The organism is Moorena sp. SIO3A2 (assembly GCF_010672265.1).
In the GTDB taxonomy this organism is placed as follows: domain Bacteria; phylum Cyanobacteriota; class Cyanobacteriia; order Cyanobacteriales; family Coleofasciculaceae; genus Moorena; species Moorena producens.
In genome coordinates this window covers 57,672-115,342 of the sequence record NZ_JAAHHC010000004.1, presented here as the reverse complement: position 1 = coordinate 115,342, position 57,671 = coordinate 57,672, and the positions used below count along the sequence as shown (strand labels likewise).

At 42.7% G+C, this 57,671-nt stretch carries 49 protein-coding genes, 1 tRNA gene and 3 pseudogenes (1 of these 53 only partly in view); 17 read left to right on the top strand and 36 right to left on the bottom strand.

Features of this window, described 5'->3' with window-relative positions; translation table 11 throughout:
* Positions 1-86: 86 nt before the first annotated feature.
* Positions 87-345: pseudogene (locus F6K64_RS05775) on the top strand (ISKra4 family transposase); the annotation flags it as partial.
* A gap of 70 nt (positions 346-415) precedes the next feature.
* On the top strand, positions 416-589 hold the full coding sequence (locus F6K64_RS05770; protein ID WP_008191074.1) for a hypothetical protein: 174 nt from the start codon (positions 416-418) through the stop codon (positions 587-589).
* Positions 590-723: 134 nt separating this feature from the next.
* Here F6K64_RS05770 and F6K64_RS05765 read toward each other — a convergent pair whose 3' ends face one another.
* From F6K64_RS05765 to F6K64_RS05700, 14 genes and pseudogenes are all read right to left on the bottom strand, one after another.
* A complete protein-coding gene (locus tag F6K64_RS05765; RefSeq protein ID WP_008191076.1) occupies positions 724-858 on the bottom strand; it encodes a hypothetical protein in 135 nt (44 codons plus the stop codon).
* Between the two features lie 123 nt (positions 859-981).
* A complete protein-coding gene (locus F6K64_RS05760) occupies positions 982-1,740 on the bottom strand; it encodes a foldase protein PrsA (RefSeq protein ID WP_008191078.1) in 759 nt (252 codons plus the stop codon).
* A 246-nt stretch (positions 1,741-1,986) separates the two neighbouring features.
* The gene (locus tag F6K64_RS05755) at positions 1,987-2,283 is read right to left on the bottom strand and encodes a hypothetical protein (RefSeq protein ID WP_008191080.1); all 297 of its coding nucleotides are present in this window, start codon (positions 2,281-2,283) and stop codon (positions 1,987-1,989) included.
* A gap of 284 nt (positions 2,284-2,567) precedes the next feature.
* Complete coding sequence (locus tag F6K64_RS05750; RefSeq protein WP_008191083.1) at positions 2,568-2,855, bottom strand: hypothetical protein; 288 nt, start codon at positions 2,853-2,855, stop codon at positions 2,568-2,570.
* 305 nt (positions 2,856-3,160) lie between these two features.
* Positions 3,161-3,448, bottom strand: coding sequence for a hypothetical protein (locus F6K64_RS05745; RefSeq protein ID WP_008191084.1), 288 nt, complete (start codon positions 3,446-3,448; stop codon positions 3,161-3,163).
* A 288-nt stretch (positions 3,449-3,736) separates the two neighbouring features.
* Complete coding sequence (locus F6K64_RS05740) at positions 3,737-4,069, bottom strand: hypothetical protein (protein ID WP_008191086.1); 333 nt, start codon at positions 4,067-4,069, stop codon at positions 3,737-3,739.
* Between the two features lie 204 nt (positions 4,070-4,273).
* On the bottom strand, positions 4,274-4,609 hold the full coding sequence (locus tag F6K64_RS05735) for a hypothetical protein (RefSeq protein ID WP_008191088.1): 336 nt from the start codon (positions 4,607-4,609) through the stop codon (positions 4,274-4,276).
* A 78-nt stretch (positions 4,610-4,687) separates the two neighbouring features.
* Positions 4,688-5,020, bottom strand: a complete 333-nt coding sequence (locus tag F6K64_RS05730) for a hypothetical protein (protein WP_008191090.1) — start codon at positions 5,018-5,020, stop codon at positions 4,688-4,690.
* A gap of 1,120 nt (positions 5,021-6,140) precedes the next feature.
* Positions 6,141-6,575: a HetP family heterocyst commitment protein gene (locus F6K64_RS05725; RefSeq protein WP_008191092.1), complete on the bottom strand. Its 435-nt coding sequence runs from the start codon at positions 6,573-6,575 to the stop codon at positions 6,141-6,143.
* A 172-nt stretch (positions 6,576-6,747) separates the two neighbouring features.
* Positions 6,748-8,349: a beta-barrel domain-containing protein gene (locus tag F6K64_RS05720; protein WP_008191094.1), complete on the bottom strand. Its 1,602-nt coding sequence runs from the start codon at positions 8,347-8,349 to the stop codon at positions 6,748-6,750.
* 804 nt (positions 8,350-9,153) lie between these two features.
* Entirely contained in the window at positions 9,154-12,381 is a 3,228-nt protein-coding gene (locus F6K64_RS05715; RefSeq protein WP_008191099.1) for a peptide cleavage/export ABC transporter, read from the bottom strand.
* Positions 12,382-12,562: 181 nt separating this feature from the next.
* Positions 12,563-12,739: a hypothetical protein gene (locus tag F6K64_RS05710; protein ID WP_008191101.1), complete on the bottom strand. Its 177-nt coding sequence runs from the start codon at positions 12,737-12,739 to the stop codon at positions 12,563-12,565.
* Between the two features lie 139 nt (positions 12,740-12,878).
* Positions 12,879-13,031, bottom strand: a pseudogene (locus tag F6K64_RS38735) (HetP family heterocyst commitment protein); the annotation flags it as partial.
* Between the two features lie 367 nt (positions 13,032-13,398).
* The gene (locus F6K64_RS05700; RefSeq protein ID WP_008191104.1) at positions 13,399-13,851 is read right to left on the bottom strand and encodes a hypothetical protein; all 453 of its coding nucleotides are present in this window, start codon (positions 13,849-13,851) and stop codon (positions 13,399-13,401) included.
* Positions 13,852-15,261: 1,410 nt separating this feature from the next.
* On the opposite strand from F6K64_RS05700, the gene F6K64_RS05695 reads away from it, so the two are divergent.
* The gene (locus F6K64_RS05695) at positions 15,262-15,729 is read left to right on the top strand and encodes a phosphate-starvation-inducible PsiE family protein (protein WP_008191106.1); all 468 of its coding nucleotides are present in this window, start codon (positions 15,262-15,264) and stop codon (positions 15,727-15,729) included.
* A 20-nt stretch (positions 15,730-15,749) separates the two neighbouring features.
* Positions 15,750-16,214: a nitrate reductase associated protein gene (locus tag F6K64_RS05690; RefSeq protein ID WP_287248990.1), complete on the top strand. Its 465-nt coding sequence runs from the start codon at positions 15,750-15,752 to the stop codon at positions 16,212-16,214.
* 702 nt (positions 16,215-16,916) lie between these two features.
* Here the strand turns inward: F6K64_RS05690 and F6K64_RS05685 are convergent.
* Positions 16,917-17,942 (bottom strand): annotated as a pseudogene (locus tag F6K64_RS05685) (CBS domain-containing protein); the annotation flags it as partial.
* Positions 17,943-18,368: 426 nt separating this feature from the next.
* Positions 18,369-18,734 (bottom strand): recombinase family protein, encoded by a 366-nt coding sequence (locus tag F6K64_RS05680; RefSeq protein WP_287265053.1) that lies wholly within the window; start codon positions 18,732-18,734, stop codon positions 18,369-18,371.
* A 198-nt stretch (positions 18,735-18,932) separates the two neighbouring features.
* Here F6K64_RS05680 and trxA point away from each other — a divergent pair, with 198 nt between their 5' ends.
* Together trxA and F6K64_RS38080 are read left to right on the top strand one after the other, a co-directional pair.
* A complete protein-coding gene (trxA, locus tag F6K64_RS05675; RefSeq protein ID WP_008191112.1) occupies positions 18,933-19,259 on the top strand; it encodes a thioredoxin in 327 nt (108 codons plus the stop codon).
* Positions 19,260-19,354: 95 nt separating this feature from the next.
* Positions 19,355-19,681 (top strand): hypothetical protein, encoded by a 327-nt coding sequence (locus F6K64_RS38080; RefSeq protein ID WP_063747961.1) that lies wholly within the window; start codon positions 19,355-19,357, stop codon positions 19,679-19,681.
* Between the two features lie 105 nt (positions 19,682-19,786).
* Here the strand turns inward: F6K64_RS38080 and F6K64_RS05665 are convergent, their stop codons facing one another.
* On the bottom strand, positions 19,787-21,670 hold the full coding sequence (locus tag F6K64_RS05665; RefSeq protein WP_008191116.1) for a protein kinase domain-containing protein: 1,884 nt from the start codon (positions 21,668-21,670) through the stop codon (positions 19,787-19,789).
* A gap of 495 nt (positions 21,671-22,165) precedes the next feature.
* Here F6K64_RS05665 and F6K64_RS05660 point away from each other — a divergent pair, with 495 nt between their 5' ends.
* Complete coding sequence (locus tag F6K64_RS05660) at positions 22,166-23,083, top strand: TIGR04168 family protein (RefSeq protein ID WP_008191118.1); 918 nt, start codon at positions 22,166-22,168, stop codon at positions 23,081-23,083.
* Between the two features lie 56 nt (positions 23,084-23,139).
* Positions 23,140-23,224, top strand: a tRNA-Ser gene (locus F6K64_RS05655).
* Between the two features lie 241 nt (positions 23,225-23,465).
* Here the strand turns inward: F6K64_RS05655 and F6K64_RS05650 are convergent.
* Both F6K64_RS05650 and dpsA read right to left on the bottom strand, forming a co-directional pair.
* Entirely contained in the window at positions 23,466-23,648 is a 183-nt protein-coding gene (locus F6K64_RS05650; RefSeq protein WP_287248980.1) for a hypothetical protein, read from the bottom strand.
* A 32-nt stretch (positions 23,649-23,680) separates the two neighbouring features.
* Entirely contained in the window at positions 23,681-24,235 is a 555-nt protein-coding gene (dpsA, locus tag F6K64_RS05645; protein ID WP_008191119.1) for a DNA starvation/stress protection protein DpsA, read from the bottom strand.
* Between the two features lie 314 nt (positions 24,236-24,549).
* Here dpsA and F6K64_RS05640 point away from each other — a divergent pair, with 314 nt between their 5' ends.
* Entirely contained in the window at positions 24,550-25,107 is a 558-nt protein-coding gene (locus F6K64_RS05640; protein WP_008191121.1) for a (2Fe-2S) ferredoxin domain-containing protein, read from the top strand.
* Between the two features lie 2 nt (positions 25,108-25,109).
* On the opposite strand, the gene F6K64_RS05635 is transcribed toward F6K64_RS05640, so the two are convergent.
* Entirely contained in the window at positions 25,110-25,499 is a 390-nt protein-coding gene (locus F6K64_RS05635; protein ID WP_008191122.1) for a nuclear transport factor 2 family protein, read from the bottom strand.
* 493 nt (positions 25,500-25,992) lie between these two features.
* Between F6K64_RS05635 and F6K64_RS05630 the strand changes: the two genes are divergently transcribed.
* The 3 genes from F6K64_RS05630 (at position 25,993) to F6K64_RS05620 (ending at position 31,054) form a co-directional block, all read left to right on the top strand.
* Positions 25,993-26,856: a Tab2/Atab2 family RNA-binding protein gene (locus tag F6K64_RS05630; protein ID WP_008191124.1), complete on the top strand. Its 864-nt coding sequence runs from the start codon at positions 25,993-25,995 to the stop codon at positions 26,854-26,856.
* A 123-nt stretch (positions 26,857-26,979) separates the two neighbouring features.
* Complete coding sequence (locus F6K64_RS05625) at positions 26,980-28,314, top strand: TldD/PmbA family protein (protein WP_287265092.1); 1,335 nt, start codon at positions 26,980-26,982, stop codon at positions 28,312-28,314.
* Positions 28,315-28,426: 112 nt separating this feature from the next.
* Complete coding sequence (locus tag F6K64_RS05620; protein ID WP_287265051.1) at positions 28,427-31,054, top strand: chloride channel protein; 2,628 nt, start codon at positions 28,427-28,429, stop codon at positions 31,052-31,054.
* Between the two features lie 413 nt (positions 31,055-31,467).
* Here the strand turns inward: F6K64_RS05620 and F6K64_RS05615 are convergent, their stop codons facing one another.
* The 3 genes from F6K64_RS05615 to F6K64_RS05605 are packed head-to-tail and all read right to left on the bottom strand — an operon-like array spanning position 31,468 to position 34,156.
* The gene (locus F6K64_RS05615) at positions 31,468-32,829 is read right to left on the bottom strand and encodes an aspartate aminotransferase family protein (protein ID WP_287265050.1); all 1,362 of its coding nucleotides are present in this window, start codon (positions 32,827-32,829) and stop codon (positions 31,468-31,470) included.
* Positions 32,830-32,848: 19 nt separating this feature from the next.
* A complete protein-coding gene (locus F6K64_RS05610; protein WP_287265049.1) occupies positions 32,849-33,559 on the bottom strand; it encodes a class I SAM-dependent DNA methyltransferase in 711 nt (236 codons plus the stop codon).
* Between the two features lie 60 nt (positions 33,560-33,619).
* Positions 33,620-34,156, bottom strand: a complete 537-nt coding sequence (locus F6K64_RS05605; RefSeq protein ID WP_287265048.1) for a hypothetical protein — start codon at positions 34,154-34,156, stop codon at positions 33,620-33,622.
* A 669-nt stretch (positions 34,157-34,825) separates the two neighbouring features.
* Here F6K64_RS05605 and F6K64_RS05600 point away from each other — a divergent pair.
* Complete coding sequence (locus F6K64_RS05600; RefSeq protein ID WP_287265047.1) at positions 34,826-35,242, top strand: hypothetical protein; 417 nt, start codon at positions 34,826-34,828, stop codon at positions 35,240-35,242.
* A gap of 179 nt (positions 35,243-35,421) precedes the next feature.
* On the opposite strand, the gene F6K64_RS05595 is transcribed toward F6K64_RS05600, so the two are convergent.
* From F6K64_RS05595 to F6K64_RS05575, 5 genes are all read right to left on the bottom strand, one after another.
* Entirely contained in the window at positions 35,422-36,216 is a 795-nt protein-coding gene (locus tag F6K64_RS05595; RefSeq protein WP_287265046.1) for a HEAT repeat domain-containing protein, read from the bottom strand.
* A gap of 79 nt (positions 36,217-36,295) precedes the next feature.
* Positions 36,296-41,455 carry a HEAT repeat domain-containing protein gene (locus tag F6K64_RS05590; RefSeq protein WP_287265044.1) on the bottom strand — a complete coding sequence of 1,720 codons (5,160 nt, stop codon included), beginning with the start codon at positions 41,453-41,455 and terminating at the stop codon, positions 36,296-36,298.
* Positions 41,456-41,841: 386 nt separating this feature from the next.
* Positions 41,842-45,408, bottom strand: a complete 3,567-nt coding sequence (locus tag F6K64_RS05585) for a HEAT repeat domain-containing protein (RefSeq protein WP_287265042.1) — start codon at positions 45,406-45,408, stop codon at positions 41,842-41,844.
* A gap of 79 nt (positions 45,409-45,487) precedes the next feature.
* Entirely contained in the window at positions 45,488-45,628 is a 141-nt protein-coding gene (locus F6K64_RS05580; protein WP_008191138.1) for a hypothetical protein, read from the bottom strand.
* Between the two features lie 3 nt (positions 45,629-45,631).
* A complete protein-coding gene (locus tag F6K64_RS05575) occupies positions 45,632-45,823 on the bottom strand; it encodes a hypothetical protein (protein ID WP_008191140.1) in 192 nt (63 codons plus the stop codon).
* Between the two features lie 68 nt (positions 45,824-45,891).
* Here F6K64_RS05575 and F6K64_RS05570 point away from each other — a divergent pair, with 68 nt between their 5' ends.
* Both F6K64_RS05570 and F6K64_RS05565 read left to right on the top strand, forming a co-directional pair.
* A complete protein-coding gene (locus F6K64_RS05570; protein ID WP_154659986.1) occupies positions 45,892-46,068 on the top strand; it encodes a hypothetical protein in 177 nt (58 codons plus the stop codon).
* A gap of 86 nt (positions 46,069-46,154) precedes the next feature.
* Complete coding sequence (locus F6K64_RS05565) at positions 46,155-47,033, top strand: Uma2 family endonuclease (protein ID WP_008191141.1); 879 nt, start codon at positions 46,155-46,157, stop codon at positions 47,031-47,033.
* A gap of 89 nt (positions 47,034-47,122) precedes the next feature.
* On the opposite strand, the gene F6K64_RS05560 is transcribed toward F6K64_RS05565, so the two are convergent.
* Positions 47,123-47,914: an LmeA family phospholipid-binding protein gene (locus tag F6K64_RS05560; protein WP_008191143.1), complete on the bottom strand. Its 792-nt coding sequence runs from the start codon at positions 47,912-47,914 to the stop codon at positions 47,123-47,125.
* Positions 47,915-48,781: 867 nt separating this feature from the next.
* Here F6K64_RS05560 and F6K64_RS05555 point away from each other — a divergent pair.
* Positions 48,782-49,207 (top strand): hypothetical protein, encoded by a 426-nt coding sequence (locus F6K64_RS05555; RefSeq protein ID WP_008191146.1) that lies wholly within the window; start codon positions 48,782-48,784, stop codon positions 49,205-49,207.
* 152 nt (positions 49,208-49,359) lie between these two features.
* On the opposite strand, the gene F6K64_RS05550 is transcribed toward F6K64_RS05555, so the two are convergent.
* Positions 49,360-50,712, bottom strand: a complete 1,353-nt coding sequence (locus F6K64_RS05550) for an AAA-like domain-containing protein (protein ID WP_008191148.1) — start codon at positions 50,710-50,712, stop codon at positions 49,360-49,362.
* 657 nt (positions 50,713-51,369) lie between these two features.
* On the opposite strand from F6K64_RS05550, the gene F6K64_RS05545 reads away from it, so the two are divergent.
* Positions 51,370-53,286 (top strand): adenylate/guanylate cyclase domain-containing protein, encoded by a 1,917-nt coding sequence (locus F6K64_RS05545; protein WP_287265041.1) that lies wholly within the window; start codon positions 51,370-51,372, stop codon positions 53,284-53,286.
* Between the two features lie 188 nt (positions 53,287-53,474).
* Here the strand turns inward: F6K64_RS05545 and prfA are convergent, their stop codons facing one another.
* From prfA to rplQ, 6 genes are all read right to left on the bottom strand, one after another.
* Positions 53,475-54,587, bottom strand: coding sequence for a peptide chain release factor 1 (prfA, locus tag F6K64_RS05540; RefSeq protein ID WP_287250425.1), 1,113 nt, complete (start codon positions 54,585-54,587; stop codon positions 53,475-53,477).
* Positions 54,588-54,807: 220 nt separating this feature from the next.
* A complete protein-coding gene (rpmE, locus tag F6K64_RS05535; RefSeq protein ID WP_008191155.1) occupies positions 54,808-55,056 on the bottom strand; it encodes a 50S ribosomal protein L31 in 249 nt (82 codons plus the stop codon).
* A 336-nt stretch (positions 55,057-55,392) separates the two neighbouring features.
* Positions 55,393-55,806, bottom strand: coding sequence for a 30S ribosomal protein S9 (rpsI, locus tag F6K64_RS05530; RefSeq protein ID WP_008191157.1), 414 nt, complete (start codon positions 55,804-55,806; stop codon positions 55,393-55,395).
* A 5-nt stretch (positions 55,807-55,811) separates the two neighbouring features.
* Entirely contained in the window at positions 55,812-56,261 is a 450-nt protein-coding gene (rplM, locus tag F6K64_RS05525; protein ID WP_008191159.1) for a 50S ribosomal protein L13, read from the bottom strand.
* A 214-nt stretch (positions 56,262-56,475) separates the two neighbouring features.
* Positions 56,476-57,309: a tRNA pseudouridine(38-40) synthase TruA gene (gene truA, locus F6K64_RS05520; RefSeq protein WP_008191161.1), complete on the bottom strand. Its 834-nt coding sequence runs from the start codon at positions 57,307-57,309 to the stop codon at positions 56,476-56,478.
* A gap of 61 nt (positions 57,310-57,370) precedes the next feature.
* Positions 57,371-57,671 carry the 3' portion of a 50S ribosomal protein L17 gene (gene rplQ / locus F6K64_RS05515; RefSeq protein ID WP_008191162.1) on the bottom strand. Its footprint extends 50 nt past the window's final position, so only the last 301 of its 351 coding nucleotides appear in the window; its start codon lies off the right edge, out of view — the gene reads right to left on this strand; it ends in the stop codon at positions 57,371-57,373.

The window sequence follows — 57,671 nt, the reverse complement described above, 5'->3', positions numbered from 1 at the left end:
GGTTAAATAGCCTCATAACCCTTACACAGTAAGCTTTTCGGGGGGGGGGTAAACTATAAATTTAGCATAGTAGGTACTGAAGAACCGAAACTATTGAGTTAATATCTCTTTTAAAGAAAAAACAAGCAACTAATTTTTGTAACTATCTAGAAAGTCATCGAACTCGAATTATTAATTATAGTTACTATAAACTTCAGGAAATTTGCTCCATTGCCTGGGATCGTGTATGAATCTACAGTAAAGCAAATTGATCGAAGACTAAAAATTTCTGGGCGAGAGTGGAACTCGGAAAATGTTCCTCAAGTTCTTAAACATAGATGTGCTGATCTAAACAACTGTCTTTAGTGGCAGTCAAAAAGTGGCAGTCAAAAAGTAATTAAAATTCCTACCGCCTGTTTATTTTGAGGCTGGCTATTTGGGTCGCTCTCCCCTGTTTTTTGGGTTGCTCCCCCATGTTTATTTTGAGACTGGAGTTGTACTATTATATGCATTAGATTTTGGTAAGCATTCAGCAGTCAGCCGTCAGCCGTTGGCCACAGACCCAAAGCTGATAGCACCTCAAGTAGCGTGGTCACAGGCCCAAACCTGATAGCTAAATGCTTACTCAAGACAAGGTCAAAAACGGTAATTATTTTGTATAATTGATTTAGAAATGCTATAGGTAAACTACTTACTATAAGAAGCATAGCAAGAGGATGAACTTCTGCTATAAATTCTGCCACTCTAGTCTCTTTTGACAGTAACCTCTTGAATAATGGTTGCTTCATCCCCAGAGGCAGTTGCTGTACTTTCGGCTTGGACTACAACCGTACCATCTGCTGAAACTATCCATTTTCTGATTGTCTGGGAACGTCTCATGGTTACATCACTCTAGTTAGTAATTTTCGTTAGTTATTTTAGTTATGAGGTAAATTAAATTTACTTACCCCTGCTCTCTGCTCCGAAGCTCCCTGCTCTCTAAAACCATTAATAGCATTGGGATTATTCCCCAGTATTGATGGTACTAATTTCACTATGGATCATATAGTTAACTTCACTATTGAGCCACTCTTGAAACATACTCTGTAAAATTTCTTTAGACTTTTCTTCGGTTAATTCAGCTGGAATAAATTCTTCAACTAAGAAAAGATGATATCCTTGTTCGGTTTGCAGGGGATGAGTCACTTCTCCTGGCTGAACACTAAAGATAAGGGCAGCTATCTCAGGCTTAAAACTCCAACGAGGCAACTTTCCTTCATAGCCACACCGTCGCTGCCTTTCTGGGTCTATATCATAGAAATGAGCAGCTTCATAAAAACTGATTTCTCCTTCCTCAATCTGATAGAAAAGCTCCTGAGCAATTTCCTCAGAATCCACCAGAATTTGATAAACCAAAACTTGCTCAAAGTCCAGTCGATTTTGAGCAAAGCTTTTTTCCACATCTTTATAAAATAAGGACTCAGCAAGCTTTTGGGCAAGCAAGCGATCGCTAATTCCCGCTTCCCAATCCTCTGCTGTCACCATCTGATCTGCCAGCCAGGCCAATGTTTCTGCTGCCTTTTCCAAACGATTGGCATAACGGATCTCATCCGCCTGAGCTTGCACGTCTTCTGGTGTGACTGTTATCCCTCTTTCTTGAGCCGCTTTATTGATAACTCGTTGATACAAAACTTTTTGACAGATGCCCTTCAGATGCATCTCCTTTTTCAAGGAGTACATAATTTCCTCTGGAGTCACCGATGCTTTGGAAAGGTCAACCATTACACCCGATTATGAACTATAACTGGAACTACTTACAGTCTTGGTCAGAGTCAGCTGAGTTAACTGTCTGACTCTTATCATCATACAAAAAGCAATTCCTAAATTTTGCCAATTTGCCAAATTGAGGGCGGAGTATTTGCCAGCAAAAATCAAAGTTGAGACTTATCCCTCAATCAAAACACCTCGCCCCTCAATCCCCGTTTTGAAGCCAGCACACAGAAACTAGATTTTATTAAGCTGATAGCTTTAGAAGTATCTGCTAAAAAAGTTAGTCCTCGTGAAAAAAGCTTCCTGAATATCAGGTACTGAGAAGTTATCAGTACCAGCCCTAGCTTCAACAATACCCGCAGTGTTTGTGGCTTTATTAGCAGATGCTTGCACTGCACTCGTAGCCATGTTTCCCTTAGGATCCATGCTCATGGCATTACTCATAGTACTTGCTGCCTCAGAATTTACTTCCGATACAGATATAATTGCAGAATGACTACCGTTCATGGTTGTAAATGAGCCAGGTAACTCCCATAACCGAAAGTGATCAAACATAATCGTTAAACTCCTTTGTTACTAATGGAACGAGTTAAAAACATTTTAATTATTGAAAAATTCACTAATTTTTTTGCATAAATCGGGAACTTCGGATCAGGAATATTCGGATCGGGTAACTTGGAATCAGTGGACGATAATTGACAAAAACATTATCAGAAAAGCGATGGAGCCCTTAAAACCCTTGTTACTATTGCTAGCTTACCTATTGCTAGCTTGCCTATTGCCTTAAAAGGATAAGCAAAGTACCTCACCGAATTGATAACTGCTATATATTTGTTGAGTTATCCAATCAAACGATAAATCCCAAAGGGATCATGGACAGAATAACCCCAGTAATGACGATCCCTAGCCCTAGCCTCAGCTTTTGCCCTAGCTTCAGAAAAGAACTCGTCTACATGGATAAAGCTTTCTACGGAAGTATCGGTATGCTGAGCTAACGCATCGGCCTGAGCATTAGTGGCACCAATGCCAGGACCAGCGAAGGCTTCAGCAGTAGTAAAAACAAAACCACCTAAAATAGGGTGGTCTGTTGCCTGTAGCTCAAAATATTCTAATTGAGCAATTTTCATGAATGATTCTCCTGGTCAAATTAGGTAATAGTTAATTGTGATCGGGAGCATCTAAAAGCAACTAAATATAAAAGCAACTAAAAATGATAAATTGGGAGCACCGTTTTCTGTAAGTACCGAGCAAGATGCTCCCACTACCAATTACGTCCTTATTTTACTAACCACAAGCAAAATGCTTCCACTACCAATTCACAAAAATGGGATGCTCCCATTGTGATTAATGCTGCGGAAAGATGTTACTGATTTTTGCTTCATCTTTCCGCAGCATTGATAGCCTTAAGTCTCAAGGATTACTCTAAGCCGTTTTAGTAATAATGCTTCTTATTCTTAGAAGAACTAACAGATATTGTACTTAGGGTAGATTGAGAACCATGCTCAGTAGTGGTAGTACTGCCAGTGACGTTAGTGAAGGTCTTCTCACCAAAGGCTTGTGCGCGGCCATCAATCGTAGCTACGTTCTCTTCAATGTCAATACCGACGTTGATAAATTTGTTAAATCCGAAAGGGAAGTAAGGTTGGTAGTAGCCATATCCACCCACAACTTTGGGGTCTTCAGCAATAGTTTCTAAATGATTTAGATCAGAAATAATCATTATTTATTTCTCTCCTTTTTGTTTTTTAATAAAACTGCTTGTTTGACACTTCAATTAAACTATCAAAGTTCAAAATGTTTGTCTCGCTAATTTGGCAATTAACCTATTGAGTTCCGGTTTGATATAACTACTGATACTTTAGTATTTTGAAGTCATCAAAATGAATGAATTACACCTAAAAATGAGTGCAATAATCTTGATATAGAATTGAATTTAATGCATTATATTAGGATATGAATACACCCAGGTTTACAAATTACTTAATCACAAAAAGTTCCTGATTAAGTACTAACGGCTGATAGCAGAGAAGCCAATACCTACAGACTTGGAACCAGTTACTCCACCTTGCTCAATAGTGATGAAGACGCTTTCTTGCTTAGTAGCAACGTTATTACCTTTATCGCTAGAAGCTTCAGATGTAACACCACCTGAAGCGGTAATACCATTAATGTCTACACGAGAGATAATGCTGGTATTGAAAACTTCAGTTTCGGTGATGGTGCTGGTGGTGTTGAAAACGCTGGTGACATTGTTGTTGAATGTGATTCCAGCAATAGTAGTACCACCTTGAACTTGGCTAGCGTCAACGGATTCTAGATGGTTTAGATCAGAAATAAGCATTGATTTTCTCCTTTTTTATTGTTAATAATGGGCAAACCCATCTAAATTATAGAAACGTTACTCAGAAAAGATTTCAAACTTAATAAGTTAAAATACTTATCATATGAATCTCATATCCAGTAGGCATTTCAAAATAAGATGCGTTTACCCTGAATAATGAATCGAGGTTTACAAATTACTTAATTAGTAACTTGTCCTGATTAATTAATGACGGCTGATTCCAGAGAAGCCAATACCTACGGACTTGGAACCAGTTACTCCACCTTGCTCAATAGTGATGAAGACGCTTTCTTGCTTAGTAGCAACGTTATTACCTGCATCGCTAGAACCTTCAGATGTAGTACCACCTGAAGCGGTAATACCATTAATGTCTACGCTAGAGGTAATGCTGGTATCGAAAACTTCAGTTTCGGTGATGGTGCTGGTGGTGTTGAAAACGCTGGTGACATTGTTGTTGAATGTGATTCCAGCAATAGTAGTACCACCTTGAACTTGGCTAGCCTCAACGGATTCTAGATGATTTAAGTCAGAAATAAGCATTGATTTTCTCCTTGTTGGTTGTTGATGATGAATCGAGGTTTAGAAACTAATTAATCAGAAACTTTTCGTGATTAATTACTAACGGCTGATTCCAGAGAAGCCAAGACCTACAGACTTGGAACCAGTTACGCCACCTTGCTCAATAGTGATGAAGACGCTTTCTTGCTTAGTAGCAACGTTATTACCTTGATCGCTAGAACCTTCAGATGTAGTACCACCTGAAGCGGTAATACCATTAATGTCTACGCTAGAAGTAATGCTGGTATTGAAAACTTCAGTTTCGGTGATGGTGCTGGTGGTGTTGAAAACGCTGGTGACATTGTTGTCGAATTGGATTCCAGCAATAGTAGTACCACCTTGAACTTGGCTAGCCTCAACGGATTCTAGATGGTTTAAGTCAGAAATAAGCATTGATTTTCTCCTTCTTTGTTGTTGATTTTATTTCTGTGGAGCAGCTTTGTTTTAGCTGTTGATATAACTATATCCATATTCCCCTAGGCATGTCTCGCCAATTTGGCTTCAAGCTTTTATTTTTTGAAAATCACTGGATTTACTAAAAGGATGTAGTCAGCAGTAACCAATTCTGGATTAGTTCAAATAGATTGGTAATATTTCTGGGGTTTTAGTCAAGTAAATTCTTAGGAATAAACTGGTCATTATATCTAATATAAAAAAAAATGAACGCCACTTTGGCTTGAGATTGATGCTTGACTCCTCCCACAACTAAAGAGTGACTAGTAACCGATTCTGAATTAGTTCAAAGAGATGGGTAAGGTTGATGGGGTTTTAGTGAAGTAAATTATTAGTAATGAACCGGTTATTATATCAAATCTAATTAAAAATATGAACGCCACTTTGGCTTGAGATTGATGGTTGAATCCTCCCACAACTAAAGTAAGTGCTAAAGTCCGTGCTATGTCCAGTCATTAGTTAATAGCAAAGGGAACAGCGGATCACCGGAACAGGGAGCAGGGAGCAGGGAGTGTGGGAAGTGTGAGGAGAGGGGGCGTGTGGGGAGATCGGGAGATGGGGAGATGGGGAGATGGGGAGATGAAATTAATAATGTGTAGCCGTGTGAGCGCTAAGAATTGGTATAACCTGAGTTCGATATAAGCGATCGCTTGAGGAAAGACTAAGGAATACAAGGGTTGGGCAACTAGGCTAGATTAAGGCTTTCAGGGTTACGTCGAACTTAGGTTAACTAGGGATTAGCCACGCTTAAACCCTTAGATTAGGCCCGCTTAACCATTAACCGTGCCACCTAGCCCTCACCCTCAAAACTAAATTGACAGAGTACTAGGGCTGTTTTTACTAGGGCTGTTTCATTCCGGTCTGTGATCAGATAAAAAAACGCCTCGTCCATCAACAGGTGCGACCCGTGGCGAATTTAATTCGCCAACGAAAAGCGCACCTAATGGACAAGGCGGTTATTAATGAATTACTTTGACCACAGGCTTAGTCTGATCTGGTGTGGTGGTAAGCAGTGGCTGGTAATGACAAGGAGGATGGGTAGGAAAATGATTATACCTGCTCACCACAGGGAAACCAAACAGTCTTGCCGTAAATAATCGGTTAACTTCTTGAGGATGGATTCCTCTTCTTCCAGTTCAGTGATTAAGCACTGTTCTTGATCGCCACCGTGGACCTGTGAAGTTTTCTTGCCAAGGGTCTCTACATAAGCCAGATCTTTGATCTGGCTCAAACGCTGCCGTGCATTCAAGACTTTATTGCTATTGGTCATCATACTAGCTTGCTTCTGTAAGATCATGTCCCGGTTTTGTTTGAGCAAGCGGCTGTAGGTTCTAGAAGGCATGTAGTCTAGGGGGTTATGGCCTGCCAAGCGTAGCATTAACACACAAGCCCAAGAATATTTGCCATCAAGGATGGCTTCCTCGATCTCGCTAAACTTATCAATATCCATCATTTTGTCGAGCTTGGTATTGGCAGAAGGAATACGATAGGTCATGGTTATTTCTTATCCTGTAAGTCTAAAGGTCAATAGTTTATAAGCTGGGGTGCAGTTAACTTGCAGATTTCAAGGAATTACTAGCAAGTTGACTACTAAAAATTAACGGTCAACTGTTAACCGTCAACGGAAAACGATCAGTCAGTGATGAAAGTGATTTGAGAACAGAGCACTATAGATCGATGCCGCTTTTTTGCAGTTGTCGCATCGGATCCAATAAGAAATCGATAATCCGACGGCGGCGGATGATGATGTCAGCATTGGCGGTTTGACCAGCCTTAAACCGGATGATTTCATCCTCTTCAATCACATAGTCACGGTCGAGGGACACTTTCACCTTATAGACTGAACCCATTACTTGATCGGCTTTAGCATCGGAAGAGATGGAAATCACCGTGCCTTTGATGATGCCGTAATCCTGATAGGGATAGGCATCAAATTTCACTTGCACCGCCATTCCTTCGTTAATAAACCCTGCCTCGCGAGTAGGCAAACTTGCGGATAGCACTAAGGGGGCACCTTGAGGAGCGATTTCGGCGATGCTACGTCCCGGTTGCACGACTTCACCAGCATTACCAATGTTGAGGGAAGATATTATCCCATCCACTGGCGCTTTGAGAAACTTCTGTTTGAGCCTGGTTTTAGCAGTAGTAACCAGGGTTTCATTTTCAGAAATTCTAGCTTTGATTTGGGTCAGTTCCACTTCCAACTGTTGAATTTTCTGCTGTGCTTCCAGGCGAGTGGTGCGTCCCGTTGCTTGCCGATGCTCTAATTCTGCCTCTAGTCGCTTAATTTCTGCTAAAGTTTGTTGTAGCTCACCTCGGCTTTGGCTAGTCGCCGCTTCGCGATCGCGTATACTTTGCTGAGCTTGAAAGATCTGTTCGCGAGTACTCAAACCCTCTTGCAGTTTGCTTTCGGTAACAGCACTTTGGCTAGCACGAAAGCTTTGTTCTGCTTGAAATACCTGTTCTTTCGAGATTGCTCCTTCTGCCAACAGAGGCTTAAGGTTATCGAGTCGTTCCTTGAGAGCCACTACATTAGCCCGCCGTTGCTGGAGCAGTTCTTGGGCTGTCGCCTGCACCAGCTTCATCCGTTGTAATCGTTCGCGATTAGCAGCTTTAGCTAACTGATGTTGAATGATTTGTTGTCTAATTGCCGATGCACTAGCTTGTGCTCGTGCGATCGAAGCTTGTTGTGCTTGAACTTCTGCTTGGGTAATCTGCTCACGAGTTTCTACTTCTAGACGGGTTCTTTCAAGCAGTCCTTGCATCTGAACTAACCTAATCCGGTCTGCATTAAGAACTTTCTCTAAACGTTCTACTTCCTGAGTGGCAAGCTCTGTATCCAGTTCCACCAAGACTTCCCCAGCTTTAACCGCTTGCCCTTCTTTGACCTTAATACTAGCAATCTTGCCTGGCTCAATCGGGTCAACTTTATAAACGTCGCCTTTTGGCACTAAGCTTCCATGAGCTTTACCGACTTCATCAATCTGCCCAAACGTTGCCCAAGCCACAAATATCGTACAGAAGCTTAATCCACCCAACATCAAGAGCCGGGGAAGGTTCGCCGGAGGCTGGTCGAGGGTAGTTTGTATCGAGGTTGACCATTTGGACGTACTAGGAGCATTGGCAGTATTGCTTCCTACCTCTGTGCTGGGTGAGCCTGGCTCTTGGTCATAATCAGGTCTCAGGCGACCTGATGGCATTAAAACGACGTTACCCTGACGACTCGTAGCCGCCTCAGGTGGGGAGTTGATTGGTTTTGCTTGTGTCATGGTGGTAGATCACGCTAAATTAACATTTTAGGGAAATGACCAATGTTTTGGGAAAGAAAGCGACCAATTCTCGTGCTGCCCTTAGCTTCCCGGGGTGAGTTTGGTATTGTTGGGCAGGCCGAAATCTTTGGCATTACCTGACTCTACTTGCCCCTTTTTCAGATAGCTTCAATGCACCCCGAGATCAGAACTTAAACCCTTCCCCTTTAAGTAGCCGTCGGTCGGTCAAACCTATTGCCTGAGCACGCTGTGAGGTGTGGACTTGAGCAGGACTGACCCTAGGGTTAGGCTCTCCAAGTTACCTGCGTCTCACCTTTAGTGGGGTGCATGGGAATGAATTAAACAAAGGAATTGGAATTAAACTCTCCGGTGAGTGTGCGTCATGGAGAATTCTCAGGGGATTCTAAACGGTGGTTACGAAATGGGTGTGGAGCCATATCTGAACACGTTTTCATCCCCTTATATTCACACAGGGCTTTTCCACTTTTCTGATAAAAGATCAATTTCATCTGAGTATGTTGCTAAATTGGCAGATTTTTGGCAGCTTTTTACAAAGCTTGACATAGTGATAGCTAGCTTCAAATTTCATTAATTATTAGTCATTAGTCATTAGTCCTTTTCACATGACTGTGTTGCCAAATTGGCAAATTTTTACATAGTTTGATATAGTCATAGGTAGCTTCAAATTTTCTTAGTCATTAGTCCTTTGTGACTAACCAGGGTCTATGGGGATTTACAAATGACTAATGACTAAATAACTAATAACTAATAACTAATGACTAATGAGCACTTGTTAACGATCTATTAAAGATCTAGCTGCTGCTGTGCTAGATGATAGTAAAGACCTTGACGATCCATGAGTTCCTGATGGTTGCCTTTCTCGACCAGAACACCTCGGTCTAGGACAAGGATGCAGTCAGCATTGCGCACTGTAGAGAGGCGGTGGGCGATGATGAAGGTAGTGCGATCGCGACTAATGCGAGCTAAGTTTTGTTGAAAGCGGCGCTCGGATTCTGTATCTAGGGAGCTAGTCGCTTCATCCAGAATCAGAATCTTGGGGTTGCCCAATAGGGCTCGGGCTATGGCAATCCTTTGTCGCTGTCCACCAGAAAGGGTAGAGCCTCGCTCTCCTACTTTTGTATTATATCCCAAAGTCATACCTTGAATAAAAGCATGAGCTTCTGCTAGTTTGGCTACCTCTACGGCTTCATCCAGGCTGAAATCCGGTCGGTAGAGAGTGATATTTTCGACAATTGTCCCCGAGAACAAGAAACATTCTTGGGGTACCACACCCATTTGAGAACGCAAAGATTGGGGGGAAATATGGCGGATATCGTGTCCATCTATCAAAATACGACCATTAGTCGGATGATAGAGACCTTGCAGTAGCTTCACCAAGGTACTCTTGCCAGAGCCACTGCGCCCCACTAGAGCAATGGTTTCTCCAGCCCTAATCTGTAGGGAAATATTCTGTAGGATATTGCGATCCTCATCCTCGGAGTATCGGAAGGTAACATCTTCCAATATTACATCACCCTTAATCTCAGGTAGAACCAACATTGGTTCTTGAGGATTCTCCTCTGGCTTAGCAGATAAGACATCATTAAGCCGTTCTACAGACACCAAGATTTCTTGAAACTCATCCCAAAGATTCACTAGAGCCAAAATCGGACCAGTGACTCGGCCAATGAGCATATTAAACGCGACATACTGACCGATAGTAAGCTGCTCATTAATTACTAAGCTAGCGCCAAACCAAAGCAAAGCGGTGCTGCTGAGAGTATTAATTAGAGAACTAATTGACCCTAACCCGTTAGCCAGGTTTCTACCTTTAAATTGTACATTCAACTGATTGGTGAGGCGATCTTCCCAGCGCCAGCGCACTTCTTGTTCCGAAGCCGCCGTTTTCACAGTAGCAACCCCTGACATCATTTCCACTAACATAGAATTTTGTTGGGCTGCTTCTTTAAAGATTTCCCTGGACACCTGGCGTAGAAAGGGACTGGCAATCACAGTCAAGATGGCGATGGGGAAAATCGTTGCCAGCACCAGCAAGGTTAAGCGCCAATTGTAGTAGAGCATTAGTCCAATATAGACAAACACCATCACCACATCTAGCCAAGTCGCAATCGCTTGCTGAGTTATAAAACCCTGAATTTTTCCAGTTTCCTGAATTCGGGTCAGGATATCCCCCACCTGGCGGGATTCAAAAAACTTCAGGGGTAAGGTCAGGGTATGGTTAATGAAGCCACTGACGAAGGTGAGACTAAGCCGATTGGAAAAGTAGTCCAGCAAGTAGCGTCTGGTGAGACTAACCCCAATCGTCCAAAGGCCAAAGATGATTAGACCAATGGAGAAGACATTGAGAGTGACAAGGCTTCTGTTAATAATCACCCGGTCAAGAATGATCTGGGTAAATAAGGGAGTAATCAGACCAAAAACCTGAAGGATGAGGGTAGCCAAGATAATTTGCAGCAGGACTGAGCGATGGGGCCATAGCAATCCCCAAAACGGCCCTAAAGAACGTTTGTCGCTGGGAGTAATTGCTAGTTGGGGAGTTGGATCCAATAGCATGGCATACCCAGTCCAACTTTGGAGAAAGTCTTTGCGAGCAAGCGATCGCTTCCCCACTGCTGGATCGGCAACGAGTACCTTATTACCCTTTACCTGGTAGACAACAATATAGTGATCTCCTTGCCAGTGAGCAATCCAAGGATTACTCCGATCCGCTAAGCGACCTAAAGAAGCCCTGACTGGACTAGCTTGAAACCCTAAACTTTCCGCTGCTTTAGCTAAACCTTTGAGGGATGAACCAGAACGACCCACTCCCGCCAGTTCCCGCAGGGAGTTGAGAGCAAAGCGTTTGCCCCAATACTGCCCAATCATGGCTAAGCAGGCAGCACCACAATCAGAAGAAGCTTGCTGCTCAATAAAAGGATAGCGCTGCCAAAACCTTAGGAATCTCCCACCCGGCTTTGCTGGTTTGGGAAAATCAAAGCTTTCTGACTGACTGGGTTCAAGGGGCGTTTGTTGCTTAGGAGTTTCTAAAACTCGCCGAGTCGGTCGTGCTCTAGTCTGGTTTGCATGTGGTGACGGAGTATGGGTCTTGTTAACTACGCCTTGATCCGATGGAGATTTACCGTCACCATTTTTAGCACTTTGCCTGTTCTCCTGATCCGGTGACTCGGTGGAGTTAGCCAAAACTGGTGCGATCGCGCAAGCCGCTTGCCAATGCTCTTGAGGCAGCTGGTAAAGCAATACATCAGTTTGGGCAATCCAATCTGTGGGTACTGGCATCGGATATCCCCAACTTTCTCCGATGCTAGGAAATGGAGCAGAGGAATTTGCCTCTGTTCCTTCTGGCGTTCCCATTTGACCACTACGTAGCCAGCAATGACCAGCTTGGGAAGAGGACACCAGAGACTCCCCAGCCTCAATGCGTGTTTCTACGATGTAGGGCAACAGTTGATTTATGGTAACACCGTTAAGCGATCGCAAATTGGTCAAAGTCTTGAAGAAAATTAGGCATTGCCGGTGCTGGGCTTGTTTCCCCAGGATTTCCGACCACTTTGGCAACCGTTCCAACCAAGGCAAGAGTTGATTTAGGGAAATACGAGCAACTTGTCCTGAACTCGCTGCGATCGCTCTGTAAGGATAGGATAGACTACCTAAGAGATCATAGGCACCAAAAGTTTCCCCTTCTTCGAGTACCTGTATGGAAACCTCCCGCTGTTTTTCAGCATCAAAGCCTAGTAGTCGTACCCGACCCTGACAAACTAGGTAAAGATATTGGTGATCTTGTTCAATCTCAACAGAATCTTGGGATAGCTCTGGTTTAGTATAGGCAAGGATTTTATCCCCTAGCTGGAAGTGATCAAGGTCAAATGATTGACTAAATTCGTAGTTGAGCTTTGGATCGACTGAGTCTAGGGTCAAGCTTTGAAGCACCACTGATAAATTGCTAGCAGGGTCTGGGTTGATAGAAGACGGTGGTTTACTAGGCTCTGCTGAATCCCTGATTATATTCTTCATATGTTAAACATTGAAAATTGATTTTTAACAATTAACCATTTACAATTAACCATTTATAATGAACTACATTTATTTATCTAATAACTTAGTTTTTGTCAAGTCATTAACCGGCTAGTTACCAATAATTCACAAAAAATTCACAAATACTTTAAGTAAACTTCATCGAAACTTTAAATTCCCCCTAGAGCATCTGGTGTAAAGTAAACCCATAAGGGTTGGGGAAAGGGAGATAGGAGGTCAAGTCATCAGCCAGCTCATCAAGCCAATAGATGTCAGCTAGATCTAAGCAGATAGTGCGGTTGATGCGAGTGCAGTTCAACAGATTAAACGGGAAGACGTTGAAAACTAGGCTCTGCATCAATAATCAATCAAACTGACCTAGGCAGGTGGTTAACTTCAGACTTGATGAATCTCCCAACTTTCCCTAACCCTGACTAGACCTTACTAACAACCTGTGATTGTGAGACAGGGGTTTTGCCAACTGGATGCTTACCAGATTGACTATTTTCTTTGATTAAGCGATTGTAGGTTCGGTAAGGGATGTAATGGAGGGGGTTGTAACCAGAAAAACGCAGAACTAACACACAAGCCCAAGAATACTTGCCCGCGATGATAGCTTCTACGACCTGGTTAAGCTGCTCATTATTCATGACTTGTTCAGAGCTCGTAGAGGTTGACGTTGGTTGAGATGTTCTACTAGTTGATGGTCTACTAGTTATTGAGAGTAATTTTTTGGCCATGGTAGTCACCCAGAATTAACGACATCATGTAATGGTCTATACCCAACTGGCAAAGGGAAGTTGCCAGTTCACCGGGGTAATAATTAAGCCTTGGAACAGGTTTTGGATTATTGCAATTGAACCACGTAGCTGACTATGGGCTTTTAGCTCATAGTTGTTTGTCTAAACTTTGTATAAACACGCTTTGTATAAACACTTAAGCTACTACAAACTAGCGTGGGGGACAATAACAAACTCTCAACCCAAGGATTAATCGGTGGAATATGTTGAGGCTCACTCACTCAACATATTCCACCATGATCATTGGCCACAATCGATTTAACAACTGCTGGAGTAGAACCGACTTGAGTTTGAGATCGATTACCAATCTAAATACTTGCCAGTGGGGTTGAGTTTTCCCAATCAGCCCCATATGAGTCCCTTGTAATGTGGGCAGCTCAGTGATTGCAGTTATGTCACAAAATACTTTCAGGAGATTGAACATCCCTTGCAGTAAGCTGATTGCCCCCTTTTTTGCTCCCACCGAGACTGATACGTTTGACGATAGCACATCATTCCGGAAGCTGCTATCGTGTTCAATGCCTTCAGTGCCAACACCAGTGTCGGAGGTGTCAGATGTAAGAACCCTCAGCAATCGGTTCGAGATAGTTAACCCACAGCACTGCCAGCTATGGCTAGGGTCGTCAGTGGGATTTAAACCTACTGCTTTTAGGTTCAATTTGCTAAGCACCCCTGAAAACCTCTTAGTAAAAAGCTGGATTAGAGAACGCGGCGATGGCTTCCGCTTTCCTAATGGTATGTTCATGAGTCTGTCGGATGATTTTTTCAAAGTTGATGCTGTTGTGACACCTAATGTTACACCTAATTTTTCACAATACCAGAGGCTTGCCTACATAGAGTAAGCGCAGATGAGCGTGAAATATTGATCCTATTTCAGGCCAGTTACAACAACAAAAAATACAAACCCTCTTTAAATTCCTCTGTCTTTAGACAGAAAAATTTTATGTTGTCTGGAGTAAATCCCCAAACACCTAGACACCGAAACAGATGAGCACCTGAATTTACCAATATTATAGAGTTTTTATCTAGAGTTTCTGTGTGGCTAACTGCTGAGCTGAACGATTTGAGTATATCTACTCAGCCTTAGCTCCATAACGGCGATGGCGTCTAACCTGAAGTAGTTACAAGTTCTATTCAAAAAGCTGGCCGAGTGAGCTGAAACAATAAAATCAAGCTTCTTGAGCATAGTTACCCTCTTTGATTCTTTCAAAAAAGACAAATCCAAAATTGGATTGGTTTGGCTGTCAGGTTGATGAAGTTATATTTCACGCCGATGATCTTGAACCTGAAACTTTGTTCATCTACAAAAGGAAATCTAGTAAATTCAAGGGGTAATTGTCAAGCGAAAACTCACATTTCTTTTCTACATTCACATTTTGTTCATATTTTCTTCACAAAATTACCAAATTTACGCAAATTTCACACAATCTTCACGTAATCTTGAGTAAGCTGAGAAGGAAATCTAGGACCTATATGTCACCCTGCTCAACTTAAAGATAACTTTAATCAAATCTTTACTATATGTTTACTAAATCTTGCTCCACCCCCAATGTAAATTTTTGTGACAAATATCATGGTCAATCTGCCCCCTCTGTCCCCTCTTCGGGTCTATTCTCCCTCTAGGGTTACTGAACTAAGGAACTCCGTCAAGTGTAGTCGGGTCAGTGACCAATTCCCAATTCCCAATTCCCAATTACCTTCAATCATTGCATGAATCAGCAACGCCCTCCCTCTTGCCGATCGTCTTGGCTTTATGACGTCATAGAGATTGTGATAGTTGAACAAGGGGGGTGGCATCAGGGTAAGCGCAAGAATCAATAAGCTGTAGCTTATTGAGAAAAAACTGGGTTCATTATCAACTATTAAACTCTATTGAGAATCAAGTTCTACGAGATTATAGGGGTTTCGAGCCACGATCAACCGATATCCAGCCAATGCACATTATGGGCAATTTTTTCTGGCGCTTACCCTGGGGGTGGCATCAGGGAAAGGCAACCACAACATTGACTCATCTGTTCCGTTTATACCCCGTCGAAGTGTTAAAATCAACCATCATCTGTATTTTTACTAACCTATTCCTATGAGGCGGTTAAGACAACTCTTCCAAAAACTTAGAAATGCAGGCAAAGATGAGAATTTTTTATACGGGCTAAATCTGTTCGAGGGTTTTGTTTCCAAAGTTCTCTCTTTGGTGATGGTGGTGGTAATATTGGTTGCACTTAGAAGCCTAGTTATCTCACTAGTTAAAGAAATAACCAATCCAGAAGCAATAGTTTTGAGCAAAACACTTTTCAAAATATTTGGACTGTTTCTAAATATTCTCATTGCACTAGAAATTTTAGAGAATATAACCGCTTATCTGCGAAAACATGTTATTCAACTTGAGTTAGTTGTTGTTACGTCTTTAATTGCCGTTGCCCGTAAAATCATTATTCTTGACCTGGAAAAAACTTCTGGAAGCCAGGTAATTGGATTAGCAATTGCCATTATATCTCTATCAATTAGTTACTGGATTATCCGCAGTACTAGCACAAGAAAACTTCATTAATGAATAAGATTGAGAAGACTATGACTAATTTTTTCCAATTTGAAACGGATTTTGTGGATTCTTTACGGTGCATTCCTATACAAGTGCGGATGAAATTAGACACTTGCGGCATCAAACTTAAACTGAGCCACTGGCATCAGTTTAATCAACAGGAGCGTCAGCAACTGGTAGAGATACCCTGCACTACGACCGAGTCAATCCAAAAGTATGGAGACTATGTTCAACACCTAGTTATAAACTATACAGGAAAACCGGCTTCTAATTTACCTGTTGATCCCCAAGCTCCCTGGATGAATTCTCAGGTAATTCCATCTACCGTGGCGGAAAAAGCTATGGAATTTGGAGTCGTAGTAACTCCTCAACAGTGGGCAGCACTAACTCCTATCCAACGTTTTGCCCTGATTAAACTGACGCGCCCTAGTCATGAAAACAAAAACTTTTTACCAGCACTCAAGGAATTCCAATTAGTTATTGTTGACCGTTAACCTACCCTACAAGAGACGGGTGCATCTCATTTTTGCCGTTTGAGCAGGTGGTGCGTTACGGGACGGATGCTGCTGGCGAATTCGTGAAACCCTTATTCTGCCGTAATCTGCTCCCCTCTCCCAAGGTTGGGAGAGGGGCTGGGGGTGAGGGCTGAGGGGGCTTCTTGGTTTGTTAAGAAATATTTCACCAACAGCATCCGGGACGGATTCTCCTAACACTGGCTACCAAGAACATAAGGGGTACCCCGTCCCTAAGGCACCCTACGAACATTTACAAAAGTGAGATGCACCCCAAGAGACCCCTTCAAATATGCCCATTAAATCTGGATTACCTTAACTGCTAGAAGTACCTACCTGATCTACCACGACCTGATCCCGACAAGACTGGTTTTGGGCTTTCTGTATTAGCTCTCGCATTTGATCAACATTATCTAAGGCTGACTTAAGCTGGCTTTGACGTAATTCTGATGATAGGGTAGAGTGGTCAGCTAGGTTTTCTAGAATAGCTTGAATAGTGTTGAGCAGGATACACAGTTGATAATCTTGAGTGGTACCCAATTTACTTTTGGGGTATTTGAAAGCCTCACACTGTTGGGAAGTATTTAATGCTTGACCCTCTATGGGTTGTGACAAAATCACTGTTAGTTCTCTGTTTTGGTCTGTGTTTTGGTCTGTGTTGGGTGGCTCTGATTTATGATTAAACCTATCTCCTGATAAAGCGATCGCATTTTCTGCCACCTCCCCAGATTCTTCACCAGGGGGAATGGCTTTGTGGGATTTGTTCACGGATTCTTTGGCTGGGTCTAATTGCTCAACGGTTTGCTGCAATGTCTCCACAATCCCATACATTTCCATTGGGTCAAACACTCGCAGCAGGGTTGTTTGGGTGACAATACCAATTTCTTTACCCCAATTCCAAGACACCACCAATCGCCGCACACGACGCTTTTGCATTTCCTGATGAGCTGTCCATAGAGAATCCTCAGGACTCAGCAGAAATAGAGGTGTACTCATCACATCCTGAGCCTGGACTTTAGACAAATTCAGCTTCAGAGACTGAAATTGGACAATATCCCGCTCTGTGACAATCCCCACTGGCATACAGTTATCCTCTCCATGGTCGGAGGTAATGACCACACAACTAACTCGGTGCTTATTCATGAGTCGGGCTAAACTCAATACTGAGACAGTTGGAAGGGCATTAACCACCTGGGGGGTCATCACTTCTGATACCCGCCGTAACTTGAGCAGATTGGCTGGTCGCAATACCTGGCGAATTCGCTCTGGTGAGACAACACCCACTAGCTGACCATGATCATCCACAATTGGTAAGTGGCGAATCCGAAACCGACGAAATATAAATAAGGCGGCAAAGATATCCCGACAAGCAGTTTGAGGAAACGTAATCACCGGCTGTGCCATGACCTCAGCTACTGTTACCTCTTGAAAGTTAATGCCATTAGCCGTCAGCCGGACAATATCGCGCTCAGTAAAGATTCCCAGCAACTGGTCTGAGTCCATTACCAAAACGCAGCTAGACCGTGGCTCACGAATGCTGAGCTGGTCTGATGGTGAGTGGAAATTGGGCAATGAACAACTTTTGCCTCGCTCCTGACTCATCAAAGCAATTATGTCGATTAGAAGGGTGTCAGGAGCAACGATCAAAGGCTGATGGTCAATTGCTTCTTCTAGGGTTGGGGCGCAGATAAGTCGATCGTTAAGTTGCATAGTTAATTTGATGGGTGAACTTCCATGACCTACGACCGCCGCCAACCGCTTAAAACTATGGCGCTGGTGTATTTACTGAGCCTGGGTTTTTTTAGAGGGATGTTACGGAAAAATCCCGCAAATATAGAAATAATATGCACATAACTTGTATAAAGGTCTATAATAAATAGATGTTACAGCAAAATCATCTTTAACCCTTATATGACATAGCTTTTGGCTTTCAGAGGTTGCCAGGTTACCTGGGACTTTAACCATGTGGGCTTAGGGGCAAATAATTAGGCATTGCTGACCTAGCTTGGCAATTGTCCGATGGGATTGTCCGATGGAATTGTCCGATGGAATTGTCCGATGGAATTGTCCGATCAGGTTCTCTGGCTTATCTAACTTTGTGTTGAAGGTGTTCTAACTACTTTACCAGCTTGGAGCTTACTCTTTTAAGTTTCCTTGACTGGGGTTTTGAGGCAAACTAGACACCCTAGGGGTTCTACCGTATAGCCGGTCTAAAACCCGCTTAACCGAGATCCGTTTCCACTGCTGACCACGCTTGGTTGTATAGCCATGCTGATTGAGCCAGTTAGCGATTTGTTGTAATGACTTACCCGATTTATGGTGACGGCGAATTAACTCAATTACATGCTGTTCTTGGGGATCATCCACCAACTCACCATTTAGGGCCCGTTGACCGAAGGCCGGTGAACCATAACCTGCATAGCCACCCATAGTTGCCTTCGCTTGTCTACCTTGGTTTAGCCTTTCGATCAGGCTATCCCTTTCTAATTCCTCAGCAGCCATAACTTAATGCATCAAGCAACTTCATACAACTATGGTAAACCAAACTATAGCCTTAGCCATCCTGGTTATTACAGCTATTCAAACCGATTAACCGCCCCTCTTTTTAAGGGAAGATAAAAGTGGTAACTATGTTGATCATTGACCGTTGATCCTTGACTATAAGTTTGTGGTAGTTTTCAAAAATTTAAGGAGTATATCATGAGTACAGTGCCTTACATCAAAGACAGTGAATTTGATTCAATTTTAACCTATGAAGGGCCAGTAGTCGTGGATTTTACAGCCCCTTGGTGTGGTCCATGTCGTAAGATTAGTCCTTTCATGGAACAACTTGCTGAAGACTACAAAGATCGCGTTCAGGTCGTAAAAATCGATATTGATGCCGACAAAGCTACTGCCAAAAAATACAGGATACGCAGTATTCCTGCTGTGCTGATTTTTAAGGGCGGTGAGGTGGTAGAAAATATTGTAGGAGTTGTTCCCTATGAAAAATTTACTGCCGCCCTTGAAAAGCAACTTCAGGGTTAATTAAAAACAGAAAAATTTAAAAAACTTTCTGAATTATGAGTTAAATTCTGACTTATTTCCTTCAAGCAATGACATGTAAATGAGGAGAATCGGCAATGGAGACAACTCAATCAGTGCGATGTCCAAACTGTGGGAATATGGCTCAACGTCACTACTTAATCGGTTCTCAAGCATCACATTATGCTTGTGCTGGAGATCAGGTCACCAAAACTGAATGCCCAGTTTGTGACTATTTAATGGTGATGTGTGCTGTGAGCGGTAATGTGATTGAAGCTTACGCACCAGGTAGACAAGTTATGGCTAATTCCGGCAAATTTACCGAAGTAGTGAACAGAGAAAGGCCTGCTATGATAGAAGTAGGAATGAATCGCCGCAACAGGTTAGTGGCTAGTAGAAAATATCAATTAACTACTGTAGGGTAAAACAGGTAAGCTATCAGCTATTAGCTGATAGCTTAAGGCAAAAGGACACTGGGATATATCTTCTTTATTTGATTTCAATAATAGACAGTTGAAAGGCACAACAGCTTATCGAGTATATTGCTGAATTTTGGCTTGAGCTCTGGCATAGGCGGAGGTACCTTCAGGAATTTGTCTCAAATAATCCAAAGCCTTAGTGTAGTTGTTCAAAACAGCTTGATTATCAGCCATCTTTAATAGATAGTTAGCCCTAATTTCTTGCTTAGCGGTATAGTCAACAATTTTTGACTGAGCCTTAGCATAGGCATCGGTATGTTTAGGAATTTTTTTCAAATATACCAATGCACCGGTAAAGTCTTGCTGAGCGGCTCGATTGTAAGCCTGCTGAAGAAGAAAGTTCGCTTTGATGTTTCGCTTTTGAGTGTACTCAGGAACTTTTTCTTGAATTGTAGCGTAGGCTTTTGTTCCCTTTGGGATTTGTTTAAATGTGTTGAGTGCACCAGTAAAGTCTCTCTCGATAGCCTGGTTGTAAGCTTGCTCTAGTAACTGGTAAGCTTCCTTCTCAAGATTGGCTTGAGCTTGGCTGACCATAGGTTCTATTTGCTGTTGCCAGAAGACAATATTAGGAATCTGACTAGCCTGCTCAACTACCTCTAGCCACTTCTGTTGGTCAAAGGCGGTTTTGATGAGGGGGAATAGGGCTTTGGCATCTTTCCAATCCTTTTGCCACTGAGCGATCGCATTTTGAGCATCCTGATAGTCTTCACTATCTTCCGGAATCGATTTTACCAGGTTCAGTGCTGCTTCTAAATCTCCTTCCTGGTACTTTTGCTCAGCCTGTGCTAGCTTAGTTTCTGCCTGGTTGGGAGTCTTGAGTAAAAAGTAGCCTCCAGCTACGACTAATAAGGCTAGATATGTGGAAACTCCGATTGCGGTGAGATTAAGTCCACTAGCCCTTCTTTTAGGAATAGTAGGCACAGAGGGAAAATAAGTTTCCTCTGTTTCCTCTGTTTCCTCTGTTTCCTCTGTTTCCTCGGTTTGAAGAGTCTCTGGTTCAATTGGCTCAAGCAGAGTATCGTCAGTTTTTTCTTTGTAGGGGTTTGGGGATGTTGGTGGTGCTGGGGACATTGGTAAGTTTATAGATGGTTTAGAACTAGTTAAGGAATGGAGTGCCTCCAAAACCTGATCAGCAGACTGGTAACGGTCTTTGAAGTAATAGCGCACCATCTGCTGAATAATGGCAGCGAAATCTTTAGTGACTGTGGCGTAGTCCTGCCAAAGGGCTTCTCCGGTTAATGGGTCTTCTTCTAGCTGTATGGGTTTGAGTCCTGTGAGTGCCTCAATGCCAATCATCCCTACAGCATATAGGTCACTACAGGGACGAGGTTTACCCAGAACCTGCTCTGTTGGTATATACCCGAATGCGCCCAAAGCCGCTATGGCACTAAATTGAACACCAACTAATGGTGTCCGCACCTGCTTAATACCGCTAAAGTCAGTTAAAACTAACTTGCTATCGTCTGATCGTCGGATCAGATTGTCTGGCTTGATATCACCATGAATCACCCCTTGGCGATGGACAAATGCCAAAATTTCTAAAACCTCTTGTAGCAGAGTAATCAATCTGCTTTCACTCCAAGGTTGATTGAGTTCCTCACTCAGGGGTCGTCCAGGGATGAAATCTTGAACTATGTAGAAGCTATGGTCAATTTCTAGGCAATCTAAAATTTGGGCAACTTGGTCATGCTGACAGATAATCTCCAAAATTTTAGTTTCACGACGAAATATATCTTTTGCAGCTTGCCAGCAGTCAGGGTCATCACTAACAGGACGGAATTGTCTAACAATACATTGGGGATTTCCCGGTCGGTAAGTGTCTACCGCAATATAAGTTTGACCCCAGCTCACACGGTTAAGGATGTCAATAACTTGATAACGTCCATTGATTAACTGTTCTGGTCCTGCCCCTGGGCTAAACGCTAGTCTAGACATACGCTTCTTACTAACCGCTTACGTTGATGTTTCCTGTGAAAGTGTTATTCATGGTGCTTCACAGCAAGGAGAGGAATAGGCCGAAGGTGGCGAAGAATGGAACAATGGAAGAATAAAGTATTTCTGATCTCCGTGATCTGAGCTATTTCCCCTATCTGCCCATTAGACTAGATACTATTGAGCAGATTAAACAGCCCTAAGGGGGGACAGAGAGTAGAGACGGTAGAATTTGCCAATAGTTTCAGATCAGCCATCACGAATACCTCAGTACCGTTAGACACTCCTCAAGGAAAGTTACACTTAATCTATTCTTCAGCCATCAGCTGCTCGATCCGGATGCTCATAAACAAGCTCTGTGCAAAGGGGTGATGGAATAATGGAATAATGGGATAATGGGATAATAGGGTGATATGTAGTATTCTTTTTTGGATTTCATATTACTTACTGTTGGCCCTTTTGCCTTTATGCTGGAAAAGGGGCGATAGTAAGACAAGTATGACCATTCATCAAAAACAATCAATCCAAATTTCTGTTGTTGGAGACATTCATCAACTGTGGGAAGCGGAAGATGCTATAGCTCTTGAGCAGTTGGGTGTGGATCTGGTCTTATTTGTCGGGGATTTCGGCAATGAGGCGGTGGATATAGTCCAGATGATTGCTGCTATTGACCTACCCAAGGCAGTGATTATGGGAAACCATGATGCTTGGTATACTGCCTCGGAATGGGGAAGGAAAAAGTGTCCTTATGACCATGAAGTAGAAGATAGGGTACAGCAACAGTTGAACCTACTGGGGTCAACCCATGTGGGTTATGGTTACCTTGACTTCCCAGATTTAAATCTCTCTGTAGTTGGTGCTCGCCCTTACAGTTGGGGCGGGCAGAGTTGGCGGAATAAGAAGTTTTACAGGGAACAGTATGGGATTAATAGCTTTTCTGAATCAGTGGAGCGCATTTTAGCAGCAGTGCGTAGTGCGGCTTACGAAACGGTAATCTTGATCGGTCATAATGGTCCGACGGGACTAGGTGATCAAGCAGAAGCTCCCTGTGGGAAAGACTGGTATCCTGCTGGTGGTGATCATGGGGACCCGGATTTGGAAGATGCGATCGCAAAAACCTATTCCTTGGGTAAAAACATTCCCTTAGTCACCTTTGGTCATATGCACCACATCCTAAAGCACACCAAAGACCGACTACGAACAATGATTGTTACTAGTCCGGAAGGGACTGTATACTTAAATGCAGCCAGTGTGCCTCGAATTATCGAAACTGATACAGACCGATTGCGGAATTTTTCGATAGTGTCTCTCAAAGGCGGTATAGTGGATCAAGTCTCCCTGGTCTGGGTGGGTAAGGATTACTCAGTAGTATCTAAAGAATTGCTTTACGAGACTTCTGAAGCGTTGGTGGTATAAAACTTTGTATAGATGGTCGCCATCCGAGCCCACGGATTGTTAATATAGATTTGCCAGGAGAGGTGGCAGAGTGGTCGATTGCACTCGACTTGAAATCGAGCGAGCCGAAAGGCTCCGGGAGTTCGAATCTCCCCCTCTCCGTTTTATAGATTATATTTGTTCAAAGTTGAGACTTGAGGGTTGAGGGTCAACCCTCAAATTTTTTCTTTCTTGATGCAAAGGGCGAGTCAGAAAGTAGGTTTAAGTTGATGTAGGGTGGGCAGTGCATCAGACAGATAATGAAGCTTGCCAAGGGGGTTGGTAGGCACTGCCCACCCTAGGATTCTTGATGCAGTAGCCAATGGGGAAGGTAGGTTTAAGTTGATGTAGGGTGGGCAGTGCATCAGACAGATAATGAAGCTTGCCAAGGGGGTTGGTAGGCACTGCCCACCCTAGGATTCTTGATGCAGTAGCCAATGGGGAAAGTAGGTTTAAGTTGATGTAGGGTGGGCAGTGCATCAGACAGATAATGAAGCTTGCCAAGGGGGTTGGTAGGCACTGCCCACCCTAGGATTCTACGATTCATGACAATGGTGCAAGATCTCAGTTTAAGTAGGTTTAGTTTGCTCCATTGCCAATAAATCCCATTACTAGGCTGTCCGGAGCCAGGAAATGACTCAAGTGATAAGCTCGCTCTTCAGTCTTGAGCAAGATTTTCTCATAGAGATAGCGGGTGGCTCGATCGCCCAGGCTTTCTGCTTGAGCGGCTTGACTGCGTACTAACTGAATGATTGACTGCTCAGCTGCTAAGTCATGCTCTACCATCTGGCGAGAGTTGTAAACTCCATCAGATTCAGGAGTGAAGCAGCACAATTCAGCTAATTTGGCAAAACTAGTAGCTGGAATTCCTCCTAGTCCATTCAAACGCTCTCCTAAGTCATGGACATGGTCTTGAGCATCCTCGTAGCTTTCTTCAAAGAACTTATGCAAGGAGTAAAATTCTGATCCTTCCACAACAAAGTGGTGTTTTTGATATTGCAGATACAACCCTTGGAAGCTGGCTAAAGCTATGTTTAATCCTTCACAAACTGGGGTAGTAACGTTTTTTTCCAGCAAAATTGGATTGTCAGCAATTTCACCAAAGGAGCGTAGTAGACCCTGAGTTGTAGACATAATAGTGTTCTCCTATCGTTTTCATTAAGTGTGGCTTATTGCCATGCTTTTAAGTAGGCTAACACATATCATTTTATTTAACCTAGACTCTGAAATGTCCCTAATAACACAATTTTTAACTTTTTCAGAACCTCTATTGAGGATAATTTGTGATAGATTAGTTGAGATAGATTTTCTATTAGTCACGACTCCGTGAACGGGATTTGTCTTGGTTAAATCGGCTTAAACCCAGCAAATTATAAAGATTCAGTCCACAAAAATGGCCATTTTTAAGGTTGATTAAAGAAAAACAGTGTTCCTAGAGGTAAATAACTATGTCTAAGTTTAAAGAGCCAGTCTCAGAGTTTAGTGTAGTAGGACAGTTATTAGACTTTGTCATTAAGGATGGCTATAAAATCAAGTACTTAAGAATTACTGTTTCAAATATCGAATATTGGATTAAGTTATCTAAACCTCTCAGAAAGAGCTTGGATCCAGCCATTATCCCTGGGGCGTGGATTGAGGTGAGTGGCACCAGCAAACTAAAGCTCAAAACTGGGAAACTGAAACTGAAAGCCTATGAGGTGAGCCTTGCTGCTCCCCCCCACCAGCAGCCAACAACTGTTTTGGTTCCCAAAACTCCCACCCGGAAAGCGAGCATTTTAGTTTGTCAGAAATCCAGTTGCCGGAAACGGGGGGGTCAAGCGGTCTGTAATGCGATCGCATCGAGTTTAAAGGACCATGGTTTAGAAGACCAAGTCAAAATTAAAGAAACTGGCTGCCTCAAACAGTGCAAACATGGCCCCAACCTGGTGATGATGCCAGACAAAGCTCGCTACAGCGAAGTGGCTCCCCAGCAAATTCCCACCCTGATCGAACGACACTTTGTCTGAAGTTAGCCCATCAGTGGACTCCCGTGATGATGCACCAAATACCAAGAGCCAGCCATAAGCTCAAACGTATTGGTTGCTATGGATTCTGCCTGAATCCTTCTACCCTTGCTAACTTGCAACACTTTTTCTAGCACAACAACGTAGGCAAGAGTGTCCCTGACTTCAGTAGCAATAATCTCTGGTTCAATTTCCAGGTATTGGGTATTCTTGAATATCGCTTCCCAAGATGAGCTAATGTCCCGCCAACCTTTGATTACATCACGTCCAGGGTGAATACAAAGACTACCAGTGCCTTGAGACCAGACCTTACTCATGGCTTCAATGTCCTTTTTCTCAAAAGCTCGATAGAATGCTGTGTTGGCAGCTAAAACCTCTGTGCGATCGCTACTCATAATTTTTTGTTAAGTTTCACAATTGTGAATAGATTTAATTATATATAGTTCAATAGGATTAATCACATCTAAGCATTCAGCAGTCAGTGGTCAGCATTCAGCAGTCAGCAGTCAGCAGTCAGCAGTCAGTGGTCAGTGGTCAGTGGTCAGCCGTTGGCCAATAGACATCTCCAGAAACTCGGTTTTGACCCAGGCAGTGCAAGGGTTTGAGGTTAATTTTTGGAGATGTCTATTGGCCACTCAAGTATCGTGGCACAGGCTTCTAGCCTGTGAGGTAACCCATAGGGCATAAGCTGTTCAAGTACCGTGCGCTATGGGCATAAACTCATAGCTAATAGCACCTCAAGTAGCGTGCCCGTAGGGCATTAGCTGATAACTGATAGCTGACCGCTGATAGCTGACCGCTGATAGCTGACCGCTGACCGCTGAATGCTTACGGATTGCGCTCTTGGAGCCGTATCATAAATATGGGTGAGATTATCTTAATGGTGGCATGGAAACAATTTGGGAACTCGATTTTTACTCCCGCCCAATTTTGGACGAAAATCAGAAGAAACTTTGGGAAGTCTTAATTTGCGAGAGTCCTTTGGACATCAACCTCTCACCTGAGACACTGTTTCAATACGCTAGTTGGTGTCCCAACCAGCAGGTGAATTCAATTTGGTTGGGGCAGGCTTTGGCAGATGCGATCGCAAAAGCTCAACAGCCACCAAGCAAGATTCGCTTCTTTCGGCGTCAGATGAACAATATGATTACCAAAGCCTGTAATGAGCTGAATATTCCAGCTCAACCCAGCCGTCGCACCTATGCTTTGGAGCGATGGTTAAAACAAAGGATAGAAGACTTTTATCCCAATCAACCAGGCTATGACCCCGCAGCCGCTGCTTCCTCATTTGTCCGTTATCAATCCCCCATCCCTAAACCATTACCCGATGCTTTGCAGGGACAAAAGTGGGCAGTTGTAAGTCTACAAGCCGCTGCCTTTGAGGAAATGAACGAGTGGGAGATTGACTTTGGTGAAGCTTTCCCGGTCTCGATCATGGACATTGCCCCAGAAACGCCCATTCCCGGTGTGATTATATTTTCCCAACGAGCCAAACCCCTAGCAGCATGGATGTCAGGTTTGGAGCTATCCTTTGTCAGACTTGACACTACTGATGATAAGCCAAAGTTGTTACTGGAAACTGGTGCCAATGATAGCTGGATTCTCGCTAACTTGACCAAATCCCAAATTCTGGCAGAGGCAAAAAGCTTTGAAGAAGCAAAGCAGAACGCTAATCTTGTCCATTTTCTGGCCGTACAATCGAGTCCAACTTCAGAACAGTTTGCTGGATTTTGGCTATGCCGGGAGTTATAAGACAAGGCAACAGGCAACAGGCAACAGGCAACAGGCAGAAGCTAAAAATAAATTGTGAGTAATTTTTCTTACCTGCTCCCGACTCCCGACTCCCTACTCCCTACTCCCTACTCCCTTGGCAATATGAGTGCTGAAACTAGACCGCAAGAGCTGCAAGCCGAACAACTGTTAGACTTAGCAGCTAAATCAGGAGCGACTAGTGCAGAGGTTTATCAGTCGCGATCGCTTTCTCGTCCTGTGTTTTTTGAAGCTAATCGACTCAAACAAATCGAAAGTAGTCAATCGGAAGGGACAGCGCTACGGTTATGGCGAGACGGACGTCCAGGACTAGCAGTTGGCTATGGAGCAGTGGCAGCACAAGATTTAGTAGACCGGGCAATGGCCATGACTGCACTCAATGAACCGGAATCTATAGAACTGGCTGATGGCCCTAGCGCTAACTATTCCGACTCACCAGAAACTATACCGATAGAAGAACTAGTAGCAATCGGCTCGGATGCGATCGCATTAATTCGCGATGCCTACCCAGAAGTATTGTGTAGCGCTGAGTCGGAATGGGAGTTAGAAACCACTAGCTTAATTAACTCTGAAGGATTACATTGCTCTTACACTGACACAACCCTCAGTTATTTCCTTGGGGTAGAGTGGGTTAGGGGTGAAGACTTTTTAAGTGTTGGTGATGGTACACAAATTCGATTAAGCCCATCTGAGCCTAAAGAAAGCCTAAACACTAACAAAGTCCTAGACCAAATCTTACAACGCCTCAACTGGGCAACGGAAAATGTCTCTACTCCCAGTGGTCGTGTGCCAATTTTGTTGACCTCTAAAGCAGCGGATTTGCTATGGGGCACTGTGGAAGCAGCCTTAAATGGAAAACAGGTACTTGAAAAAGCCACCCCCTGGAGTGATAGTCTAGGTCAGGTGGTTACCTCAAAAAACCTGACCCTGTTTCAACAACCAAATCCTGAATTTCCTTACAGTTGCCCCTTTGATGATGAAGGCACCCCTACCCAATCCCTCGTATTTATCAGTGAAGGGCAATTGCAACAGTTTTTTTGCGATCGCACTACCGGTCGATTACTCGGAACTGGCACAACTGGCAATGGATTTCGCCCTAGCCTAGGCAGCTACCCAACCCCTGATCTAGTCAACTTACTGATTAAACCAGGCCAAGGGTCACTCAATGACTTAATTGGACAATTAGACGAAGGATTAGTCATAGACCAGATTCTCGGCGGTAGTGCTGGCATCTCCGGTGACTTTTCCGTCAATGTTGAGTTAGGGTATCGAGTCCAACAAGGCAATATTATTGGTCGAGTCAAAGACACCATGGTAGCTGGGAATGTCTACAACACCCTTAAGCAATTAGTAATACTCGGTGATGATGCTGAGTGGCAGGATAGCATCTACACACCCTCTCTAATTGTGGAAGGACTATCGGTAACCTCTAGTGATTAGTGGGTCAGTGCTCGGTGCTTGGTGCTTATTTCTTTGTAACTACAGAAATTCTCCTGGTATTTACAAAGCACCCACGAATAATCACTAATGGAAATTAACCCATGATCAATCAATGATCAATCCCATTACCCAATGGCTGATCCCCAAAAGAAGTCTTGCCCTTGCCGAAGCCTGTCTGATTGGATTCGTCTCAGGACTCTCAGCAGTATTACTCAAACACAGTATTGGCTGGTTAGGGAGGTGGCGGCTTCAAGCAGCTCTAATCCTACCCCCTAGCTTTGCCCTACCCGCTTTTGGACTCTGCTTAGGATTACTGTGCGGATTCCTGATTGAGTTTGTAGCATCAGAGGCAACAGGTAGTGGCGTACCTCAGATCAAAGGTGCCCTTGCCCGGTTTCCTATCGCGATGAATTTACGGGTGGCTGTAGTCAAGTTAGTTAGTACTATCCTATCTCTGGCGGCGGGAATGACTATGGGACGGCAAGGCCCAACGGTTCATATTGGGGCAGCTTTGGCAGCTCAATTGACTCGCTGGGTACCCACCTCTCCTGATCACCGACGTCAAATGATCGCCGCTGGGGCTGGGGCTGGATTAGCCGCTGGGTTTAATGCTCCCCTGGCTAGTGTAGCCTTTATCTTTGAGGAACTGTTACCAGATTTATCTAGTATAACTCTGGGTAGTGCTATTCTAGCATCCTTTATTGGTGCGGTGGTTTCCCGGCTCTTGGGTGGAGGTACCCTAGATCTGAATCGGGAACTAAGCAATTTTTCCAGCACCTTTTCCGCTCTTGAGATTCCCTTCTATTTGTTGTTAGGGGTGTTGGCTGGATTGCTAGCAGCTTTGTTTAATCAGGGAATTCTGTCCAGTCTGAACTTTTACGACCGTCTCAAGCTCAGCTTACCATTGCGGATTGGTATAGCTGGGATGCTGGGTGGGTGTATTGTAGCACTGCTACCGGATCAGTTCCATAACAACAGTGGTTTGCGGGAGTTGTTGCTCACTGGTGATATCGGCTGGGAATTTACTTGCCTCGCTTTTGTGGTCTACTTCTTACTGACCATAATTGCCTATGGTTCGGGAGCACCAGGGGGGTTGTTTCATCCCTCCCTAGTATTGGGTTCCGCATTAGGCTATTTAGTTGGCATCGGTGAGTATCACCTGCTCGGATTAGGTTATCCGATTACCTACGCCTTGGCAGGGATGGGAGCATTTTTTAGTGCCGTTTCCAAGGTACCGATCACAGCGATTGTGATCGTGTTTGAGATGACAACGGACTTTAATCTAGTCCTACCTTTAATGATCACCTGTGTGGTTTCCTACCTAGTTGCCGATCAATTAGCCAAAGGGTCTCTCTATCAACGTTTGTTGGAGAGGAAAGGCTACAGCTTGCCTAAAGTAAAGGTGGACAAAAGAACCTTAGCTGGTTTGAAAGCATCTGACATTATGCAGCGCCGGGTAGAAACCCTAGGGAGTCAGATGACTTTAGATCAAGCCATTCAGACCTTTAGTAACTCTAGTCATCGGGGCTTTCCAGTAGTTGCTCAGGGGAAATTGGTCGGGATAATTACTCAAGAAGACATTGCCAAGAACCGAGACCGACTGCCTGGGAATACGCCTATAAAAGAGGTGATGACTCCACAACCGATCACAGTTAGACACAATGACACCTTAAGCCACGTTCTCTACATTCTTAATCGTTATCACCTCAATCGGTTACCTGTTCTAGAAAACAGAAAGTTAGTTGGAATCATTACCTTTAGTGATATTATTCGTGCCGAAGCTAACCAACTCAGTGGGGAAAAAGAGCAACTAGGACCGAGTCCTGATCCCTCCTATGGCGTCTATTATACTCGCGCTCCAGCTACCGGCAGTGGACGGATGTTGGTTCCCTTAGCTAATCCCCAATCAGCACCAGTATTGTTGGAAATAGCTACTGCTATTGGCCAGGTACAGGACTATGAAATCGAGTGTTTGCAGGTAATACCTATCTCCCGTAGCAATAGTCCTGCTCAGACAGGAGTTGATACTACTAAAAGTCGCAGATTGCTAAGGCAAGCGGAAAGGCTAGGGCGACGGTGGGAAATGCCAGTTCACACCCAAATCAGGATATCCCACGATACCGCTCAAGCAATTCTAGAAACTATTAAACAACGACATATTAATCTAATTTTGATGGGATGGAAAGGAGCACCATCTAATAGTCCTAATCAGATTTTTGGTAATATTATCGATACCTTAATTCGACAAGCTCCCTGTGATTTAGTCTTGCTGAAATTACCCCAAGGCAAGGAAGTAGCACAAGATGTTAAATCTGCTAAATACGGTTCACTAGCTAAGACCTGGAAGCGTTGGTTAATCCCCATTGCTGGTGGACCGAATTCTAGCCGTGCCCTACAATTAATTCCGATACTAGCAACCCTTGCTAAAGCAGAGCAAATCGTAGTAACTCAGGTTTTTAACCCTCAAGCTGGAGAACCTGTAATGACTAGCTTGGAAAAAGCTACCTATTTCCTCAAACAGCAACTCAAAGGTATGTGTGATGTGGTATCAATTCCAATCCGTTCCTATTCTGTTTCTGATGCTTTGATTCGTTTAGCTAACGCTCACAAGTATGATGTAGTCGTGATCGGAGCTAGTCGAGAGGGATTATTGGAACAGGCGATCCATGGCAATATTCCAGAAGCGATCGCACGGGGTGTTGATAGTACTGTGATTTTGGTTAGGGAAGCACTTCATTAATTAGGGAGTAGGGAGTAGGGAATCGGGAATCGGGAATCGGGGTAAGCATTCAGCTGTCAGCTGTCAGCTATCAGCTATCAGCTATCAGCTATCAGCTATCAGCTATCAGCTATCAGTTTTTAGTTATCAGCTGTCAGTTTTCAGTTTTCAGCTATGAGTTTATGCCCTACGCCCACACTACGCGAACAGCTGTCAGCTGTCAGCAGGAAATAGCTCTGATTAATCTTTAATAATATCACAAATTGGGATTGATTTTTATAGCAATTCTAAATATAGAATGAATAATCTTGCTTATTTAGCATAACATCAAAAACTATTCGTATTTATTTTATACTGCTCTGCTCCCTGTTCCCTAAAACCCATAAATAAAGTACTTCACCGAATTAAAAACCGCTGTGACAACCGCTGTATTGTTATTCATAATAATTCAAAGCAAATTCCAAAACTTTAATAATAAAATCAACATCTGCTTTTGTAATACAAAGGGGTGGTTTAATACGTATAACATTACGATGTAAACCACCTTTACCAATGAGTAGTCCTAAATCTTTGGATAGTTCATGAATTTGGGCAAGTAGCTCAGGATTTGGCTCTTTTGTTTGACGATTTTTAACTAAATCAACACCAATCATTAGTCCGCAACCACGAACATCACCAATACATTCATGGGTTTCTTGTAAATCCTGAAGAGATTTGAGTAAATACTCCCCAACTAGGGCACAATTTTGTTGTATATTTTCCCTTTCAATTATCTCCAAAACTGCTTTACCTGCTGCACAAGAAACAGGATTACCCGCAAATGTATTAAAGTGGATCTTTTTAGTAAATGCTTGGGCGATTTCCGGTGTTGTCACCACAGCAGCAAGAGGTACGCCATTACCAATACCCTTAGCTAAGGTTACGATATCAGGTTTGACATCGTGAAGTTCAAAACCCCAAAAAGCACCTGTTCTACAAAAACCAGTTTGCACTTCATCAGCAATAAATAATCCATCTGCTTGATGGACATAATCATAGACTTTTTTTAAGTAGCCATCTGGATAAACAATTGTTCCCCCTACTCCTTGAATAGACTCTGCAATAAAACCAGCAATCTTGCCAGAGGTTGCATATTGAATTAGATTCTTAACTTCATTTGCATATTTATAAGCAACATTATTTTCATGGTTATTCCAAGCACCTCTGTAAACATCCGCATTTATAGCATGATGAATACCAAAATTATGAGGGGTATAATATTTCCAAGTACTTTGAGATGTTAATCCCATTGAATTACCACTCATACCATGATATCCATTCTGGAGGGTAATGATATCAAAATTTTCCGTATAAACCCTCGCCATCAGCATTGCTAAATCATTAGCTTCTGAACCTGAATTAACAAAATAAACCATTGATAAATGATCGGGCATTTTATCCACTAGCATTTTGCTATATTCAGCAATAGTGGGGTGTAGATAAAGTGTCGTCGTATGTTGTAACTTAGCCGATTGTTCTTGTACAGCTTTAACAACATGAGGATGGCAATGACCAAGATTAATTGTCGCGATTCCAGCAAAACCATCTAAATAACGTTTTCCTGTTTCATCGAATACATATTGCATCGAACCCTCAACAATCATAATCGGTTGTTGATAGTAAGTGGCAACCACTGGGTTCACATATTGTTGTCTTAAATCAATAATTTGTTGTTTTGAAAGTCCTACATAGGGATCGGGCTGATAATCGTATGGGGGAATAGAGGGTCTATCCTGGGAAAGTTTTTGATTCTGCATGATTATAGAAAGATCAGCTTTAAATTTTTCGGTAGATGAAATATGTTTCAGCTTTGATACTTTCTTCTACAAAGTTGGCTTGACTAAGCATCGTTGTTGTAGTTTGATAGCTGATTAATCTTAGTTTTAGTTTTTGTTCTGCCAATAATTTTTCATTTTGATAGAAAAGATAATCGAGAATCGTATAACGTTCATCTTCGTTTCCTTCAGTATGAGCAATTCTCTTATGAACAATGCCATTTTCCAATTCTACGAAGTTATTACCATAGGCATTAGATGAACTAATAATCAATAGACCTTCTGGTTTGATATGTTTGGCAACCCGATCAAAACTTTTTTGAATCTCCGCTAAAGATAAAATATGGCTGGCGAGCATTGTTTCCAATTTATTCTTAACAAATGTCCAAGCACCGCCACGAGAATAGACAACATCGAACTGTTTATCCAGATCGAGTTCGGAGACATTTTGACAATGTAAATTAACTGTTTTTCTTAATCTCTTCTCCGCCTGTTCTAATAGAGATTGACTCGTATCAATTCCAGTAATTTTGTAAGCGGGTTCAATTTGCAGTAAATGTTCTACCACTAGCCCTGTACCTATCCCTATGTCTAATATATCTCTAGCGTCTCCTATGAGTTCAGCAAGTTCAGTCGCAATTTGATCGTAGTTCCTATTTTTTTGAACAAAATCATCATAGAACTGGGCAAGTTTTTGATATTGATCGCTCATATTTTTTACTTAATATTATTTATCTAGTTTGGTTAACTTATATTTTTTGTATTCTCCGCATCAACTCAATTCCTTAGTCCATCGATTAAATTTATCTGTATTAGGTGTATGAATATAACCATATTTTTTTGCCAAAAATTTTGCTCCTGCTTCTGTTCCCATTTCGGTAATTATTCTTTTAAAGCCCGCTTTTTTAGTGACTTCATGTACTTTATCAATAATAGCACTCATTATCTCATGGCGAAATTTTGGATATAATTCAATTGTAAACATCCATCCTAAATCGCAGTCTTCTTTACCTTCTGGTTTATAAGATGAAATCACAAAAAATGCACCCAATATATTCTCATCTAAATCTAGTGCGATAATATGCACTAAACCTTGTTGATAAGGTTCGGTAATATTTTTCCAAGTATGTTCTGCTGGACGAGTCCTCAAAAAATTGTCATTAAACTTTGAATCTCCAAAAACTCGATATAAAATGGCTTCAATCTCTTTCCAGCGATTGAGTATATATTGATGATCGACAACTTCTATTGTATAGTCTCTTTTTTGTTTATTTAAATCAAGTTGTTTATTGGTTTGCTCTAATTTCATCTAGTTTTTATTTCTGGTAACTAACTTTGTTAACAACCTAGCGGGGATGATTTTCACCTCCCGTCTGGAAGCGAATATAAAACGAAATAGTTTTATACAATTGCCCAGTAACTCCAAGCGTGCCGATGTGCATTGTCTATCGCAAAATAAGATAAATCGGGGGTATCTGGTTAGGTAAAAGTTAAAACACTATTCAAGTGTACCTTTTATATGGTGCAATAAAACCTATTTTTTTTTAAGTTTTGTGTAGCTGTTGTAATACCAAATCTCAAATCCCGTTTAGCAAAGGCTGGAAATTAATTAGGCAGCAGGCATAATCTCATACAGGATAAAAGCCAGATAATTTTTGTTTACAAAATTTTACATGATATCGCTTCAAAATAAAACTAGCTGATTTTTGAATCTAATTTTAACCACTTATATTGGCATAAATATTAGCTTATACTACCACCGAATATTGTATTAAATTTAAAAAAAATAACCATTTTATTTTTGAAAATGTAAATAATTATTAAAATTAATAAATAGCCTTGACTTTTTTGGGTTTTAGGTTGATAATATAAATATCCAATGGTTATACTATAACCATGAAAAAAAAGCCGCGCTTTCTGCCGACCAAGCGCCAAGCGCGGCTTTCTACTCAATTACAATTGAGGTAATTATATAATAATGCCAAAAAAACGATTTGTTTATCTTCCCATCGATTACCACGAAGCGATGGAGCGCCTTGAGCAGCTTGCCCAACAGCCTGCCCAACAGAGGGAGTCGAAGGGGGAACATGCCTATCCCTACCCCATCACCGAGCGCGAGCAAATCCTAATCCGACTGTACAGTTACTGCGAATTGGGCATGACACCGCAACGGTTCTACCAGAAGTGGGACCTGACTCGCGAAGATATCGCTTTGATCTGCTCCTGTTCCGTTCAAACCGTTAACGGCTGGTTTAACACCAGTCGTCGCTGTTACCCTCCCACTGCTGGTCACTTGCGCCATCTGGCCATCATGGATTTCTTGTTGGAAAATTTTGAGACAATTCCAAAAGAGGTATTAGAACGATTGTTCTCGAAGGGAGAATTAAGCATGTAGAACGGTGAATTTAGAATGGTGAATTAAGCACCTACATAAAATTAACTGCCGTTGCTGATTCTGGGTATGTTTTCGCCCCCCTAGCCCCCCAATTATTGGGGTAACAAAACTCTTAAAGTCCCTCAAAGTTGGGGGATTTAGGGGGCTTTAATAAAACGAGATAATCGCGCATTCATTCCTTAATTCAGCAACGCCCTTAATTTTTCTAATTGCTCCTTAGCAAACTTCCGCAGTTTAGGATCGGGGTCATGCTCTGCTCTATCTTGCAATAAAGACCGGGTTTGGGAATGGTTAGGATAATATTTGAGGATGGCCTCAAGAGCTATTTTTCGAGGATTGTATGTCCTTTGTCCCTTATGCTCAAAGGGGTCATTGACAGTGCGATGCTCTGAAAGAGCCGCTACGCGATCGCATAAAAATTCCCATAACCAAGGCTGGTCTTGTCCAGCTTCAGGTAACTGTTCAAATGAATATTTATAACAGCGAGCCCATTCTTCAAGTAGGGGTAAAATATATGGGTGGTCTTTCCCACCTTGAGCTAACTGTTTAATTGCTGTAGCTCGCAGCCTCGAATCAGGATCAGAGCGAGCCCATTCTTCAAGTAGGGCTAAGGTATCGCGATGGTCTTGCCAACCTTGAATTAACTGTTCAATTACTTGATCTCGCAGATCTGAATCAGTATCACAGCGAGCCCATTCTTGAAGTAGGGTTATGCTATCGCGATGGTTTTGCCAACCTAGAGTTAACTGTTCCAGTACTTTAAGTCGCACCCTCGAATCAGTATCAGAGCGAGCCGATTGTTGAAGTAGGCGTAAGGCATCTCGATGGTCTTGCCAAGCTTGAGCTAACTGTTCCATTGCTGTAGCTCGCACCGACAAATCAGTATCAGAGCGAGCCGATTGTTGAAGTAGGGCTAAGGTAGGGTGCATCTCGCTTTTGCAAAAACACTCAGGACAATAGAAGGGTAATGTCATGTTATGACAATTACCTTAATATAAATATCCTCCATCTCCCCCTATTCCCTATATCCTTACTCCCGACTCCCTTTACTATCTATAATTTTGCTAATTGCTCCTTAGCAAACTCCCGCAGTTTAGGATCAGGGTCATGCTTTGCTCTATCCCGCAATAAAGACCGGATTTGGGAATGGTTAGGATAATATTCGAGAATGGCCTGAAGGGCTATTTGTCGAGGATTGTAATTCTCGTCATCTCTCTCGTAATCTCTGTCTTTATCAGGGTCAAAGGGGTCATGGAGAGTGCGATCGCATAAAAATTGCGATAACCAAAGCTGGTCGTGCCAAGCTTGAGCTAACTGTTGAATTGCTTTACCTCGCACATCCGAATCAGTATCAGAGCGAGCGGATTCTTGAAGTATGGCTAAGGTATCTGGGTGGTCTTGGTAACCTTTAGCTAACTGTTCTATTGCTTTACCTCGCACATCCGAATCAGTATCAGAGCGAGCGGATTCTTGAAGTATGGCTAAGGTATCTGGGTGGTCTTGGTAACCTTGAGCTAACTGTTCTATTGCTTCACCTCGCACATCCGAATCACTATCAGAGCGAGCGTATTCTTGAAGTAGGGGTAAGGTATCTTGGTGGTCTTTGTAACCTTCAGCTAACTGTTCTATTGCTGTAACTCGCACATCCGAATCTTTATCAGAGCGAGCGTATTCTTGAAGTAGAGGTAAGGTATCTGGGTGGTCTTGGTAACCTTGAGCTAACTGTTGAATTGCTTTACCTCGCACATCCGAATCAGTATCAGAGCGAGCGGATTCTTGAAGTATGGCTAAGGTATCTTGGTGGTCTTTGTAACCTTGAGCTAACTGTTTAATTGCTGTACCTCGCACATCCGAATCACTATCAGAGCGAGCGGATTCTTGAAGTATGGGTAAAGTATCTGGGTGGTCTTGGTAACCTTCAGCTAACTGTTCTATTGCTGTAACTCGCACATCCGAATCTTTATCAGAGCGAGCGGATTCTTGAAGTAGGGGTAAGGTATCTTGGTGGTCTTTGTAACCTTCAGCTAACTGTTTAATTGCTGTAACTCGCACATCCGAATCTTTATCAGAGCGAGCGTATTCTTGAAGTAGAGGTAAGGTATCTGGGTGGTCTTGGTAACCTTGAGCTAACTGTTGAATTGCTTTACCTCGCACATCCGAATCAGTATCAGAGCGAGCCGATTGTTGAAGTAGAGGTAAGGTATCTTGGTGGTCTTGGTAACCTTCAGCTAACTGTTCTATTGCTGTAACTCGCACATCCGAATCTTTATCAGAGCGAGCGGATTCTTGAAGTAGGGGTAAGGTATCTTGGTGGTCTTTGTAACCTTTAGCTAACTGTTTAATTGCTGTACCTCGCACATCCGAATCACTATCAGAGCGAGCGGATTCTTGAAGTATGGCTAAGGTATCTGGGTGGTCTTGGTAACCTTTAGCTAACTGTTCTATTGCTTCACCTCGCACATCCGAATCAGTATCAGAGCGAGCGGATTCTTGAAGTATGGCTAAGGTATCTGGGTGGTCTTGGTAACCTTTAGCTAACTGTTTAATTGCTGTAACTCGCACATCCGAATCTTTATCAGAGCGAGCGGATTGTTGAAGTAGAGGTAAGGTATCTGGGTCGTCTTTGTAACCTTGAGCTAACAGTTCAATTGCTTTACCTCGCAGCACATCCGAATCAGTATCAGAGCGAGCGGATTCTTGAAGTATGGCTAAGGTATCTCGATGGTCTTTGTAACCTTTAGCTAACTGTTCTATTGCTTTACGTCGCACCCACGAATCTTTATCAGAGCGAGCCGATTGTTGAAGTAGGGGTAAGGTATCTTGGTGGTCTTTGTAACCTTCAGCTAACTGTTTAATTGCTGTAACTCGCACATCCGAATCTTTATCAGAGCGAGCGGATTGTTGAAGTAGAGGTAAGGTATCTGGGTCGTCTTTGTAACCTTGAGCTAACAGTTCAATTGCTTTACCTCGCAGCACATCCGAATCAGTATCAGAGCGAGCGGATTCTTGAAGTATGGCTAAGGTATCTCGATGGTCTTTGTAACCTTGAGCTAACTGTTCTATTGCTTTACGTCGCACCCACGAATCTTTATCAGAGCGAGCCGATTGTTGAAGTAGGGGTAAGGTATCTGGGTGGTCTTGGTAACCTTTAGCTAACTGTTCTATTGCTTCACCTCGCACATCCGAATCACTATCAGAGCGAGCGTATTCTTGAAGTAGGGGTAAGGTATCTCGATGGTCTTTGTAACCTTGAGCTAACTGTTCTATTGCTGTACGTCGCACCCACGAATCTTTATCAGAGCGAGCGGATTCTTGAAGTATGGCTAAGGTATCTGGGTGGTCTTTGTAACCTTGAGCTAACTGTTCTATTGCTTCACCTCGCACCTTCCAATCATTATCAGAGCGAGCGGATTCTTGAAGTATGGCTAAGGTATCTCGATGGTCTTTGTAACCTTGAGCTAACTGTTCTATTGCTTTACGTCGCACCCACGAATCTTTATCAGAGCGAGCCCATTCTTGAAGTAGGGGTAAGGTATCTCGATGGTCTTGGTAACCTTGAGCTAACTGTTCTATTGCTGTACGTCGCACCCACGAATCTTTATCAGAGCGAGCGGATTGTTGAAGTAGGGGTAAGGTATCTGGGTGGTCTTGGTAACCTTTAGCTAACTGTTCTATTGCTTCACCTCGCACCCACGAATCATTATCAGAGCGAGCCCATTCTTGAAGTAGGGGTAAGGTATCTCGATGGTCTTGGTAACCTTGAGCTAACTGTTCTATTGCTGTAACTCGCACCAACGAATTAGTATCAGAGCGAGCCGATTCTTGAATTAGGGGTAAGGTATCTCGATGGTCTTTGTAACCTTGAGCTAACTGTTCTATTGCTGTACGTCGCACCCACGAATCTTTATCAGAGCGAGCCGATTGTTGAAGTAGGGGTAAGGTATCTGTATGGTGTTGCCAATGGGTGGCTACTGCTACCACAGCGTTAGTGCGAATATCACGGACTAACCTTGTCTCATCTCCATACTGGTCATAATAATAATTTAGATCATAGTAAATTAAGTCTTTGATACGATTTAGTAATCCAGTATCCGTTAATTTAATCTCATACCGATTCCTAACCTCAGACAAACAATCTGCTGCCAGAAATAAATTACCAAACTTATACCCTTCTCCATCTTGTGCCATCAAATACTCAATAATCTCTCCACCTTTCTTAGAATAAATCATGCCCACAATCAACCTCAGCACTTCATGCCACGATTCATCTCGCCAGTGCTTACCAAATACTTCGGTTTTTAACTGTTCTAGGTCAATCTCCTGGGTTTTCTCAAATTTCATGACAAATTTCCAAGCACAGAAATATTCCAAAAATGTCCGATGCACAAAAGCGTAATAATCGGCTCCCATGAAACACAAGATAAAATTGCGGGTGCGCAACTGATTAATCATTACCTTAGCAACGTCTCTGGGATTAGTAAAATCCTGTAGTTTCAGATCATCTTTGATAATCCGTTCTAAATCCTCTCCACTAATCAGATTTCCCGCTAATCCGGCTTGATTACCCTGCATAAAATATGCCACTTTTCTTAGTATATGTTGCTTATATTCATCATCAATAATCTTCGGGTCAACACGATGATCTTCTTGTAATGCTCGTTCCACATCCCATTGATGGAGCAGTAATCGAGAGGATTGGTTATAGAGTTCAGAGCGGTCACGAGGCAAGTCTTGATTGCGATTCAGGATTGCCATCATGGTTAGTAATAGGGGATTTTGCGCCAGTTCTCGAATCCGATAGGATGTCTCAATGGCTTTTTGTAAGCGCTCCTGTTTCCTAACTTTATCGGCTTGATCAGTAAAGTTTAATTTATGCCACTTCTCAATAAAGTTTTGAATTTGTTCTGACTCCAAGTCTTGGAGCATAACATGACGGAATTCAGCATCCCGTAGCCGTTGGGGTTTATAACCAATTACCCGAGATGTTACAATTACTCTTACTTTAGGATAGCGATTGGTAAAGCGATGAATCTCCGTAATTACATCTATTCGTTTCTCTGGATCAAACACTTCATCCAAGCCATCAAACATAACTAACACCTTACCATCTTTTAACTCCTGATCAAGGTGATGTTGATTCAGATGACATATCGCTCCACTGCTTTGATGGCAGAATTCCAAGAAGTTATTACACTGTCCACTATCGCAATTCCGGATATAGGTGCGTAATTCAATCAGTAAGGGAATTGATAGAGAACTGTCAGTAGTTAGATCGGTTTTTGCCCACTCCAATGCTAAATATTGCAGCAACGTAGATTTACCAGAGCCTGGGTCTCCTAAAACCACCAAATACCGATAGCTTTGAGAGTCCTCAATTACATCCAATACGGATTTTATCGGTTGTTGATAATAACGCTCTTTAGCTCGTTTCAACTCATCTTTGTCAATTTCCCTTTGTAGTTGACCACTCTCGCGCAGTTTTTGAGAATCATCCTTAGGAAGTTCATGAATCGCCTCCGGCATCAAGTCATGAACTTCTCGGACATTTTGAGGGATAAATATTTTCCATAGTTTTAGTTCGTTATAAGCACAGCCACTAGTATCTAAACTATCCAATTTGACATTACCGTAGCTCTCTAGGAGTGCTTCCTGATATTCCCTTAAGTCAAAATCTGGGATAATTCCTGGTTTAGTGTTTTCTGCGATCGCTTCCAAGGTTTGGGAATCCCGAATAGGCCGTAAATCATCGGATTCCCGAATAATCGTTTTTACTTCCTTGACATACTGTTTACCAATATAGTGCCAATCAAATCCTTCCGGTAATGGTAATAAGTCAAGCTCAATCCAAGTGTGGGCTAAGGTATCGGTATCGATTCGTTTACAGCCATACTTGAAAGCACTGCCCAGGATAGCTTTAATAGATTTATGTTTAATATACTGCTTGAGGGGTTTAGTATACTGTTTTACGTCTTGCTTAGATAAATCCGCATCTTCCAATTCTTCTTGCACTAAAGCCACAAATTCTTTTAAGGCTTTACCCAAGAGTTTTTTCTGGATATTTTGATCCGATAGTCCAGTATAATCTTTAATAGACTCTTTGAAAAACTCTTTAGTATAGTCTTCTAGAGCTTCTTTCGCCAAAGGACCAATTACTTCCTTGGCAAGATAGTCACCAGCAGTATAAAGTCCCCAAATTGCTAACCAATCCAGCATGATGTTGGTAGTTGTTTTTCGGTTTATTTATCATTATATACGAAAGGCAATCAGTTTGACCTGATAGTGCGTTACGGGACGGACTTTCTCAACACTGGCTAAGGATAACATGAGGGCGAGCCTGGTGCATCTCAATGCATGCTATTTGACGCGGTGGTGCGTTACGGGCAACAACCTAACACTTGCTATGGCTTGCGTCTTGGCGAGCCCGTCCCTAACACACCCTACGCCTTAATTCTAAATTCTAAATTCTAAATTCTAAATTCTTCATTCTTCATTCTTCATTCTTCATTCTTCATTCTAAATTCTAAATTCTACATTCTACATTCTAAATTCTAAATTCTAAATTCTAAATTCTAAATTCTAAATTCTAAATTCTAAATTCTTCATGCTAAATTCTCCTTAGCAAACTTCCGCAGTTCAGGATCGGAGTCATGCTCTGCTCTATCCTGTAATAAGGATCGGGTTTGGGAATGGTTAGGATAATATTTGAGGATGGCATTAAGGGCTGCTTGTCGAGGATTGTTTTCTAGTCCATAGACAATCACGTTTTTCTTATCCTTATTAGGATCATAGGGGTCATGGAGAATGCGATCGCATAAAAATTCAAATAACCAAGGCTGATTGGCCGTAGGCCACGCTACGCGATCGTGCCAACCTTGAGCTAACAGTTCAATTGCTCTACCTCGCACATCCGAATCAGTATCAGAGCGAGCCGATTCTTGAAGTAGGGCTAAGGTATCTCGGTGGTCTTGGTAACGTTTAGCTAACTGTTTAATTGCTGTAACTCGCACATCCGAATCAGTATCAGAGCGAGCCGATTCTTGAAGTAGGGCCAAGGTATCTCGGTCGTCTTGGTAACGTTTAGCTAACTGTTCAATTGCTGTACATCGCACCTGCCAATCAGTATCAGAGCGAGCCCATTGTTGAAGTAGGGCTATGGTATCTCGGTGGTCTTTGTAACCTTTAGCTAACTGTTCAATTGCTCTAACTCGCACACTCGAATCAGTATTATAGCGAGCCCATTGTTGAAGTAGGGCTATGGTATCTCGGTGGTCTTTGTAACCTTTAGCTAACTGTTCAATTGCTGTAACTCGTACCCACGAATCAGTATCAGAGCGAGCCCATTGTTGAAGTAGGGCTATGGTATCTCGGTGGTCTTTGTAACCTTTAGCTAACTGTTCAATTGCTGTAATTCTTACCCACGAATCAGTATCAGAGCGAGCCAATTCTTGAAGTATGGCTATGGTATCTCGCTGGTCTTTGTAACTTTTAGCTAACTGTTCAATTGCTTTACATCGAACATCCGAATCAGTATCACAGCGAGCCAATTCTTGAAGTAGGGCTAAGGTATCTCGGTGGTCTTTGTAACCTTGAGCTAACTGTTCAATTGCTCTAACTCGCACCTGCCAATCTTGATCACAGCGAGCCGATTGTTTAAGTATGGCTAAGGTATCTCGGTGGTCTTTGTAACCTTTAGCTAACTGTTCAATTGCTGTACCTCGCACCCACGAATCAGTATTATAGCGAGCCAATTCTTGAAGTATGTCTAAGGTATCTAGGTGGTCTTTGTAAGCTTGAACTAACTGTTCAATTGCTCTAACTCGCACCTCCGAATCAGTATCACAGCGAGCCGATTGTTCAAGTAGTGCTAAGGTATATTGGTGGTCTTTGTAACCTTGAGCTAACTGTTCAATTGCTGTAATTCGCACCTCCGAATCAGTATCAGAGCGAGCCGATTGTTTAAGTATGGCTAAGGTATCTCGGTGGTCTTTGTAACCTTTAGCTAACTGTTCAATTGCTCTACATCGCACCCACAAATCCGTATCAGAGCGAGCCAATTCTTGAAGTATGGCTAAGGTATCTCGGTGGTCTTTGTAACCTTTAGCTAACTGTTCAATTGCTGTAGCTCGCACCCACAAATCCGTATCAGAGCGAGCCAATTTTTTAAGTAGGGCTAAGGTATCTCGGTGGTCTTTGTAACCTTGAACTAACTGTTCAATTGCTCTAACTCGCACATACCTATCAGCATCCGAGCGAGCCAATTTTTTAAGTAGGGCTAAGGTATCTCGGTGGTCTTGCCAATGGGTGGCTACTGCTACAACAGCTTTAGTGCGAATATCACGGACTAAGTTGGCCTCATCTCCATACTTGTTATCAGTAGAATTTAGATCATAATGAATTAAGTCTTTGACGCGATTCAGTAATCCAATATTCGTTGATTTAATCTCATACCGATTCCTAACCTCAGATAAACAATCCCCTGCCAGAAATAAATTATTAAAATCATCCTCTACTCCACCTTGTTCCATCAAATACTCAATAATCTCTCCACCTTTGGTAGAATCAATCATGCCCACAATCAACTGCAGCGCTTCATGCCAATATTCATCCCGCCAGTGCTTACCAAATACCTCGTTTTTCAACTGTGCTAGGGAAATATCCTGCTTTTTCTCAAATTTCCTGACCAATTCCCGAGCACAGAAATAGTTCAAAAATGTCCGATGCACAAAAGCGTAGTAATTGGCTCCCATTGAACAGAAGATAAAATTGCGGGTACACAACTGATTAATCATTACCTTAGCAACAGCTTTAGGATTAGTAACCTCCCGTAATTTCAGCTCCTCTTTGATAATTCTTTCTAAATCTTCCCCACTAATCAGATTTCCCGCTAATCCCCCTTGATTACCCTGCATGAAATCTGCCACTTTTCCCAATATCTGTTGCTTATCTTGATAATCAATAGTCTTCGGATCAACACGATTATCTTCTAGTAATGCTAGTTCCACATCCCATTGATGGAGCAGTAACCGAGAAGATTGGTTATAGAGTTCAGAGCGGTCACGAGGCAATTCTTGATTGTGGTTCAGGATTGCCATCATGGTTAGTAATAGGGGATTTTGCGCCAGTTCTCGAATCCGAGAGGATGTCTTAATGGCTTTTTGTAAGCGCTCCTGTTTCCTAACTTTATCCCCTTCATCAGTAAAGGTTAACTCATGCCACTGCTCGATAAACTTTTGAATTTTTTCCGACTCCAAGTCTTGGAGCATAACATGACGAAATTCAGCATCCCGTAGCCGTTGAGGTTTATAACCAATTACCCGAGATGTCACAATTACTCTTACCTTAGGATACTGATTCGTAAAGCGATGAATATCAGTAATGACATCTTCTCGTTTCCCTGGCTCAAACACTTCATCCAAGCCATCAAACATCACTAAAACCTTACCAGCCTTTAACTGATCATCAAGTTTATTTTGATTGATATCACATATCGCTCCACTACTTTGATGGCAGAATTCCAAGAAATCCTGACACTGTCCACTATCGCGATTCCGGATATAAGTGGGTAAGTCAATCAGTAACGGAATCCGTAGAGAACTTTCAGTAGTTAGATCAGTTCTTGCCCACTCCAATGCTAAATATTGCAGCAAGGTAGATTTACCAGAGCCTGGGTTTCCTAAAACCACCAAATAGCGATAGCCTTGAGAGTCTTTGATCACATCCAATATCGATTGAATTGGCTGTTGATAATAAACCTGTTTAGCTCGTTGCAACTCCTTTTGGTCAATTTCGTGATCTAATTCACCACTCTCTTGCAGTTTTCGATAATCATCCTTAGGCAGTTCATGAATCGCCTCCGGCATCAAGTCATGAACCTCTTGCACATTTTGGGGGATAAATATATTCCAGAGTTTTAGTTCATTATAAGCACAGCCACTAGTATCCAAACTATCCAATTTAACATTACCGTAGCTCTCTAGGAGTGCTTCCTGATATTTCCTTAACTCAACATCTGGGGTAATTTCTGGTTTAGTGTTTTCTGCGATCGCTTCCAAGGTTTGGGAATTTCGGATAGGCCGTAACTGCTCTGATTCCCGAATAATATTTTTTACTTTCTTATTGTTCTTTTTTTTTCCTTTCTTGAGATAGCTTTTACCAATATAGTACATAGTGCCAATCAAATCCTTCCGGTAATTCTAATAAGTCAAGCTCAATCTAAGTCTTCGCTAATATATCGGTATCTATTCCTTAACAGCCATACTTGAACGCACTGCCCAGGATAGCTTTAATGGATTTATGTTTAATATACTGCTTGAGAGGTTTACTATACTGTTTTAATTCTTGCTTAGATAAATCAGCATCTTCCAATTCTTCTTCCACTAAAGCCATAAATTATTTTAATGCTTTACCCAAGAGTTTTTTCTGGATATTTTGATCCGATAGTCCGGTATACTCTTTGATGGATACTTTGAATAAGTCTTTGGTGTAGTCTTCTAGAGCTTCTTTGGCCAACGGACCAATCACCTCTTTGGCGAGATAGCCACCAGCACTAGAAATTCCCCAAACTGCTAACCAATCTAGCATGATATTGGTAGTTGTTTTTTGGTTTATCTATAATTATAAAGTAAAAGGAGTAGGGAGCGGTGCGACCCGTGGCGAATTTAATAATTAGATGCGGAAAGCGCACCGAGGGAGTCGGGAGCAGGAAAGTCCAATATAGCGTTTATGGGATGTATGAGGTACGCTTCTCAAGCTCAAAGTCCCTCTTTTATAAGGGAAACGGGGGTACGCTTTGGGAACAGGGAACAGGGAGCACAGCTGATGGCTGACAGCTGACAGCTGACAGCTGAGGGCTAAATGCTTACCGGCAGTTGCTAAGATCAAACTCATCAGTCGGAAAAATTGAGGTCATCTCATGTCACTTGCCAAACCCTCATTTAAAAAAGTTATTCTCCCTCATCCGGCTAAAGAAACCCTGCCCACCATGTATGATTTACCCAGTGAAGATCCCGAGGAGCCGGGTTTGCCTGACGAATTTCATCTTTGGCAACCACAACTGTGTAGTGAAACATTTCGCCCTCCCAATTATGACAGCGAAAGGGTGTTTGTGGCCAGTGACTTAAATTTATATTATGACCCCAACCATACCGCTTGGTACAAACGACCGGATTGGTTTGCGGTAGTAGGGATTTCCCGATTCTACCAGGGACGAGAGCTCAGAATGAGTTATGTGATCTGGCAAGAAGAAGTCAGACCAATTGTGGCGATAGAGTTTCTCTCTGCCAGCACCAGAGATCAAGACCTTGGTTACAGTGAACGAACGGGAGAACCACCAACGAAATGGGAAGTGTACGAGCAGATTTTAGCAATTCCCTACTATATCACCTTTGAGCGAGTCACCAACGAATTAAAAATCTTTCACTTAGATGGCGGCAGCTATCAACCCCAAACAATAGATAATTCCCAATTTTGGATCCCTGAGTTGCAATTGGGTTTAGGGCTATGGCTTGGGGAATATCGGGGATTGAATCGGTTGTGGCTACGTTGGTATGATCAAGATGGAAATTGGATTGCCACTAACGCAGAACGAACCGAACAAGAACGGCAACGAGCCGAACAAGAACGGCAACGAGCCGAACAAGAATACCAACGAGCTGAACAGGAACACCAACGAGCTGAACAGGAACACCAACGAGCTGAACAAGAACGTCAACAGAAGGAACTGGCTCAACAACGAGCTCAACAACTAGCAGAACGGTTACGACAGATGGGTATTAATCCCGATGAAATTTAACCCCTGTCTGAGTTTTTCTGTAAGCTATCAGCTATCAGCGTGTCGCGTATCAGCTATCAGCTAAAGGCTGACCACTGACGGCTGACCGGTCAAGGATTATTGGGGATGTGATCGATTTGGGCATAGCCACTGAAAACTAGCTTTTTACCCTGGGTCTCTAGACGATTGATGCGCATAGTAACACCATCAAGGTTGAAGCGGTCTAGATCCACCATATTGTTCAAGATCTCATCCAGGGCTACTGTCAAAGTTTGAGATATTTCTTGTAACGACTCTGGTATTTCATTAGCTTGAAACTGGGAGTCTTTAAACAAAATCCGCCGTCGCCGCTCTACTCCGATGGTAGATGTCATACTAATCGGTACTATGCCGTAATTCGGTAGATCAGCCTTAGCAAATAACCGTAGACCATTGTTCGGTTGCAGCTGCACTTGCACCTCAGTAAAGGAAACCGGAGCACCACCAGATAGTGCGGTTAAGGCTGGTGTAGAAAGGTTTTCCAGCCGCTTTCTTACTAGTTGTGCTTTAAAGGATTGGTTGATGTCAGCTTCAGTAAGAATAACTTGAGCGATCGCTTGAGTAGGTTGTTTCAGAGAAATCTTACCCTGAAGCACTGAGCTGAAATCCAGAGAGACAGCATCGGTTTCAAAGGACATCTCCTCTGTCCGGAATTCCCGACGAATCACTAAACCACGACCACTCATTTTGAAACTATCGATGCTACCTTGTAGCAACTTGCTAGAGGGATAGCAGCGCACAGACACATCTACCGATTCGCTTGTGGTAAACAGGTGGCGAATGGTCTTGCTGGCAACAGTATTGAGCAGCTGTTCACCCCAGTCAGTGCCAGAATTATTTGTACCGGTGAAGCCACCTAACATAACCATCTTGCATCCTGCGAGAGTTACTTCTACATTTGTAACAAAATGTGAAGAACTCAGCAATCGATCCTAGGGATTAAGGTTATTTGGTTATTCCCCATTGACATCCAGTGTAGCGTAAGTTAATCGGTTGTTCACCTTTAGTGTCCAGTGCAGGGTAGGTTATTTGGTTGGTTATCGGTTAATCAGCTGTAGTATATCAAATGTAGTATCTCAAACTGGTTAGCTCCAGAGGTCTCGGTTGTAGGGCTTTAGTTGTAGACCTAAAGGGGTCAAAAGCCAGTCTCAACCTTTATAGCATTTGTCATAGTTATCAAGTACATTCAATTTTCTTATCCAATCTTGATGGACTCGCTCATGGAGGGGAAGCCATCATGAAGGCGCTGGCTCCCCAATGGCTGGGCTGCTCCCTACTCTCTACTCCCTGCTCCCTATTCCCTAACAACCAGAGCCTAAGTACCTGACCCAATTGAGAACTACTTTATAATCCTTCACCTAATTGTTTACTTTCGTAAAATGTAGCTTAATATAATTAAGGCTTTATAATACTTGTAAAAGTTAGTCAAGAACAAAAATTAACCTAAAGTTGCGGTCTGTAACGTAATTAATGGGATTTTTGGGATGAGTATCACCGATTCTCATTTACCGATTACCCCTTACTAAACTCAGTTACAGCAAAGACTCCAGGTCAATACAGCAACCAGAGCTTTTTTTGTTCTCCTACTTTGTAAGCACCCCGCTCGCCCATAGACGAGGCAATAACACCAATAGTTAATCCCACATCTCCGCCAGCGGGTAGGACCAACGGGCTAATCTTGCCCGAATAGCTAAAAAACTCGGTTAAAAACTTCTAGGTATACGATTATTATGAGCGATAGCACTGTGAGCGATAGCACTGTGAGCGATAGCACTGCAATCAATGAAAACACTACCGCAGTTCAGCTAGCAGAAGCTCCAGCACAGGAAACCTCTGCCCTGGATACACTTCCCCCTTTACCTGGAAACCGTCCCATTGCTCCTAGTGAGCTTCATATTAGTGAAACACACAGCATAATGGGACATCGACCAATTGATGCCAGTAATCTCCAGGTATTAGAAACGATGTCTGTAATGGGAGAGCGCCCCATCACTTCTAGCAACATTGAGGTACTCGGTATCATGAAGGTGTCTGGGGAGAGACCAATTGCTGCTAGTAGTCTTCATCTTGACGAAATAGAGTACATCATGGGCAAGCGTCCCATCGCCCCAAATGATATTGATGCTGATCCACAGCTGATGGGTTATTTAGATTAAATTCAATCACCTGTTGATTTAGCGTCCGCTCCCACAACTGTTTTTTCCACGAACCACCCCTGTTTCAAAACAGGGGAATTTTGTGATTAGCTATTACTCAAGCCATTAGTAATTAGTAACGTAAGCCATAGATTAACCTTAAACCTTAAACCTTAAACCTTAAACCTTAAACCTTCAACCTTCAACATATCAAGGTGTTCTAAAAAATACTGACGATATAAATTACAACAGAGTGTGACTTGATTTCTCTGAACACTCACCAAACCCATACTCTGTAACTTATAGATACTGATTGGATCTAGTTCAACTCCCCTATCTGCTATAACCACCTGTTTAAGAGTAGTAGCTAAATCAGGATTTGCCCTGAGTACACTCAAGTGTTGCCGCAAATAGTCACTATAAATTCCCGTAGCAGTAGCTGCTTCAGCGAGTAATTGTTCTAGGCTAATGTTATGATAAGCCAAATGATAGAGAGCAAGCTGCACTAATCCCGGATGTCCTCCCACCATAGCCATCAGTTTCTCAGCAGCTTCACTATTTGACCAATGTAATCTATAAAGCTGCGCTAACTGCTGGATTTGCTGTTTGTTAAACTCGGGTAACTTAATCGGTAATCCCACATTAAACGGAGATTGGGAAGTTTCCAGAGCAACATAAATTTCTGTCGAGTAAACCACAATCACCCGCAGCTTTCGCCACACCGGTAGTTGTTTAGCTTCCTCATGCCAAGAGCGCAATAAGGGCAAAAAATCTTTAGCAGTTTGGGCATGCTCAAACAGGTGATGAACTTGATCCATTGCCAAAACGAGGGGATGGTGTATTTTTTCTAGGATATGTTCTTGTAAGTAACTCATACAGCTGACCTTACTGCCTAGGTCTTTATCCCAATAGTCATCCAGTTGGTGGGGAAGCTGGAGTTGGTAACTGACGTTAACACATAACCAGCGCAATAGCCGGTCTAAATTACTTAAAATGGCGGTTTCGGCTTGGTCAAAATTGAGGTATACTCTGTGATATTGTTTTTCTCTTGCCTGGTCTAATATTCGCAGCAGCAAAGAGGTTTTTCCTGTCTCTTTTGGTCCTGTAATCCGGAGCAAACTCCCAGGTTGCTGGATGGCTTGATAGCAAAGCTCTTCAATAGGAGGACGCTTTATATAAAGCTGAGATGGTAGGGGAAGTGCTCCACTGGGAAATTCAGCAATTTGACGTAGGCATTGACGGCGGTAATATTGCTCAATTATCTCTTGATAGTAGGGAGTAATCGGGGTTGTCTCCAGGGTGTTCCGGAAATTGGTCTTGGTGATCGCTTTGCCAAAAATATCTCCCAGTAATCGCCACAACTTATAGGCAGTCTTTCTGAGGTATTCAGGACCATAGTGTGCTTCGATCGCCATATCGGTATAGGTTTTTCCTTCCCAGGCTTGGTGCAGTATCCATTCCTGAAGTGGAGTCAACTTGATTTTCTCAACACTTTTGAGGATGTCAAGTACCTGATCAATAGTCATCACTAACAGTTCCCCAATATCTCAAACGACACTTTAGCGCTTTCTAACAAGGCAGACAATTAATTTAGGTTGATTCAGTGATTAAACTGGCTACACTTGCTAATTGACAAATACATACTATTATGTATAGTGCTGACATGCCTATCAAATGGTTGTCTTGGGATAGTTGACAAATAACTTATTTAAGGGGAATAATTCGGTTTTAGGTATATTCTAAGGGATTCGGGGTTAATTGAGTGGGTTAATCCGATAAATTTCCAGCAGACTGGGTCAATAGTGTAGCCAAATTTTAAAAGCAATTGGCTACATTTTTGTGTTGACGGTAGAGGATACTATCGCCACAATGCTATATGTTGCTCCAACAAATAGAGCTTGTCTGCTAAATCCATAGGTTGAGATAAGTCGGTTGCTATAAATAAAGGAAATATGTAGATTTTTTGTGGTTTACTGTTGATGTATTACTCTTAGTAATAAATGCTCAATGAATAATATTTTAGCGACTAATAGTTTATCTTTAATTACAGCTACAGCCACTGATTTACTTCAATAAATTAATAAGCAGGCAACCTTTTGGTGTGACTATCAAAACTATATAATAATTAATTGCCGCCAGGCATTAATTTAACTAATTCAATATGATTTTGCAGATAATTTGGCATGACAAACCCATTAATAATTATTTGTATTGATAATGAGCCATCAGTTCTCAATAGCCTAAAAACATCTCTAGGTAAGACTCTCGGCAAAGAACATCTGATTGAAAATTTTGAAGGGAGTAAAGGGGTTGTCAAGTTAGTCGAAGAGTTGCGCCATGATGAGTCTGAAGTTGCTTTAGTTTTGGCTGGTGCTGTTATCCCTGATCTAAAAGGGGATGACTTATTAAACATAGCTTATTTTTTCTCTAACCAAACTATCAAAATTATGCTGACGGATGATCTGGATTTGGAAGGGACAGCCAAGGCAATTCGGTATGCAAAGTTATATCGTTACCTAGGCAAGCCTTGTCCATCTGAAGACCTTAAATTGACAGTCATAGAAGCCATACATAGTTATCTTCTTGAGGAAACATTGAAGGCACAAAATCGCCAACTTCAGGAACTCAATCAGCACTTGGAAAAAATAATCTGTGATCAAGCAGCACAGATTTCAGAATATACTACAGCACCAGAACAAGCTAATCAAGAGTGGCAGCACCTGAGTTCTATAAACCGTCACCAAGCTGTCCTAGTTGACGAACTGCTAGAGAAGCAGTATCAATTGACCCAGTTCCTAGAAAGGATGCCTGTGGGTGTGGCTGTGTTTAATGATAAGGGGATACTAGAATTCCTCAATTATAAGGCGCGGCAGTTATTCGGAAAGGGAGTCGTGCCATTAACTACAGTTGAGCAAATGCCAGAGGTTTATCAACTTTATGTTGCCGGAACCAATCAGCTATACTTTGCTGAAAAATTAGTTGCTGTAAAGGCCTTAAAAGGTGAAAACTCCACCCTCGATGATATTGAAATCCACCAAGAAGACAAAATTCTCCCTATAGAAAGTTGGGGAACACCTATCTTTAATGAATTGGGTAACATTGCCTATGCTATCGTTGCCTTTCATGATATCACCCAACGCAAAAAAGCAGAAGCAGAACACCTACGCTTGATGCAGGAATTCTCGCAAGTTAATCAAGCTTATGAAAGCTTTGTTCCCCATCAGTTTCTCCAGTTATTGAACAAACCAAGCATTGTCGATGTTCAATTAGGGGATCATGTTCAGCAAGAGATGTCGGTGCTATTTTCCGATATTCGCTCCTTTAGCACCCTCTCGGAAAGTATGACACCTGAGGAAAATTTTGAATTTATCAATACCTATCTTTCTCGTATGGAATCTGTCATCACTGAAAATCATGGCTTTATTGATAAATACATGGGGGATGGGATTATGGCTCTGTTTAACGAAAGTGCTAATCATGCGGTCAACGCCGGAATTGCTATGCTCACATCCCTAGCTGACTATAATCAATCTCGGCGAAGCTCAGGACACCCAGCCATCACCGTTGGCATTGGCATCAATACTGGTTCCTTGATGTTAGGAACAGTGGGAGGAAAAAATCGGATGGATAGCACTGTCATCAGCGATGGGGTTAATTTAGCGTCTCGTTTAGAAGAATTAACGAAACCTTATGGGGTGCCATTATTAATCACTCACCATACTTATTGGAAGTTAGATAATCCCTTAGCTTATGCCATTCGCTTGATTGATCGGGTACCAGTGAAGGGCAAATCCGAAATGGTGACAGTTTATGAAATCTTTGATGCCGATGAACCGCAATTGCGAGAGGGCAAGTTAATTACTCGCAGCAAATTTGAACAAGCCTTGGTGCTTTATAATCTGCGTTATTTCTCCAAGGCATCAGTTCTGTTTCAGGAATGTCTACGCTTGAATCCAGGAGATAGTGTAGCACAAATTTATCTTGGACAATGTCAACTTCATACTCGCCTCTCTGGAGTGACTAAAATCAAGCAACCATTAAAATCTAGTTTACAAAATTTTGATTATGATGTAATATACAAACCTAACAACAAACTGTAGTCTTCGAGTCTGGGCTTCACTTTGATTAAATCCAGATCAGGTAAGGCTTTTAGGTAAGCGCGATTGACCAAAGGTCACGCTACGCGAACGCTCTTTTTGTGACAAATGCGGCTAATACCGCAATCAATTCCATCAGAATCCCACGCTAAAAACGTAGTGTTAGCGTGGGAGAGTCACCTAACTTGGTATCAATTTAAAGATTGACCGTTGGATGTTGAAGATGCCAATTTTTCCAATTGCTCCTGCTGGTCTTGGCTAATGCAAGCTTGAATCAATCCCTCCAAGTCCCCCTCCAGCAAAGGAGCGAGGGAATAATTTTGACCCAGTCGGTGATCGGTAACCCGATTATCTTTGTAGTTGTAGGTACGGATTTTCTCAGAACGAGCCCCTGTACCAACTTGGGCACGCCTGATCGAGGTCACCGCTTCTTGCTGTTCCTGTAACTTGATCTCGTACAGCTTAGCCCGGAGAATTTGCATAGCTCGCTCTCGGTTTTGCAGCTGAGATCGTTCTTCTGTACAGAAAATGCGAATTCCTGTAGGCTTGTGGTATAAATCAACTGCCGTTTCCACTTTGTTTACGTTCTGACCACCAGCACCACCCGAACGGGCTGTAGAAATTTCGATCTCCTTGGGGTCAATCTCCACATCCACCTCATCAACTTCCGGCATCACGGCTACCGTTGCTGTTGAGGTGTGAACTCTACCGCCAGCCTCAGTTACAGGTACTCGTTGGACTCGATGAACCCCAGCTTCAAACTTCAGCTTGCTGTAAACTTGCTCTCCCTGAATTTCTAATATCGCCTCTTTGAAGCCTCCCATATCCGCCAGAGACTCACTCAATAACTTTACTCGCCAGTTTTGACTTTCGGAATAGCGTGAGTACATCCGTACCAAGTCCCCTGCCCAGATACTTGCTTCATCGCCACCAGTTCCTGCCCGAATCTCCAGCATGATATTCTTTTCATCATTTGGGTCTTTGGGCAAGAGTAATATTTTAAGTTCTCTTTCCAGATGCTCTACCTTGGTCTGGAGTTCCTCAACTTCCAGAGCTGCCATTTCTTGCATTTCTGGCTCACCAGTGGATTCTTTGAGGATTTGCCTTGCTCCTGCCAAATCCTCTTGGGTTTTCTTCCAGTTGTCGTAAGTAGCAACAACTTCTTCTAAGGAGGCACGAGCTTTTGCCACTCGTTGCAACTCATTGGGGTCAGTGGCGATATCTGGATCAGCCAGACGCCTTGTTAATTCATGGTAGGTTTGCTCGACAGAGTTTAGTTTTTCCAGCAGGTAGGTTTCAGCCATGGTTTATGCGATCGCTCTCTTGAAATAGCCTAAGAAGTTAGGAAGGATGAAGTATAAATTTATGAATTATGAAGTGGGAACTATTAAGTGGGAAGTTTAAGTCCTAACTGTTTATCAAGTTTTTAGTCAACCTTAAGTTAGCCATCGCTAAACCCATTTCATGGTTCATTCCTCCTGGTTCATCTTTTATCCTTCATCCTTCACCCTTGAACTTCAGGAGCTATTTCTTTGTCTCATCAGAGCTAGCTGTATTGTCTGCAGCATCCAGCATCCCATATTTCCGCATAAAGCGTTCAACTCGCCCTTCCGTATCAATAATTTTCTGGGTTCCTGTGTAGAAGGGATGATTACCAGACCAAACATCGACGTGAAGTTCTGGCTGAGTTGAGCCAACGGTCATAACAACTTCCCCGTTGCAATAGACTTTAGCTTCTGGGTACCACTCTGGGTGAATATCTGGTTTTGGCATAGTTCCTCCTTTGATTTCTATTTTACTATATATTTAGCTAATTTTTCATTCCTATTTGTTAAATTATGGTAATGATATGCGCTAAGCACACCCTACTTGAGGTGCTATCAGCCCCTTAGCAGTCAGCTTTTCAATCCTGTCAAACTTAGGGATGTTGCTTAATGTTGCCCAGACATTAGCTATTGTGGACAACCCTTAATCAGCTAATTTATTAGCTTATTTATTATTGCTTTTAGCTAAAAGTTTATTCGGAATGGCTGATAGCTGATAGCTAAGGTCTGAATGCTTACAAATTTTTAATTACCATGTTGAATTTTAAATTAGCCAGCTGATAATTTATCGCTTCGAGTATTGGGGGGCTTTCCGAGCTTTTTTCAAGCCATATTTCTTACGCTCTTTTGACCGTGGGTCACGAGTCAAGTAGCCTTCTATTTTAAGAGGTTGGCGGTTTTCTGGGTCTAGTTCGCACAAGGCTCTAGCCACCCCTAGACGCACAGCATCAGATTGTCCCGTTAAGCCACCACCGTGGGCATTGACTAGGATATCGTACTCATTTTCCAAACCTAAAGTTTCCAAAGGTGCTTTCAGGCTGGCTAGGTACATGGGGTTAAAGTTAAAGTAAGCGTCCCCTGGACGTTTATTAACAATCAACTGACCGCTACCGGGAACCAAACGCACTCTAGCAACTGATGACTTACGACGACCAGTTCCCCAGTAAACAGCGCGACCTGCTTGTTCTTCTGCTTGCATTAGTTTTAGCCTCCTGGAATTGTTTTAATAGTTAGTTCTTGGGGTTGTTGTGCTTCATGGGGATGGGTCTGACCAGTGTAAACTTTCAGCTTCTTGAAAAGTTGGCGACCCAGAGAGTTTTTAGGTAGCATACCCTTGACAGCTTTCTCGATAATTCTTTCGGGTATACGTGCTTGCAATTCGGCAAAGGTTTCTGTCTTCATACCGCCAGGACGACCGGAATGGCGGCGGTATAGTTTTTGGTCTCGTTTTCTGCCAGTTACCATAACTTTTTCGGCATTGACAACAATCACGAAGTCACCAGTATCCATGTGGGGAGTGTAAGTAGGTTTGTTCTTCCCCCGCAGAATAATGGCTATTTCACTGGCTAGTCGTCCTAGACGCTGGTTGGTGGCGTCTACAACGTACCACTTTTTTTCAATTGAGTCTTTAGTTGGTATGTGGGTTTTTTCCATCGGTTCAATCAATATCAGGTTTACGGTTGGGTTGAAAGGTTGTCTCTTGTAGCTTGGCCTTAAGGCCCACGCTACACAGGTTGTTCTAGCCCAAGGAGCCCTTGTCGGTTAGTAGGTTGACAGATTAAATTGAATGTTACTTATCTCTAGAAGTAGCCTTCAGGCTTGTTACCTGTCACCTTCACCCCCTCTTCAATCTTGTTACGTGTAGTCTTCAACCCGTCAATTGAGGTAATATAAATTTGGGTTGGGTATCATACCATATTTCTGGGAGAAAGGGGCATTCTGGGTAGCCAACCCTTAGCAAGCACAAGCCTTTGGCTGGAGAAGCGTGTTTCACCTTGTCCCGCTGTTGGTTAACCCAGATGTCAGTAAACTGTTCTGGGGTTAGCTTCCCTATTCCCACTTGTACTAGCATTCCTACCAACAGACGCACCATACCATATAGAAATCCGTTAGCTTGAATTTCTATATGAATAAATGGTCCATTGCGGTAACATTCGGCTGCTTGCACATTTACCCAGGAATGCGATCGCCCCGAGTTGCTTCGGTGAAAGGCTGCCAAGTGATGCTTACCCAGCAGTGGTTTTAAGGCTGCCTGGATCAGGGATTCATCAAGGGGAGCTTGATAATAGTGCCAACAAAAGGGTTGTACAAACAAGTTAGGGCAGGCGTCGGTATAGATTGTGTATCGATAACGACGCCAGATGGCACTAAACCGAGCATGCCAGTCTTGTGAAACTAATGCTGATGCTCGGACTAAGATATCCTCTGGCAGTCTACTATTGAGTATCGCTGCCCAGCGATGGGCTGGTATGGGACCTGTGGCATTAAAATGAGCGACTTGGGCAGCAGCGTGAACCCCTGTATCAGTACGACCAGCACCATATAGGGTTATGGCTCGCTGTTGCACGCTGGACAGAACTGTTTCGATTTCTGACTGAACACTGCGATGCTGGGGTTGTCGCTGCCAGCCATAAAAGTTATTACCCAGGTATTGAATAACCAGGGCAATTCGCTGGATAGCTTTAGCATCGTTGTCAGACATCATGGATTAAGGATTAACAATTGACATTTTTAATGGTTAATTGCTTTAATGGTTAATTGCCTCAGACTAGTTCAATAATAGATATTTCAGCATTATCACCACGACGCCGCACCGTGCGCAGAATTCGGGTATATCCGCCGTTGCGATCGCCATATCGCGCTTTAACCTCAGCAAATAGGGAGTGAACTAACTTTTTGTCGTAGAGATAGGCAATTGCCCTACGTCGGGATGCCAAGGAGCCATCCTTGGCCAGGGTAATCATTCGCTCCACCTCCGAACGAATGGCTTTTGCCCGAGCTTTAGTGGTAGTGATTCGACCATGACGCAGTAATTCAGTGGTCAGGGATCTCATCAGAGCCCGA

Bases quoted from the DNA above. Each gene is read 5' to 3' on its own strand.
- F6K64_RS05765 (WP_008191076.1), bottom strand. From the start codon at position 858: ATGAGACGTTCCCAGACAATCAGAAAATGGATAGTTTCAGCAGATGGT.
- F6K64_RS05760 (WP_008191078.1), bottom strand. From the start codon at position 1,740: ATGGTTGACCTTTCCAAAGCATCGGTGACTCCAGAGGAAATTATGTAC.
- F6K64_RS05755 (WP_008191080.1), bottom strand. From the start codon at position 2,283: ATGTTTGATCACTTTCGGTTATGGGAGTTACCTGGCTCATTTACAACC.
- F6K64_RS05750 (WP_008191083.1), bottom strand. From the start codon at position 2,855: ATGAAAATTGCTCAATTAGAATATTTTGAGCTACAGGCAACAGACCAC.
- F6K64_RS05745 (WP_008191084.1), bottom strand. From the start codon at position 3,448: ATGATTATTTCTGATCTAAATCATTTAGAAACTATTGCTGAAGACCCC.
- F6K64_RS05740 (WP_008191086.1), bottom strand. From the start codon at position 4,069: ATGCTTATTTCTGATCTAAACCATCTAGAATCCGTTGACGCTAGCCAA.
- F6K64_RS05735 (WP_008191088.1), bottom strand. From the start codon at position 4,609: ATGCTTATTTCTGACTTAAATCATCTAGAATCCGTTGAGGCTAGCCAA.
- F6K64_RS05730 (WP_008191090.1), bottom strand. From the start codon at position 5,020: ATGCTTATTTCTGACTTAAACCATCTAGAATCCGTTGAGGCTAGCCAA.
- F6K64_RS05725 (WP_008191092.1), bottom strand. From the start codon at position 6,575: ATGACCTATCGTATTCCTTCTGCCAATACCAAGCTCGACAAAATGATG.
- F6K64_RS05720 (WP_008191094.1), bottom strand. From the start codon at position 8,349: ATGACACAAGCAAAACCAATCAACTCCCCACCTGAGGCGGCTACGAGT.
- F6K64_RS05715 (WP_008191099.1), bottom strand. From the start codon at position 12,381: ATGAAGAATATAATCAGGGATTCAGCAGAGCCTAGTAAACCACCGTCT.
- F6K64_RS05710 (WP_008191101.1), bottom strand. From the start codon at position 12,739: ATGCAGAGCCTAGTTTTCAACGTCTTCCCGTTTAATCTGTTGAACTGC.
- F6K64_RS05695 (WP_008191106.1), top strand. From the start codon at position 15,262: ATGAGGCGGTTAAGACAACTCTTCCAAAAACTTAGAAATGCAGGCAAA.
- F6K64_RS05690 (WP_287248990.1), top strand. From the start codon at position 15,750: ATGACTAATTTTTTCCAATTTGAAACGGATTTTGTGGATTCTTTACGG.
- F6K64_RS05680 (WP_287265053.1), bottom strand. From the start codon at position 18,734: ATGGCTGCTGAGGAATTAGAAAGGGATAGCCTGATCGAAAGGCTAAAC.
- trxA (WP_008191112.1), top strand. From the start codon at position 18,933: ATGAGTACAGTGCCTTACATCAAAGACAGTGAATTTGATTCAATTTTA.
- F6K64_RS38080 (WP_063747961.1), top strand. From the start codon at position 19,355: ATGGAGACAACTCAATCAGTGCGATGTCCAAACTGTGGGAATATGGCT.
- F6K64_RS05665 (WP_008191116.1), bottom strand. From the start codon at position 21,670: ATGTCTAGACTAGCGTTTAGCCCAGGGGCAGGACCAGAACAGTTAATC.
- F6K64_RS05660 (WP_008191118.1), top strand. From the start codon at position 22,166: ATGACCATTCATCAAAAACAATCAATCCAAATTTCTGTTGTTGGAGAC.
- F6K64_RS05650 (WP_287248980.1), bottom strand. From the start codon at position 23,648: ATGAATCGTAGAATCCTAGGGTGGGCAGTGCCTACCAACCCCCTTGGC.
- dpsA (WP_008191119.1), bottom strand. From the start codon at position 24,235: ATGTCTACAACTCAGGGTCTACTACGCTCCTTTGGTGAAATTGCTGAC.
- F6K64_RS05640 (WP_008191121.1), top strand. From the start codon at position 24,550: ATGTCTAAGTTTAAAGAGCCAGTCTCAGAGTTTAGTGTAGTAGGACAG.
- F6K64_RS05635 (WP_008191122.1), bottom strand. From the start codon at position 25,499: ATGAGTAGCGATCGCACAGAGGTTTTAGCTGCCAACACAGCATTCTAT.
- F6K64_RS05630 (WP_008191124.1), top strand. From the start codon at position 25,993: ATGGAAACAATTTGGGAACTCGATTTTTACTCCCGCCCAATTTTGGAC.
- F6K64_RS05625 (WP_287265092.1), top strand. From the start codon at position 26,980: ATGAGTGCTGAAACTAGACCGCAAGAGCTGCAAGCCGAACAACTGTTA.
- F6K64_RS05620 (WP_287265051.1), top strand. From the start codon at position 28,427: ATGATCAATCCCATTACCCAATGGCTGATCCCCAAAAGAAGTCTTGCC.
- F6K64_RS05615 (WP_287265050.1), bottom strand. From the start codon at position 32,829: ATGCAGAATCAAAAACTTTCCCAGGATAGACCCTCTATTCCCCCATAC.
- F6K64_RS05610 (WP_287265049.1), bottom strand. From the start codon at position 33,559: ATGAGCGATCAATATCAAAAACTTGCCCAGTTCTATGATGATTTTGTT.
- F6K64_RS05605 (WP_287265048.1), bottom strand. From the start codon at position 34,156: ATGAAATTAGAGCAAACCAATAAACAACTTGATTTAAATAAACAAAAA.
- F6K64_RS05600 (WP_287265047.1), top strand. From the start codon at position 34,826: ATGCCAAAAAAACGATTTGTTTATCTTCCCATCGATTACCACGAAGCG.
- F6K64_RS05595 (WP_287265046.1), bottom strand. From the start codon at position 36,216: ATGACATTACCCTTCTATTGTCCTGAGTGTTTTTGCAAAAGCGAGATG.
- F6K64_RS05590 (WP_287265044.1), bottom strand. From the start codon at position 41,455: ATGCTGGATTGGTTAGCAATTTGGGGACTTTATACTGCTGGTGACTAT.
- F6K64_RS05585 (WP_287265042.1), bottom strand. From the start codon at position 45,408: ATGTACTATATTGGTAAAAGCTATCTCAAGAAAGGAAAAAAAAAGAAC.
- F6K64_RS05580 (WP_008191138.1), bottom strand. From the start codon at position 45,628: ATGGCTTTAGTGGAAGAAGAATTGGAAGATGCTGATTTATCTAAGCAA.
- F6K64_RS05575 (WP_008191140.1), bottom strand. From the start codon at position 45,823: ATGCTAGATTGGTTAGCAGTTTGGGGAATTTCTAGTGCTGGTGGCTAT.
- F6K64_RS05565 (WP_008191141.1), top strand. From the start codon at position 46,155: ATGTCACTTGCCAAACCCTCATTTAAAAAAGTTATTCTCCCTCATCCG.
- F6K64_RS05560 (WP_008191143.1), bottom strand. From the start codon at position 47,914: ATGTTAGGTGGCTTCACCGGTACAAATAATTCTGGCACTGACTGGGGT.
- F6K64_RS05555 (WP_008191146.1), top strand. From the start codon at position 48,782: ATGAGCGATAGCACTGTGAGCGATAGCACTGTGAGCGATAGCACTGCA.
- F6K64_RS05550 (WP_008191148.1), bottom strand. From the start codon at position 50,712: ATGACTATTGATCAGGTACTTGACATCCTCAAAAGTGTTGAGAAAATC.
- F6K64_RS05545 (WP_287265041.1), top strand. From the start codon at position 51,370: ATGACAAACCCATTAATAATTATTTGTATTGATAATGAGCCATCAGTT.
- prfA (WP_287250425.1), bottom strand. From the start codon at position 54,587: ATGGCTGAAACCTACCTGCTGGAAAAACTAAACTCTGTCGAGCAAACC.
- rpmE (WP_008191155.1), bottom strand. From the start codon at position 55,056: ATGCCAAAACCAGATATTCACCCAGAGTGGTACCCAGAAGCTAAAGTC.
- rpsI (WP_008191157.1), bottom strand. From the start codon at position 55,806: ATGCAAGCAGAAGAACAAGCAGGTCGCGCTGTTTACTGGGGAACTGGT.
- rplM (WP_008191159.1), bottom strand. From the start codon at position 56,261: ATGGAAAAAACCCACATACCAACTAAAGACTCAATTGAAAAAAAGTGG.
- truA (WP_008191161.1), bottom strand. From the start codon at position 57,309: ATGTCTGACAACGATGCTAAAGCTATCCAGCGAATTGCCCTGGTTATT.